Origin of the sequence: Burkholderia lata, from assembly GCF_902499335.1 — a bacterium.
Classification (GTDB): domain Bacteria; phylum Pseudomonadota; class Gammaproteobacteria; order Burkholderiales; family Burkholderiaceae; genus Burkholderia; species Burkholderia lata_B.
The window spans coordinates 1-57,671 of sequence record NZ_CABVQK010000001.1 but is presented as its reverse complement, the minus strand read 5'-3'; the positions used below and the strand labels follow the sequence as shown (position 1 = coordinate 57,671).

General features: G+C 66.1%; 44 protein-coding genes, 1 tRNA gene and 1 pseudogene (1 of these 46 running past the window's edge). 36 read left to right on the top strand and 10 right to left on the bottom strand.

The features are described 5' to 3' along the window. The 12 genes from BCO18175_RS00230 to BCO18175_RS00175 form a co-directional block, all read left to right on the top strand. A protein-coding gene (locus tag BCO18175_RS00230) for a FimV/HubP family polar landmark protein (protein ID WP_174978879.1) crosses the window boundary here: on the top strand, positions 1 to 542 show its end. It extends 1,663 nt beyond the left edge of the window; 542 of the gene's 2,205 nt are visible here — the last part of the coding sequence; the start codon falls outside the window, past its left edge; its stop codon occupies positions 540 to 542. Further along, positions 542 to 1,354, top strand: coding sequence for a tRNA pseudouridine(38-40) synthase TruA (gene truA, locus BCO18175_RS00225; RefSeq protein ID WP_174970831.1), 813 nt, complete (start codon positions 542 to 544; stop codon positions 1,352 to 1,354). Before BCO18175_RS00230 ends, truA begins: the two co-directional genes overlap by 1 nt. Next, complete coding sequence (locus tag BCO18175_RS00220; protein ID WP_174911402.1) at positions 1,351 to 2,052, top strand: phosphoribosylanthranilate isomerase; 702 nt, start codon at positions 1,351 to 1,353, stop codon at positions 2,050 to 2,052. The genes truA and BCO18175_RS00220 overlap by 4 nt, the downstream gene beginning before the upstream one ends. A gap of 55 nt (positions 2,053 to 2,107) precedes the next feature. Next, positions 2,108 to 3,301, top strand: a complete 1,194-nt coding sequence (trpB, locus tag BCO18175_RS00215; protein WP_011355719.1) for a tryptophan synthase subunit beta — start codon at positions 2,108 to 2,110, stop codon at positions 3,299 to 3,301. 9 nt (positions 3,302 to 3,310) lie between these two features. Then, entirely contained in the window at positions 3,311 to 4,162 is an 852-nt protein-coding gene (locus BCO18175_RS00210; protein WP_174978878.1) for a DNA-methyltransferase, read from the top strand. 41 nt (positions 4,163 to 4,203) lie between these two features. Further along, positions 4,204 to 5,019 (top strand): tryptophan synthase subunit alpha, encoded by an 816-nt coding sequence (gene trpA / locus BCO18175_RS00205; protein WP_174978877.1) that lies wholly within the window; start codon positions 4,204 to 4,206, stop codon positions 5,017 to 5,019. 64 nt (positions 5,020 to 5,083) lie between these two features. Further along, the gene (gene accD, locus BCO18175_RS00200) at positions 5,084 to 5,956 is read left to right on the top strand and encodes an acetyl-CoA carboxylase, carboxyltransferase subunit beta (protein ID WP_174978876.1); all 873 of its coding nucleotides are present in this window, start codon (positions 5,084 to 5,086) and stop codon (positions 5,954 to 5,956) included. 100 nt (positions 5,957 to 6,056) lie between these two features. Then, a complete protein-coding gene (gene folC / locus BCO18175_RS00195) occupies positions 6,057 to 7,367 on the top strand; it encodes a bifunctional tetrahydrofolate synthase/dihydrofolate synthase (RefSeq protein ID WP_174978875.1) in 1,311 nt (436 codons plus the stop codon). A 29-nt stretch (positions 7,368 to 7,396) separates the two neighbouring features. Continuing rightward, entirely contained in the window at positions 7,397 to 8,233 is an 837-nt protein-coding gene (locus tag BCO18175_RS00190) for an SPOR domain-containing protein (RefSeq protein WP_174978874.1), read from the top strand. Between the two features lie 6 nt (positions 8,234 to 8,239). Then, positions 8,240 to 8,734, top strand: a complete 495-nt coding sequence (locus BCO18175_RS00185) for a CvpA family protein (protein WP_039358324.1) — start codon at positions 8,240 to 8,242, stop codon at positions 8,732 to 8,734. 51 nt (positions 8,735 to 8,785) lie between these two features. Further along, complete coding sequence (gene purF / locus BCO18175_RS00180) at positions 8,786 to 10,318, top strand: amidophosphoribosyltransferase (RefSeq protein WP_174911262.1); 1,533 nt, start codon at positions 8,786 to 8,788, stop codon at positions 10,316 to 10,318. Positions 10,319 to 10,563: 245 nt separating this feature from the next. After that, positions 10,564 to 11,754 (top strand): O-succinylhomoserine sulfhydrylase, encoded by a 1,191-nt coding sequence (locus BCO18175_RS00175; RefSeq protein WP_174978873.1) that lies wholly within the window; start codon positions 10,564 to 10,566, stop codon positions 11,752 to 11,754. A 109-nt stretch (positions 11,755 to 11,863) separates the two neighbouring features. Here the strand turns inward: BCO18175_RS00175 and BCO18175_RS00170 are convergent, their stop codons facing one another. The 3 genes from BCO18175_RS00170 to BCO18175_RS00160 are packed head-to-tail and all read right to left on the bottom strand — an operon-like array spanning position 11,864 to position 14,968. Further along, positions 11,864 to 12,835 (bottom strand): NAD-dependent epimerase/dehydratase family protein, encoded by a 972-nt coding sequence (locus BCO18175_RS00170; protein ID WP_174978872.1) that lies wholly within the window; start codon positions 12,833 to 12,835, stop codon positions 11,864 to 11,866. Beyond that, on the bottom strand, positions 12,822 to 13,868 hold the full coding sequence (gmd, locus tag BCO18175_RS00165; protein WP_174978871.1) for a GDP-mannose 4,6-dehydratase: 1,047 nt from the start codon (positions 13,866 to 13,868) through the stop codon (positions 12,822 to 12,824). The genes BCO18175_RS00170 and gmd overlap by 14 nt, the downstream gene beginning before the upstream one ends. Positions 13,869 to 13,903: 35 nt before the next feature. Then, a complete protein-coding gene (locus BCO18175_RS00160) occupies positions 13,904 to 14,968 on the bottom strand; it encodes an acyltransferase family protein (protein ID WP_174978870.1) in 1,065 nt (354 codons plus the stop codon). A 498-nt stretch (positions 14,969 to 15,466) separates the two neighbouring features. On the opposite strand from BCO18175_RS00160, the gene BCO18175_RS00155 reads away from it, so the two are divergent. Genes BCO18175_RS00155 through BCO18175_RS00145 form a run of 3 tightly spaced genes read left to right on the top strand, consistent with a single transcriptional unit; the run spans position 15,467 to position 21,614 of the window. Continuing rightward, positions 15,467 to 17,659 carry a hypothetical protein gene (locus tag BCO18175_RS00155; protein ID WP_174979555.1) on the top strand — a complete coding sequence of 731 codons (2,193 nt, stop codon included), beginning with the start codon at positions 15,467 to 15,469 and terminating at the stop codon, positions 17,657 to 17,659. 26 nt (positions 17,660 to 17,685) lie between these two features. Next, a complete protein-coding gene (locus BCO18175_RS00150) occupies positions 17,686 to 19,152 on the top strand; it encodes a flippase (RefSeq protein WP_174911246.1) in 1,467 nt (488 codons plus the stop codon). Next, positions 19,149 to 21,614 (top strand): glycosyltransferase family 4 protein, encoded by a 2,466-nt coding sequence (locus BCO18175_RS00145; RefSeq protein WP_174978869.1) that lies wholly within the window; start codon positions 19,149 to 19,151, stop codon positions 21,612 to 21,614. The genes BCO18175_RS00150 and BCO18175_RS00145 overlap by 4 nt, the downstream gene beginning before the upstream one ends. Before the next feature lie 450 nt (positions 21,615 to 22,064). Here the strand turns inward: BCO18175_RS00145 and BCO18175_RS00140 are convergent, their stop codons facing one another. Next, positions 22,065 to 23,246 carry an acyltransferase family protein gene (locus BCO18175_RS00140; protein ID WP_174978868.1) on the bottom strand — a complete coding sequence of 394 codons (1,182 nt, stop codon included), beginning with the start codon at positions 23,244 to 23,246 and terminating at the stop codon, positions 22,065 to 22,067. A gap of 217 nt (positions 23,247 to 23,463) precedes the next feature. Here BCO18175_RS00140 and BCO18175_RS00135 point away from each other — a divergent pair, with 217 nt between their 5' ends. After that, complete coding sequence (locus tag BCO18175_RS00135; RefSeq protein WP_006479318.1) at positions 23,464 to 23,607, top strand: hypothetical protein; 144 nt, start codon at positions 23,464 to 23,466, stop codon at positions 23,605 to 23,607. Between the two features lie 230 nt (positions 23,608 to 23,837). Beyond that, positions 23,838 to 24,725: a UTP--glucose-1-phosphate uridylyltransferase GalU gene (gene galU, locus BCO18175_RS00130; RefSeq protein WP_011548079.1), complete on the top strand. Its 888-nt coding sequence runs from the start codon at positions 23,838 to 23,840 to the stop codon at positions 24,723 to 24,725. A 384-nt stretch (positions 24,726 to 25,109) separates the two neighbouring features. Here the strand turns inward: galU and BCO18175_RS00125 are convergent, their stop codons facing one another. Then, the gene (locus BCO18175_RS00125) at positions 25,110 to 26,228 is read right to left on the bottom strand and encodes an acyltransferase family protein (protein ID WP_174978867.1); all 1,119 of its coding nucleotides are present in this window, start codon (positions 26,226 to 26,228) and stop codon (positions 25,110 to 25,112) included. Positions 26,229 to 26,485: 257 nt separating this feature from the next. Here BCO18175_RS00125 and BCO18175_RS00120 point away from each other — a divergent pair, with 257 nt between their 5' ends. Together BCO18175_RS00120 and BCO18175_RS00115 are read left to right on the top strand one after the other, a co-directional pair. Next, positions 26,486 to 26,935: an HU family DNA-binding protein gene (locus BCO18175_RS00120; RefSeq protein ID WP_122949246.1), complete on the top strand. Its 450-nt coding sequence runs from the start codon at positions 26,486 to 26,488 to the stop codon at positions 26,933 to 26,935. A gap of 253 nt (positions 26,936 to 27,188) precedes the next feature. Continuing rightward, on the top strand, positions 27,189 to 27,980 hold the full coding sequence (locus tag BCO18175_RS00115) for an AadA family aminoglycoside 3''-O-nucleotidyltransferase (RefSeq protein ID WP_174978866.1): 792 nt from the start codon (positions 27,189 to 27,191) through the stop codon (positions 27,978 to 27,980). A 148-nt stretch (positions 27,981 to 28,128) separates the two neighbouring features. Here BCO18175_RS00115 and BCO18175_RS00110 read toward each other — a convergent pair whose 3' ends face one another. From BCO18175_RS00110 to BCO18175_RS00100, 3 genes are all read right to left on the bottom strand, one after another. Next, the gene (locus BCO18175_RS00110) at positions 28,129 to 28,602 is read right to left on the bottom strand and encodes a VOC family protein (RefSeq protein ID WP_174978865.1); all 474 of its coding nucleotides are present in this window, start codon (positions 28,600 to 28,602) and stop codon (positions 28,129 to 28,131) included. A gap of 390 nt (positions 28,603 to 28,992) precedes the next feature. Further along, positions 28,993 to 30,153, bottom strand: a complete 1,161-nt coding sequence (locus BCO18175_RS00105; RefSeq protein ID WP_174978864.1) for a porin — start codon at positions 30,151 to 30,153, stop codon at positions 28,993 to 28,995. A gap of 405 nt (positions 30,154 to 30,558) precedes the next feature. Further along, a complete protein-coding gene (locus tag BCO18175_RS00100; RefSeq protein WP_174978863.1) occupies positions 30,559 to 31,491 on the bottom strand; it encodes a YihY/virulence factor BrkB family protein in 933 nt (310 codons plus the stop codon). A 142-nt stretch (positions 31,492 to 31,633) separates the two neighbouring features. Here BCO18175_RS00100 and fdnG point away from each other — a divergent pair, with 142 nt between their 5' ends. From fdnG to BCO18175_RS00065, 7 genes are all read left to right on the top strand, one after another. Then, on the top strand, positions 31,634 to 34,705 hold the full coding sequence (gene fdnG / locus BCO18175_RS00095; RefSeq protein WP_174978862.1) for a formate dehydrogenase-N subunit alpha: 3,072 nt from the start codon (positions 31,634 to 31,636) through the stop codon (positions 34,703 to 34,705). Positions 34,706 to 34,715: 10 nt separating this feature from the next. Further along, positions 34,716 to 35,630 carry a formate dehydrogenase subunit beta gene (fdxH, locus tag BCO18175_RS00090; protein ID WP_043177545.1) on the top strand — a complete coding sequence of 305 codons (915 nt, stop codon included), beginning with the start codon at positions 34,716 to 34,718 and terminating at the stop codon, positions 35,628 to 35,630. After that, positions 35,627 to 36,253, top strand: a complete 627-nt coding sequence (locus BCO18175_RS00085) for a formate dehydrogenase subunit gamma (RefSeq protein ID WP_039370262.1) — start codon at positions 35,627 to 35,629, stop codon at positions 36,251 to 36,253. Before fdxH ends, BCO18175_RS00085 begins: the two co-directional genes overlap by 4 nt. A gap of 107 nt (positions 36,254 to 36,360) precedes the next feature. After that, positions 36,361 to 37,296, top strand: a complete 936-nt coding sequence (gene fdhE / locus BCO18175_RS00080; protein WP_174978861.1) for a formate dehydrogenase accessory protein FdhE — start codon at positions 36,361 to 36,363, stop codon at positions 37,294 to 37,296. Positions 37,297 to 37,369: 73 nt separating this feature from the next. Then, on the top strand, positions 37,370 to 38,809 hold the full coding sequence (gene selA / locus BCO18175_RS00075) for an L-seryl-tRNA(Sec) selenium transferase (protein ID WP_174978860.1): 1,440 nt from the start codon (positions 37,370 to 37,372) through the stop codon (positions 38,807 to 38,809). Then, on the top strand, positions 38,806 to 40,731 hold the full coding sequence (selB, locus tag BCO18175_RS00070; RefSeq protein ID WP_174978859.1) for a selenocysteine-specific translation elongation factor: 1,926 nt from the start codon (positions 38,806 to 38,808) through the stop codon (positions 40,729 to 40,731). Before selA ends, selB begins: the two co-directional genes overlap by 4 nt. A 31-nt stretch (positions 40,732 to 40,762) precedes the next feature. Then, positions 40,763 to 40,858: transfer RNA gene (locus tag BCO18175_RS00065), tRNA-Sec, on the top strand. A gap of 210 nt (positions 40,859 to 41,068) precedes the next feature. On the opposite strand, the gene BCO18175_RS00060 is transcribed toward BCO18175_RS00065, so the two are convergent. Further along, on the bottom strand, positions 41,069 to 42,469 hold the full coding sequence (locus tag BCO18175_RS00060) for a sensor histidine kinase (RefSeq protein WP_174978858.1): 1,401 nt from the start codon (positions 42,467 to 42,469) through the stop codon (positions 41,069 to 41,071). Beyond that, complete coding sequence (locus BCO18175_RS00055) at positions 42,456 to 43,142, bottom strand: response regulator transcription factor (protein ID WP_059889777.1); 687 nt, start codon at positions 43,140 to 43,142, stop codon at positions 42,456 to 42,458. Before BCO18175_RS00055 ends, BCO18175_RS00060 begins: the two co-directional genes overlap by 14 nt. A gap of 136 nt (positions 43,143 to 43,278) precedes the next feature. Between BCO18175_RS00055 and BCO18175_RS00050 the strand changes: the two genes are divergently transcribed. The 10 genes and pseudogenes from BCO18175_RS00050 to BCO18175_RS00005 all read left to right on the top strand — a co-directional run. Next, a complete protein-coding gene (locus BCO18175_RS00050) occupies positions 43,279 to 43,956 on the top strand; it encodes a response regulator transcription factor (protein ID WP_174978857.1) in 678 nt (225 codons plus the stop codon). Between the two features lie 158 nt (positions 43,957 to 44,114). After that, the gene (locus tag BCO18175_RS00045; RefSeq protein ID WP_174978856.1) at positions 44,115 to 45,593 is read left to right on the top strand and encodes an efflux transporter outer membrane subunit; all 1,479 of its coding nucleotides are present in this window, start codon (positions 44,115 to 44,117) and stop codon (positions 45,591 to 45,593) included. A 146-nt stretch (positions 45,594 to 45,739) separates the two neighbouring features. After that, on the top strand, positions 45,740 to 46,798 hold the full coding sequence (locus tag BCO18175_RS00040; protein ID WP_174978855.1) for an efflux RND transporter periplasmic adaptor subunit: 1,059 nt from the start codon (positions 45,740 to 45,742) through the stop codon (positions 46,796 to 46,798). Beyond that, positions 46,795 to 49,920: an efflux RND transporter permease subunit gene (locus tag BCO18175_RS00035; protein ID WP_174978854.1), complete on the top strand. Its 3,126-nt coding sequence runs from the start codon at positions 46,795 to 46,797 to the stop codon at positions 49,918 to 49,920. Before BCO18175_RS00040 ends, BCO18175_RS00035 begins: the two co-directional genes overlap by 4 nt. 502 nt (positions 49,921 to 50,422) lie before the next feature. Beyond that, the gene (locus tag BCO18175_RS00030; protein WP_368040705.1) at positions 50,423 to 52,561 is read left to right on the top strand and encodes a TonB-dependent receptor; all 2,139 of its coding nucleotides are present in this window, start codon (positions 50,423 to 50,425) and stop codon (positions 52,559 to 52,561) included. 762 nt (positions 52,562 to 53,323) lie between these two features. Further along, the gene (locus BCO18175_RS00025; protein ID WP_174978852.1) at positions 53,324 to 54,913 is read left to right on the top strand and encodes a hybrid sensor histidine kinase/response regulator; all 1,590 of its coding nucleotides are present in this window, start codon (positions 53,324 to 53,326) and stop codon (positions 54,911 to 54,913) included. 27 nt (positions 54,914 to 54,940) lie between these two features. Continuing rightward, positions 54,941 to 56,128, top strand: a complete 1,188-nt coding sequence (locus BCO18175_RS00020) for an adenylate/guanylate cyclase domain-containing protein (protein ID WP_174978851.1) — start codon at positions 54,941 to 54,943, stop codon at positions 56,126 to 56,128. 472 nt (positions 56,129 to 56,600) lie between these two features. Then, positions 56,601 to 56,855, top strand: a complete 255-nt coding sequence (locus tag BCO18175_RS00015) for a response regulator transcription factor (protein ID WP_205817003.1) — start codon at positions 56,601 to 56,603, stop codon at positions 56,853 to 56,855. Between the two features lie 17 nt (positions 56,856 to 56,872). Then, complete coding sequence (locus tag BCO18175_RS00010) at positions 56,873 to 57,049, top strand: helix-turn-helix transcriptional regulator (RefSeq protein WP_254607928.1); 177 nt, start codon at positions 56,873 to 56,875, stop codon at positions 57,047 to 57,049. A 197-nt stretch (positions 57,050 to 57,246) separates the two neighbouring features. Next, positions 57,247 to 57,671: pseudogene (locus BCO18175_RS00005) on the top strand (hypothetical protein); the annotation flags it as partial.

Below are 57,671 nucleotides of genomic sequence, written 5' to 3'. Positions count from 1 at the left end.
AGAACGCGATCAGCGTGCTCAGCAGCCTCGACATGCCGCTGCCGCCGCGCACGCCGGACGAGCCGTCGCTGGCGGCGGATGAGCCGGTTGCGCAAGCAGGGCAGTCCGATGCCGATAAAATCGCAACTAACGGTCAAGCCGCCCAGCACCTCCCGATTGGCTCGATCGATCCGGCCCCGGAACATCCGGCCGATCAGGACGACGAGTTCGATTGGGATCCCGACGCAGCGACGCCTGCCGGCCAATCGGGCAGCCCGTTCGCGACGTCGTCGCTGCCGCCGCTCGGCGGCGCGCAGTTCGGCGCGCTGAAACTCGATTTCGATCTCGACCTGCCGTCCGCGCCGGGCGCCGCGTTGCCGGCGCTGACGCCGGACGAGCTTGCCCGCATCGCGCGCAACAAACTCGACCTCGCGTCCGAATACGTCGAGCTGGGCGACCTGTCCGGCGCGCGGACGCTGCTGCAGGAAGTGGTCGACGCGAACGACGCCGCGACGCGCGACGATGCGCGTGCGCTGCTCGCGAAACTGGCGGAAGAGGCGTAATGCGGATCGCGCTCGGCATTCAGTACGACGGTGCGGCGTTCTGCGGCTGGCAGGCGCAGCCGCACGGCAAGACCGTGCAGGATCGGCTCGAGCACGCGCTGGCCGAGTTCGCGCGCGTGCCGCTGCATACGACGGTGGCCGGGCGGACCGATACAGGCGTGCATGGGCTCGGGCAGGTCGTGCACTTCGATACCGACCTCGATCGCGAGGTTTTCTCGTGGGTGCGCGGCACCAACGCGTTCCTGCCGTCGACCGTGGCGGTGCAATGGGCGAAGCCGATGCCGGACACGTTCCACGCGCGTTTCTCGGCGTTCGAGCGCACCTATTACTACACGCTGTACGTGCATCCCGTGCGCTCGCCGATGCTGGCGGGGCGCGCGGGCTGGATCCATACGCCGCTCGACGACGACGCGATGCGCGCCGCCGCCGCACACCTGATCGGCGAGCACGACTTCTCGTCGTTCCGGTCGTCGGAATGCCAGTCGAAGACGCCGGTCAAACACCTGTACCAGATCGACGTGCGGCGCGTGGGCCATTTCATTCATTTCCGTTTCCGCGCCAACGCGTTCCTGCATCACATGGTGCGCAACCTGATGGGCTGCCTCGTCGCGGTCGGTCGCGGCCGCTATCCGGCCGATTGGCTCGCCGACGTGCTGGCCGGGCGCGACCGCAACCTTGCGGCGCCCACGTTCATGGCCGACGGGCTGTACCTCGCCCACGTCGGCTACCCGGCGGAATTCGCCGTCCCGCCCGCGCAGCTCGGCAGCGTGCCGTGGAGCAGCGTCTGGGCCGATCTGGACCCTCAATCATGACGGATCACGCCGTGTCTTCCTCGACTTCCGACCCGGCCGGCCTGCCGCCGCGCACGCGCATCAAGCTGTGCGGGCTGTCGCGCCCCGAGGACGTGCTGCACGCGGCGGCGCTCGGCGCCGATGCGATCGGCCTCGTGTTCTATCCGAAGAGCCCGCGCGCGGTGTCGATCGCGCAGGCGGCCGAGCTGGCGCGCCTCGCGCCGCCGTTCGTGTCGGTGGTCGGGCTGTTCGTGAATGCGACCGAAGCCGAGATCGAGGCTGTCGTGCGCGACGTGCCGCTCACGCTGCTGCAGTTCCATGGCGACGAGACGCCCGAACAGTGCGACGCGCTCGGCCGCGCGGCACGCCTGCCGTGGCTGCGCGCGGTGCGCGTCGGCCCCTCGACGCAATCGGCCGATTTGGTAGAATCGGGTCTTCATTATTCGAAAGCGCGCGGCCTCTTGTTCGACACCCTGGTGCCGGATTACGGCGGTAGCGGCAAGGTCTTCGATTGGTCTCTTATTCCCGCAGAGCTCGCGCATCGGGCCGTTTTGAGTGGTGGCTTGAGCGCGCAAAACGTCGGTGATGCGATTCGCCAGTTGCGCCCGTTTGCTGTCGATGTCTCGAGTGGCATCGAAGTGGAGGGCGCGAAGGGCGTGAAGGATCACGCCCGGATGGCGGCGTTCGTACGCGCGGTGCGCGAAGCGGACGCCCGGTGATGCAAGCCGGTGCGGCCCCGAAAGCGGGGCGCACCGACCGATCGAGAGAGACACCATGTACAACCTTCCTGATGATCGCGGCCACTTCGGCCCGTATGGCGGCACGTTTGTCGCCGAGACGCTGATTCACGCGCTGGACGAACTGCGCGCGGCGTATGAAAAATTCCAGAACGATCCCGATTTCGTCGCCGAATTCGAGCGCGAGCTGAAGCATTTCGTCGGCCGCCCGTCGCCGATCTATCACGCGCAGCGCTGGAGCGAGACGCTTGGCGGCGCGCAGATCTACCTGAAGCGCGAAGACCTGAACCACACGGGCGCGCACAAGATCAACAACGTGATCGGCCAGGCGCTGCTCGCGAAGCGCATGGGCAAGAAGCGCGTGATCGCCGAGACGGGCGCCGGCCAGCACGGCGTCGCGACCGCGACGATCTGCGCGCGCTTCGGGATGGAGTGCGTCGTCTACATGGGTTCGGAAGACGTGCGCCGCCAGGCCGCGAACGTCTACCGGATGAAGCTGCTCGGCGCGACTGTCGTGCCGGTCGAATCGGGTTCGCGCACGCTGAAGGACGCGCTGAACGAAGCGATGCGCGACTGGGTCACGAACATCGAGAACACGTTCTACATCATCGGCACGGTCGCGGGCCCGCACCCGTACCCGATGATGGTGCGCGACTTCCAGCGCGTGATCGGCGACGAGTGCAAGGTGCAGATGCCGGAAATGACCGGCCGGCAGCCGGACGCGGTGATCGCCTGCGTCGGCGGCGGCTCGAACGCGATGGGCATCTTCTATCCGTACATCGACGACACCTCGGTGCAGCTGATCGGCGTCGAAGCAGCCGGCGACGGCCTCGACACGGGCCATCACGCGGCATCGCTGATCGCGGGCAGCCCGGGCGTGCTGCACGGCAACCGTACCTACCTGCTGCAGGACGACAACGGCCAGATCATCGAGACGCATTCGGTGTCGGCGGGCCTCGACTATCCGGGCGTCGGCCCCGAGCACGCGTGGCTGAAGGACAGCGGCCGTGCGCAGTACGTCGGCATCACCGACGAGGAAGCGCTGAAGGCGTTTCACGACTGCTGCCGGATCGAGGGGATCATTCCCGCGCTCGAGTCGAGCCATGCGATCGCGTATGGCGTGAAGCTCGCGCCGACGTTGCCGAAGGACAAGATCCTGCTCGTCAACCTGTCGGGCCGCGGCGACAAGGACATGCACACGGTCGCCGAGCGATCGGGCATCGAGCTCTGACCCCGACCGATGCGTGACCTGATCGAAGAACCGGGCGGCGGCGCCGCGAGCGAGGCGGGGGCGATTCAGCCCGCCGCTGCCGAGCCGCGCGTGCTGCCGTCCGGTATCGAACTGCATAACCGCGATTTCCTGACCCATGCCGCGCACCTGCCGGACGCGTCGATCGACCTGATCGTCGCCGATCCGCCGTACGGGCTCGGCAAGGACTACGGCAACGATTCGGACAAGCGTTCGGGCGACGATTTTCTCGCGTGGACGCGCGGGTGGCTCGAGCTCGCGATTCCGAAGCTGAAGCCAAGCGGGTCGATGTACATCTTCTGCACGTGGCAGTACGCGCCGGAAATCTTCAGTTTCCTGAAGACGCAACTCACGATGGTCAACGAGATCATCTGGGACCGACGCGTGCCGAGCATGGGCGGCACGACGCGCCGTTTCACGTCGGTGCACGACAACATCGGCTTTTTCGCGGTTTCCAAGGCGTATTACTTCGATCTCGATCCGGTCCGCATCCCGTACGACGCCGACACGAAGAAGGCCCGCTCGCGCAAGCTGTTCGAAGGCAGCAAGTGGCTGGAGATGGGCTACAACCCGAAGGACGTCTGGTCGGTCTCGCGCCTGCACCGGCAGCACGCGGAGCGCGTCGATCATCCGACCCAGAAGCCGCTGGAAATCATCGAGCGGATGGTGCTCGCAAGCTGCCCGCCGGGCGGCCGCGTGCTCGATCCGTTCATGGGCAGCGGCACGACCGCGGTGGCCTGCGCACGGCAGGGGCGCGACTTCGTCGGCTACGAGATCAACGAAAGCTATTGTGCGATCGCGCACGAGCGCGTGAACGCGCTCGCCGCGCCGGCGTGCGCGTGAATCGCGCCGCCGCATCGCCGAACGCATCAAGGAAAATTGCCATGTCCCGTATTCAGCAGACCTTCGCCGCGCTCGCCGAACAAGGCCGTAAGGGCCTGATCCCGTTCATCACGGCCGGCGACCCCGATCCCGCCAAAACCGTCGAATTCATGCACGCGCTCGCCGAAGGCGGCGCGGACGTGATCGAACTCGGCGTGCCGTTCTCGGACCCGATGGCCGACGGCCCCGTGATCCAGCGCTCGTCGGAGCGCGCACTCGCGCGCGGCGTCACGCTGAAGAGCGTGCTCGCCGACGTGAAGCGCTTTCGCGAAACCGACCCCAAAACCCCCGTCGTGCTGATGGGCTATGCGAACCCGATCGAGCGGATGGGCGTCGACACGTTCGCGGCCGAAGCCCAGGCGGCCGGGGTCGACGGCGTGCTCGTCGTCGACTATCCGCCGGAAGAGGCGGGCGTGTTCGCCGAGAAAATGCGCGCCGCGCAGATCGATCCGATCTTCCTGCTCGCGCCCACGTCGACCGACGAACGCATTGCCGACGTCGGCAAGATCGCGAGCGGCTACGTGTATTACGTGTCGCTCAAGGGCGTGACCGGCGCAGGAAATCTGGATGTTTCGAGCATTGCGGGTAAAATCCCGGCCATCAAGTCGCGCGTGCCGGTTCCGGTGGGCGTCGGCTTCGGCATCCGCGACGCTGAAACGGCGCGCGCGGTGGCCGAGGTGTCGGACGCCGTCGTGATCGGCAGCCGCCTCGTGCAGCTGCTCGAAAGCGCCGTGCCGGAGGGTGCCGCGGCCGCGCTGAAGACTTTCATCGCCGAGCTGCGCGCCGCCCTGGACGGCGCGGGCAAGACGGCGCGATAAACACAACACAGGAAGCGGGAACGGGCCATGCGGCCCGGCCCGCCACGGAACAGGAAACCATACGATGAGCTGGCTCGACAAACTGTTGCCGCCGAAGATCAAGCAGACCGACCCGAAAAGCCGCAAGGGCATTCCGGAAGGCCTGTGGGTCAAGTGCCCGTCCTGCGAGGCCGTGCTGTACCGCAATGACGTGGACGCGAACCTGCACGTTTGCCCGAAGTGCGATCACCACATGCGCATCGGCGCGCGTGAACGCCTCGACGGGCTGCTCGATCCGGAAGGCCGCTACGAGATCGGCCAGGAAATCGTGCCGGTCGACACGCTGAAGTTCAAGGACAGCCGCAAGTACCCCGATCGTCTGAAGGAAGCGATGGAGGACACGGGTGAAACCGACGCGATGGTCGTGATGGGCGGTGCGATTCACACGCTGCCGGTGGTCGCGGCCTGCTTCGAGTTCTCGTTCATGGGCGGCTCGATGGGCTCGGTGGTCGGCGAGCGCTTCGCACGCGGCGCGCAGAACGCGCTGGAACAGCAGGTGCCGTTCATCTGCTTCACCGCTTCGGGTGGTGCGCGGATGCAGGAAAGCCTGCTGTCGCTGATGCAGATGGCGAAAACCACCGCGATGCTGACCAAGCTGGCCGAAGCGAAGCTGCCGTTCATTTCGGTACTGACCGACCCGACGATGGGTGGCGTGTCGGCGAGCTTTGCGTTCCTCGGCGACGTCGTGATCGCCGAACCGAAGGCGCTGATCGGCTTCGCCGGCCCGCGCGTGATCGAGCAGACGGTCCGCGAGAAGCTGCCGGAAGGTTTCCAGCGCGCCGAATTCCTGCTGAAGACGGGCGCGATCGACATGATCGTCGACCGTCGCAAGCTGCGCGACGAGATTGCGCAGCTGCTCGCGCTGCTGCAGCGGCAACCGACCGACGCGCTGGCCTGACCGGCGCAAGGTTGTGAACACTGCGCGTCGCCTGGCTTCAGCGTCAGGCGGCGCGCTTCGTTTTTTGGCGTAGTGGCGGTCCCGATCCAGATTTGAACCGATGAGCACTTTTCCCACTCTCGACGCGTGGCTTTCGCATCTCGAACGCGCGCACCCGGTCGGCATCGACATGGGCCTGACCCGCATCGGGCAGGTCAAGGCGGCGCTGCAGCTCGAATTCGCGTGCCCCGTCATTACCGTCGGCGGCACGAACGGCAAGGGCTCGACCTGCGCGTTCCTCGAGACGATTCTCGTGCGCGCCGGATACAAGGTCGGCTGCCACACGTCGCCGCACCTGCTCGAATTCAACGAGCGTGCGCGCGTGAACGGGCAGAACGTCACCGATGACGAGCTGCTGCCGCACTTCGAGGCCGTCGAAGCCGCGCGCACGTCGCTGCCCGAGCCCGTGTCGCTCACGTACTTCGAATTCACGACGCTCGCGATCCTGCACCTGTTCGCGTCGCGGGGGCTCGACGCGGTGATCCTCGAAGTCGGCCTCGGCGGCCGGCTCGATGCCGTCAACATCATCGATACCGATTGCGCGATCGTCACGAGCATCGACATCGACCACACCGAGTATCTCGGCGACACGCGCGAGAAGATCGCGTTCGAGAAGGCCGGGATCTTCCGTGCCGGCAAGCCGGCGATCTGCGGCGATCCGGCCGCGCCGCAAACACTGATCGACCACGCCGAAGCGGTCGGCGCCGACCTGTGGCTCGTTGGCCGCGATTTCCGCTACGAGGCGCAGGCAGGCGCGGAGCGCCAGCAGTGGAGCTACCTCGGCCGCGAGAAGCGCTATCCGGCGCTCGCGTATCCGGCGCTGCGCGGCGCGAATCAGCTGATCAATGCATCGGCCGCGCTTGCCGCGCTCGAAGCGCTGCGCCCGGTGCTGCCGGTATCCGCGCAGGACATCCGGCTGGGCCTCGCGAACGTCGAGCTGCCGGGTCGCTTCCAGGTGCTGCCCGGCAAGCCGGCGATCGTGCTCGACGTCGCGCACAACCCGCATGCATCGGCCGTGCTCGAGCAGAACCTCGGCAACATGGGCTTCTTCCCGTACACGTACGCGGTGTTCGGCGCGATGCACGACAAAGACATCGACGGCGTGCTGCAGCACCTGAAGGGCGAGATCGACCACTGGTGCGTGACCGACCTGCCGCTGCCGCGCGCGGCCTCCGCGGAGCAGCTCGAAGCCGCGCTGCGCAAGGCCGGCGTGGAGGAGGGGCCCGATTCGAGCGTCACGCGTTACACGTCGCCCGCCGAAGCGTTTCGCGATGCACTAAAAAGAGCATCCGAGAATGATAGAATCGTGGTTTTCGGCAGTTTCCATACGGTTGCCGGCGTGCTGGCCTACCGTAAATCGCAGCAACACTGACTGACGGGCAGTTTCGGACTCAGCCATTCATGGGAATTTTCTCGTTCGGCAAAAAAGACGACGACGCGCCCCCGCGGCGCGGCGGTCGCACCGGGACCTCCCGGAACGTGCGCACGGAGCGCACTGAACGCGTCGAGCGACGCTCGCGCCGCACCGAGCGTCCGGAATCGGACGCACTGCTCCTCGATCCGACCCTTCCAGAAAAGCAACGCGCGCGCCGTCGCCTCGTCGGCGCGATCGCGCTCGTCGTCGCGGCCGTGATCGTGCTGCCGATGGTGCTCGATTCGCACCCGAAGCCGGTGACGGACGACATCGCGATCGACATTCCGAACCGGCCCGCGCACCAGGCGGTCGCGCCGCGCGACGATGACGCATCCGATGTGCAGGCAGGCGTTGCGCATGACGAACCGCCGGCATCCGATGTGGCCGTGGCGGCAGCGCCGGCGCCCGCGCCGAAAGATGCCGACAAGCCGGCCGCGAAACCCGATACCACGACCACGGCGAGCGTGACGCCGCCGAAGCCCGCGCCGAAACCGGCTGCCCCGGTGGCGAAGCCGGCTGCGCCGAAGCCTGCACCTGCGGCCGTCGCGAATGCCGACGCCGCCAGCCCGGACAGCAGCGACGCTTCGTCGCCGTCGTCGCCGGCCGGTGCGCGCTTCGCGGTGCAGCTCGGTTCGTTCAAGGACGACGCGACGGCCCGTTCGTGGGCCACCAAGTTGAAATCGGCGGGCGTGCCCGCATATGTCGAGCATCGCAAGCAGGCGGACGGCAGCACGGCTACACTGTTGCGAGCAGGCCCGTTCGCGGATCGCGCGGCGGCTTCCGCCGCGATCGCGAAGGTGCGCGAAGCCGGTCTGACGCAGTAACGCACGATGCTGACTGCTTTCGACTACGCTGTATTGGCGGTGATCGCGTTGTCGGCGCTGCGCGGTGCGTGGCGCGGCTTCGTGTCCGAGATTTTCGGGCTGATCGGCTGGATCGCTGCGATCGTGATCGCGGGCCGCTACGTCGGACTGGTCGTGCCGTATATCCCGGCGAACTGGCCGGGCGGTGCGCTGACGCAGTGGGTGATCGCCTTCGCGTTGGTCGTGATCGGCGTGGTGCTGGTCGCCGGTGTCGCGAACGCGCTGCTGTCGCGGATCGCGCAGGCGAGTGGCCTGGGCGGCGTCGACCGCTCGCTGGGCATGATGTTCGGGCTCGTCCGCGGCTGCGTGCTGGTGGTGCTGCTGGTCGCGGCGGCCGGGCTGACCGAACTGCCCAAACAGGATTTCTGGCGCAATGCGCTATTGCGTCCTTTTGCCGAACAGGGCGTGCACGAGCTGAAGCAGCTCTTGCCCGACGGCATGGCCCAGTACGTACGCGTGTGACGACGCGGCCGGGCAGGACGGAACCGATTTTGTCATTCTGAAGGACATGCCATGTGCGGCATCGTAGGCGTTATCTCCCAATCCCCGGTCAACCAGCTGATCTATGACAGCCTGCTGCTGCTGCAGCATCGCGGTCAGGACGCGGCGGGCATCGCGACGGCGGACGGCAGCAATTTCCACATGTACAAGGCGAACGGCATGGTGCGCGACGTGTTCCGCACGCGCAACATGCGCAGCCTGCCCGGCACCTACGGCATCGGCCAGGTGCGTTACCCGACCGCCGGCTCGGCGTCGAGCGAAGCCGAGGCGCAACCGTTCTACGTGAACGCACCGTTCGGGATCATCCTCGCGCACAACGGCAACCTGACGAACTGGCAGCAACTGAAGGACGAGATGTTCCGGATCGACCGCCGGCACCTCAACACCAATTCCGACAGCGAAGTGCTGCTCAACGTGTTCGCGCACGAGCTGCAACTGTCGACCACGGGCCTCGAGCTCGATCCGGCGTCGGTGTTCAAGGCTGTCGCGGGCGTGCATCGCCGCCTGCAGGGCTCGTACGCGATCGTGTCGCTGATCGCCGGCTACGGCCTGCTCGCGTTCCGCGATCCGTTCGGCATCCGCCCGCTGTGCATCGGCAAACTCGAAACCGAGCACGGCACCGAGTGGATGGTTGCTTCGGAGTCGGTGGCGGTCGAAGGCATCGGTTTCGAATTCGTCCGCGACGTGCAGCCGGGCGAAGCGATCTTCATCGACCCGGCCGGCAACTTCCACAGCCAGCAGTGCGCGGAGCAGCCGACGCTGAATCCGTGCATGTTCGAATACGTGTACCTCGCGCGTCCGGATTCGTGCCTCGACGGCGTGCCGGTCTACAACGTGCGCCTGCGCATGGGCGACTATCTCGCCGAGAAGATCAAGCGCGAGCTGCCGAACGTGCCGATCGACGTCGTGATGCCGATTCCCGATTCGTCGCGCCCGGCTGCGATGCAGGTCGCCGCGAAGCTCGGCGTCGAGTATCGCGAAGGCTTCTTCAAGAACCGCTACGTCGGCCGTACCTTCATCATGCCGGGGCAGGCCGTGCGCAAGAAGTCGGTGCGCCAGAAGCTCAATGCGATGAGCATCGAGTTCAAGGACAAGAACGTGCTGATCGTCGACGACTCGATCGTGCGCGGCACGACCTCGCATGAAATCGTGCAGATGGCGCGCGATGCGGGCGCGAAGTCGGTGATCTTCGCGTCGGCTGCGCCGCCCGTGAAGTTCCCGAACGTGTACGGCATCGACATGCCGACGCGCGGCGAACTCGTCGCGCATGGCCGCACCGACGAAGAAGTCGCGAAGATCATCGGCGCCGACCATCTGATCTACCAGGACGTCGACGACCTGCGCCGCGCGGTGCGCGACATCAACCCGAAGCTCGAGCGCTTCGAGGCGTCGTGCTTCGACGGCAACTACATCACCGGCGACGTGACGCCCGAGTATCTCGATGCGATCGAGCGCGCGCGTCTCACGCCGGCATCGCAGGCCGATCGCGACACGGCGGGCGACACCGAACGCTCGCAGATGAACCTGCAGCTGTCGGTCGAGTGACACCGGCGCACGCTTCTGACGAGGCGTGATAGGATGTGGCCTTGCGTCGATTTGATATCAGCTTGCGGACGCGGGGCGACTTCCCAAAACAGCTAAAGCGAAGGCCGGTGGTAACCGGCCCGAGTCGATCGCTGTCGTACCGCACCGAAGCCCGCTGATGCCGACGCATAGCGGGCTTTTTGTTTTGCCCTGGTTTTGACTGGGTTCGCGCCACCCGCGCGGCCATCGAATACGGAAAACGGAACATGGACGACTCCCTCAACTTCGACACGCTTGCCGTGCGCGCGGGCACGCTGCGCAGCGACTTCAACGAGCACTCGGAAGCGCTGTTCCTCACGTCGAGCTTCTGCTTCCAGAGCGCGGCCGACGCGGCCGAGCGCTTCGCGAATTCGGAAGACTACTTCACCTATTCGCGCTTCACGAACCCGACCGTCACCATGTTCCAGGAACGTCTCGCGGCGCTCGAGGGCGGCGAGGCGTGCATCGCGACGGCGTCGGGGATGGCCGCGATCATGTCGGTCGTGATGGCCGCGCTGCAGGCCGGCGACCACCTCGTCAGCTCGCGCGCCCTGTTCGGCTCGACGCTCGGGATGTTCTCGCAGATCTTCAGCAAGTTCGGCATCACGACGACCTTCGTCGACCCGACCGACCTGAACGCGTGGAAGGAAGCCGTGCGGCCGGAAACGAAGATGTTCTTCCTCGAGACGCCGTCGAACCCGCTGACCGAACTTGCCGACATCGAGGCGATCGGCAAGATCGCGAAGGCATCGAATGCGCTGTTCGTCGTCGACAACTGTTTCTGTAGCCCGGTGCTGCAGCAGCCGCTGAAGCTCGGCGCGGATGTCGTGATGCACTCGGCGACGAAATTCCTCGACGGGCAGGGCCGCGTGCTCGGCGGCGCGCTGGTCGGCTCGAAGGAATTCATCATGGGCAAGGTGTTCCCGTTCGTGCGCAGCGCGGGCCCGACGCTGTCGGCGTTCAACGCGTGGGTGCTGCTGAAGGGGATGGAGACGCTGTCGCTGCGCGTCGAGAAGCAATCGGCGAACGCGCTGGAGATCGCGCGCTGGCTCGATTCGCATCCGGCCGTCGCGCGCGTGTTTCATCCGGGCCTCGAATCGCACCCGCAGCATGAACTCGCGAAGCGTCAGCAGAAGGCGGGCGGGTCGATCCTGTCGTTCGAGCTGAAGGGCGACACGCCCGAACAGCAGCGCGCGAATGCGTGGCGCGTGATCGACAACACGAAACTGGTCTCGATCACCGGCAACCTTGGCGACACGCGTACGACCATCACGCATCCGGCGACGACCACGCACGGCCGCATCACGCCGGAAGCGCGCGCGGCAGCGGGGATCAGCGAAGGGCTGATCCGGTTATCGGTCGGCCTCGAAGACGCGGGCGACATCCGCAACGACCTCGCGCGCGGCCTCGAAGGCTGAGCAGGGCAAGTCACGCATGTCGTGACGTGATTTGACGTGACAAATGGACGAAGGGCCGTTCGATCGAGCGAACGGCCCTTCGTTTTTGTGTCGATGCAAATCGTCCGGCTTACCCGGCGCGATGCCCGCCCGCGTGCGCGTCGTCACGCATCGCTTCCACCATCCATCGCAGCGTTTCGTCGAGCGGGGTGACGGGCAGCTCGCCCACCGCGCGCCGCAGCTTGTCGCGCGACCCGTTCAGGCTCTTCACCTCGTTGTGCCGCACGAAACGCGGATCGATCGTCACGTCGATCACGTAACCGGCGATGCGCGCCAGCATCGCCAGTACTTCCTTCAGCGAATACGCTCGCTCCGAGCAGACGTTGAACGTCTCGCCGGCCGGCGCGGCTTCGACCAGCTTCAGGTATGCGGCCGTCACGTCGCGCACGTCGGAGAAATCGCGGCTCACGTCGAGATTGCCGAGCGAGATCCGCGGAGCGTTGCGCGCGTAGTGCGCGACGAGCTTCGGCAGCAGGTACGCATCGCTCTGGCCGACGCCCGTGTAGTTGAACGGCCGCGCGATCACGATCGGCAAGCGGTCGGCCCATAGCTTTGCCGCATATTCCATCGCGAGCTTGCTGACCGCGTAGTCGTTCGCCGGGGCAAGTGCGACGGTTTCGTCGAGTACGCCGGCCGTCGAATTGCCGTAGATGTTCGCGCTGCTGGCGAGCAGTACGGCCGACGGGCGGCGGTCGAGGCCGGCGAGCGCGGCCAGCAGGTTGCGCGTGCCGACGATGTTGACCGCGTAGGTCTGCGACGGCTCGTCCTGCGCGACATGCGCGCGCGCGGCGAGATGCATGACCACATCGGGCCGCGCGTCGCCGGCGGCCGCGCGCAGCGCCTCGGCGTCGAGCAGATCGACGGGCAGCAGCGTGCAGTGCGCGAAGGCCGGATCGTCGGGCCGCGCCGTGCCGGGCGCGACCGTGCCCCAGACCTCATAGCCGGCCGCCTGCAGGCGCTCGGCCATGTAGCGGCCAGTGAAGCCCGTCAGGCCCGTGACGAACGCACGGCGCGACGGGCGTCCGGCTTCAGAACGTGTCATGGTGTTGATTCCGCGTCAAATCCGCTTCGACCATCATCTGGCAAAGTTGTTCGAGCGTCGTCTTCGGTTCCCAGCCCAGTTTGCTTTTCGCCTTGTCCGCGCAGCCGATCAGCAGGTCGACCTCGGCGGGGCGGTAGAACTTCGGATTCACTTCCACGAGCACATGGCCGGTCGACGCGTCGAGGCCGCGCTCCTGCTCGCCCTTGCCGGTCCATTCGATCTGGTAGCCGGCCGCCGCGAACGCCATCCGCACGAAATCGCGCACGGTCTCGGTGCGGTTGGTCGCGAGCACGTAGGTGTCGGGTTCGTCGACCTGCAGCATGCGCCACATGCCTTCGACGTACTCGAGCGCGAAGCCCCAGTCGCGCTTCGCGTCGAGGTTGCCGAGCTCGAGGCGGGTCGCCTTGCCGAGCTTGATCTTCGCGATGGTGTCGGTGATCTTGCGCGTGACGAACTCGCGGCCGCGCAGCGGCGATTCGTGATTGAACAGGATGCCGCTGCTGCCGAACAGGCCGTACGACTCGCGGTAGTTCACCGTCATCCAGTGCGCGTACAGCTTCGCGACGCCGTACGGGCTGCGCGGATAGAACGAGGTCGCTTCTGTCTGCGGAATCGATTGCACCTTGCCGAACATCTCGGAGGTCGACGCCTGGTAGAAGCGCGTCTTCGGGCTCACGACGCGGATCGCCTCCAGCAGGTTCAACGGACCCAGGCCCGTCACTTCGGCGGTCGTCGCCGGCTGGTCGAACGATACGCCGACGAAGCTCTGCGCGGCGAGGTTGTACAGCTCGTCGGGCTGCGTGCGTTCGAGCAGGCGCAGGCTCGAGCCGGCATCGGTCAGGTCGTGCTCGACAAGCGTGAGGTTCGGGTGCGTGTCGACGCCGAGCTCGGCGATGCGCCAGAAATTCACCGAGCTGGTGCGGCGGTAGGTACCGGTGACCTCGTAGCCCTTGTCGAGCAGCAGCTTGGTCAGGTAGGCGCCGTCTTGCCCCGAAATCCCGGTAATGATGGCCTTCTTGCGAGTTTGGCTCATGACGTTGTCCTGGTAGAAACGGTGGATGATGAAATTCAGGCGGTCGTGCCGGCGGCGGCCGGCAACGCGCGGCGCGCGGGGCCGCGCGTCAGGCGCCGTTCGAAGCCGTACCAGCTCAGGGTCGCGTACGCGAGCGTGATCGCGAGCGCCAGCGCGGCCGTGACGAAGCGGTTCAGGTGCAGCGGCCACAGCGCGTACAGCACGCTGAGGTGGATCAGGTACACCGTGTAGCTGACGGTGCCGACGTAGACGAGCATCGGGTTCGTCAGCAAACGCTGCACGAGGCCGCGGCCGCGCAGGGCGATCACGACGATCGATGTGCACAGCAGCAGCGAGATGCTGTAGAGCGCGGCATTCGACAGCGGCGTGTTCGCGGCGCGAAAGCGCGGGAACGACAGGTGCAGCCAGCCGAGGATCGCGAGCGACACGAGCGCGCCGACGATCGCGAGCGGATAGAACGGCTCGAGCGCGCGCCGGTCGCGGCGCAGCACGATCGCGAGCAGCGCGCCCGCGGCGAGCAGGTCCATCCGGAACGGTGTGAGGTAGTAGATCGGCCAGAACGAGTCGAACCACGGCGTCGCGATCGCGCGCAGCACGGGGGCCGCGACGATCAGCGCGGCAGCGACCCACAGCAGCGCGCGCTCCGAGCACCACAGCACGACGAACGGCCAGAAGATATAGAACTGCTCCTCGACCGCGAGCGACCACAACACGTTCAGGCTGTCGTGGCCGATGCTGCCGAGCGATAGCCCGATGTTGGTCGAGAAGAACGCGAACCACGGCCAGTGGGGCAGCCAGCTTGCGCCGAACAGGAGCGTCGACACCAGCAGCAGCAGCACATACGGCGGCAGGATGCGACGCACGCGGCGCGCGTAGAAGTGGCTGAAGTACGACTGCCCGCGCGCCTTGCGATCGAGCAGGATGCCGGTGATCAGCAGGCCGCTCAGCACGAAGAACAGGTCGACGCCCATCCAGAGCGGCGCTTTCAGCGCGTGCTGCAGGAACACGGCGCCCACCGCGATCGCGCGCAACCCGTCGAGCTGCACGATGCGGCCGTGTTGCGGCGGGGTGAGGTCCGCGGGTCGCGAGATGCCCGTCATCGCGCCGCTCCTTCGCGACGCGCGGCGTGAGCCGGGGCGTGTCGCACATCCGATGCGTATACGTGAACGTAATGCATGCCATTAAATGAAATATCGAATCGAAATCGATTCTAGGGAAAAGAAATCGGCAAAAAAACGTGCGTCATTTATCTGACGACAAACATTCAAATGCCGAATATTTCGGTCGCGGGATGAAAGGTCGCCGCCCGGAAGGCCCCGTCAGGCGGCGCGAAGCGGCATTTTCTACGGGCTGGAAAGTGAAAGGCGGTCGTTATTGCCGTTTTCGGGCGCCTTTGCACATCTGCTCCGGTTCGATATTTCACGCGGAAACATCCCCAAATATTTCCAAATTTCTTGTGATTATTTTTGCTTGTAACCTGCATCGCGACGTTTGAAACCCATTTAGCGACAGGACGGTCGTGCGGCCATGCGCCGCGGTCCCGGTCGCTGTTGCATCAAGTCTGGAGAAGCGCATTGCGACGTCTGATTCTGGTAGGCATGACGGTATGCGCGACGCTGCTGACGAGCGCCGCACCGGCCGAAACGGTGTTGCCCGCGACGACGTCGTGGATCGGCAACACGTTCGGCTATGGCGACGGCAGCTGGACGCAGATCGACATCCGCGCGATCGCGGTGACGCCCGAAGGCAAGGTGTATACGAATGCGCCGTGGGACGAGAGCGGGGCTGAAGCCAGCGTCTACCAGGACGGGAAGATGCTCGGCTTCGCCGGCGGCACGCATGGCTGGGGCAACCTCGGCGGCAGCGCGATCGCGCTGAACAGCAAGTACGCATACGTCGCGATCGGCGTCGGCAACGAGCGCGGCCACCTGCAGTCGCCCGGCATCTGGCCGGACAAGGGCAAGCAGTGGTTCGGCATCTCGCGCCGCACGATCGGCGACCTGAAGCAGCCCGCGCCGTTCCGCGCGGCGCCGCAGGTCGCGCCGGGCGGCCGTGCGGACACCGGCCGCGCGCGGATGGCCGCGAGCTTCATGATGATGAACGAGGTAGCGGCGCCCGCGCGCTCGGAAGTGGGCGAGCAGAAGGCGGAAGTCGGCGGCCTTGCGGCCGACGACAAGACACTGTTCGCGACGAATCCGTCGCGCGACGCGGTGGATGTGTACGACGCGGAGACGATGCAGCCGAAGGGCACGTGGAGTGCGCACGAGCCGGGGCGAATCGCGCTCGCGGGAGACGGCACGCTGTGGCTGCTCACGGACACGATCAACGGGCCCGCGCACCTGGTGCACGCGCGCGCGGACGGCCGCAAGCTCGACGACGCGCCCGCGCTGCCGGAAGGCACCGACGCGGTGGACGTGGCCGTCGACGCGAAAGGGCGCGTGCTCGTCGCGGACAACGGGCCGCGCCAGCAGATCCTGATCTTCTCGAAAGGCGGCAAGGGCTATGCGCAGTCGGGCACGCTCGGCGAGCGCGGCGGCATCTTCGCGGGCCCGGTGCCGGGCCGGCCGGGGCCGCAGCGTTTCAACGGGCTGACGGGCGTCGGCGTCGACCGTGCGGGCAACATCTATGTGTCGATGAACGGCATCGGGCCGCGTCACGACACGATCGGCGCAGGGCTCGGCGCGGTGCTCGAGAGCTACACGCCGGACGGCAAGCAGCGCTGGCAGGTGCAGGGGCTGCTGTTCGTCGACGGCGCGTGGCTCGATCCGGCGCGACCGAACAGCGTGTACACGGGCAACAAGCGCTTCGAGCTCGACCTGTCGAAACCGCCGGGCCAGGACTGGAAATACGTTGGCTTCCTGTCGAACCGCTTCAAGTATCCGGACGACCCCGTGTTTCATACGGACCAGTGGCCCGGCATGCCGATCGCGCGTCGCGTCGACGGCCGCACGTTCCTGTACCTCACCGACATGTACGCCGATCACCTGAAGATCTATCGCTTCGATGCGAAGCGCGACGGCGAAGTCGCGATTCCGTCCGGCCTGATCGCGGGCCGCGCACGGCCGGTCGACAACGTGCCGAACAAGCCGCCGGGCGGCGACTGGATGTGGCGCGATGCGAACGGCAACGGCCGGCTGGATGCCGACGAATTCGAGCTCAACACGACCGGCAAGGCGAAGGCGGGCGGCTGGGGCTGGTGGGTCGACACGAAGGGCGACATCTGGCGCACCAGCGACGTGCGCGGCATCCACCGCTTCCGCTATGGCGGCGTCGACAAGGCCGGCAACCCGGTCTACTCGTACGACAAGGTCACGACCTACCCGATGCCGCAGCCGTTCACGCAACTGCGCCGCTCGATCTACGACGCACAGACGGACACGCTGTACGTGACCGGTTACACGGCCGACGCACCGCCGGCACCGGGCATCAACAAGGAAGTGGGCCGCGTGCTGGTGCGCTTCGACAAGTGGTCGACGGGCTCGCCGGTCGTGCGCTACCAGGTCGCGCTGCCGTGGCAGCTCGACGCGAAGCCGATCTTCGACCTGATCGGGATCACGGCCGAGGGCCGTTACCTGTTCGGGGTGGAGCCGGTCGGCAAGATCCACGTGTACGACAAGGAAACCGGCAAGGAAGTGGGCGTGATGAGCCCGGGCGCCGAGGTCGGCAAGGCATCCGGCTGGGTCGACGTGCCGTTCGGCATCAGCGCGTTCCGGCGCGAGAACGGCGAGTACCTCGTGTTCGTCGAGGAAGACGCGCGCGGCAAGGTGCTGATGTATCGCTGGAAACCGTGACGGGCGACGTCATACAAGGCAGAAGCATGGACAAAGGCATACTCAAGAACGTTTCGATCAACTTCATCGGGCTGATCCTGCCGACCTTCGTGTCGCTGGTGACGGTGCCCGCCTATATCCACGCGCTCGGCGTCGAACGCTATGGCGTCGTCAGCCTCGTGTGGACGCTGATCGGCTATTTCGGGATCCTCGATCTCGGGATGAGCATGGCCGCGCAGAACCACATCTCGAAGGCGCTCGCGAGCGGCAACGCCGATGAAAGCGCGCGCGTGTTCTGGAGCGCGTTCTGGCTGAACCTCGGCACCGGCATCGTGGGCGGGCTGCTGATCTATTTCGGCGCGTTCATCTACACCGCGTACTTCACGAAGGTGTCGGCGGCGATGCAGCACGAGGTGTATCTCGCGCTGCCGTGGCTCGCGCTCGCGATTCCGCTGGCGAACGTGTCGTGGGTGTTCGCCGGCGCGATCAACGGCGCCGAACGCTTCGGTGTGTTCAACACGAACCAGACGATCGGTACGTTCCTGTTCCAGCTGCTGCCGCTCGGCGCCGCGTGGTGGATCGCGCCGAACCTGCAGACGGTGCTCGCCGCGGCGGTCGTCGCGCGCCTGATCGCGGCGGTGATGCTCGGTCAGGCCAGCATCAAGGTGCTCGGGATCCGGCGCATCGATCCGCCGCAGTGGGGCACCGCGAAAGGGCTGTTCAACTTCGGCGGCTGGATGCTGATCGCAAGCACGACGAGCATGATCGCCGACACGCTCGATCGCGTGATGCTCGGCGCCGGCATGGGCGCGAAGTTCGTCACTTACTACACGGTGCCGCAGAACCTCGTCACGCGCCTGAACATGCTACCGAACGCGCTCGTGCGCACGCTGTTCCCGCGCCTGTCGGCGGTCGGCCGCGACCATGCGGACACGCTCGCGCGCCAGTCGCTCGAATTCCTGAACGGCGTGTTCACGCCGGTCGGCATCGTCGCGATCTTCGCGCTCGCGCCGTTCCTCACGCTGTGGGTCGGCTCGGATCTCGCCGCGCACTCGGCGCCGGTCGGCCGCGTGCTGGTGATCAGCGTGTGGCTCGTCGGCCAGGCGAGCGTCACGCGGATCCTGATCCAGTCGCAGGTCAACCCGGCCCGCGCGGCGTTCGCCGGGCTCGTCGAGATGCCGTTCTTCGTCGGCGGCCTGTGGTACGGCATCCATCACTTCGGGCTGATCGGCGCGGCGGTGGTCGTCGCGGCGCGCGCGCTCGTCGACTACGGCGTGCTGCTGTACCTGTCGGCGATCCGGATGCGCGCGATCGTGCTCGACATGCTCGCGCACCTGGCCTTCCTGCTCGCGAGCCTGTTTCTGGCGCAGGCGTGGCCGGGGCTCGTCGAGTCGATCGGCATGTGCGCGGTCGTGCTGCTGCTGAACGTTGCGTGGTCGCTCACGATGACGCCCGGGCTGCGTGCGCTCGTGCGTGACCTGTTTGTCCGTCTCAATGCGAGGAAAACTGCATGAATCGCGATCTGGCGGAACACGCCGTATTGAATCTCGCCACCGCCGATGCGGCCGTGGCCGAAGCCGGCGATGCCGCCGCACTGCGCCGGGCGCTGCCGGCCGAACGGGCCGGCACACGCCATGCGTCGCGCACGCTGCGCGTGGCGATCGTTCACGACTGGCTCGTCACCTATGCAGGTGCCGAGCGCGTGCTCGAACAGATCGTCGCGTGCTTTCCCGACGCGGACCTGTTCAGCCTCGTCGACTTCCTCGACGATCGCGCGTTCGTGCGCGGCAAGCCGGTGACGACATCGTTCATCCAGAAGCTGCCGTTCGCGCGCACCAAGTACCGCAGCTACCTGCCGCTGATGCCGCTCGCGATCGAGCAGCTCGACGTGTCCGAGTACGACCTCGTGATCTCGAGCAGCCACGCGGTCGCGAAGGGCGTGCTGACGGGGCCGGACCAGGTGCACATCAGCTACGTGCATTCGCCGATCCGCTATGCGTGGGACCTGCAGCACCAGTACCTGGAACAGTCGAACCTCACGCACGGGCCGAAATCGCTGCTCGCGCGGATGATCCTGCATTACATCCGCAACTGGGACACGCGCACCGCGAACGCGGTGGACGGCTTCGTCGCGAACTCCGCGTTCATCGCGCGGCGCATCAAGAAGGTCTACCACCGCGACGCGGCGGTGATCTTCCCGCCGGTCGACGTCGACGCGTTTTCGCTGAACGCGGAAAAGGAGGACTTCTACCTGACCGCGTCGCGGATGGTGCCGTACAAGAAGATCGACCTGATCGTCGACGCGTTCTCGCGCACGCCCGAGCGCAAGCTCGTCGTGATCGGCGACGGCCCCGAGATGCAGAAGATCCGCGCGAAGGCCGGCCCGAACGTCGAGATCATGGGCTACCAGCCGTTCGCGGTGCTGCATGACCGGATGCGCCGCGCGAAAGCGTTCGTGTTCGCGGCGGAGGAGGATTTCGGGATCTCGGTGGTCGAGGCGCAGGCGTGCGGCACGCCGGTGATCGCGTACGGCAAGGGCGGCGCGCTCGAAACCGTACTCGATCCGCAATCGAACCTGAACCCGACCGGGCTCTTTTTCGATGAACAGACGGCGCATGCGATCGTAGCGGCCGTCGACGATTTCGAGCGTGCGCCGCAGCGCTTCACACCGAACGCGTGCCGCGCGAATGCGGAGCGGTTTTCCGCCGACACGTTCCGGCGGCGCTTTCTCGACTACGTGGAAGCCGCGCTGCCCGGCTCGACCGCGCAACGCGGTGCGGCCGTGGCGCCGATACCGGCCGCGCGCGGCCCGGCGACGCTCGTGCTCGACCAGAGCGGCGTGCTCGGCGGCGCCGAGCTGTCGCTGCTCGAGATCATGAAGCACATGCGCGCGAACGCCGACGTCCTGCTGTTCGACGACGGCCCGTTCCGCGCGGCGCTCGACGAGATCGGCGCGCGCGTCGACGTGGTCGACCAGGGCGCGCTCGCGGGTGTGCGCAAGCAGGGCGGCGTGTCGGTCGGCGCGTTGAAGCAGCTCGTGCGGCTGGTGCGCGACGTCGCGCGCCGTGCACGCCGTGCCGAAGTGATCTACGCGAACACGCAGCGCGCGATGGTGGTCGCCGCGCTCGCCGGGCGGCTCGCGCGCAAGCCGGTGGTGTGGCACCTGCGCGACATCGTCAGCACCGACCATTTCGGCAGCAAGCAGCTGCTGGCGATCAAGTACTGCGCGCGGCTCGGCGTCACGCGCGTGATCGCGAATTCGGACGCGTCCGCGCAGGCGTTCCGTAAGCTGAAGGGCTTCACGCCGCAGCACGTCGACGTCGTGTTCAACGGCATTTCGGCCGAGCCGTTCGATGCGCTGGAAGGCGTCAGCCAGGGCGCGCTGCGCGCGCGGTTGGGGTTGCCCGAGCACGCATGGCTCGTCGGTTCGTTCAGCCGCCTCGCGCACTGGAAGGGGCAGCACGTGCTGCTGGAGGCCGCTGCGCGGCATCCCGACATGCACGTGGTGCTGGTCGGTGCGCCGCTGTTCGGTGAGGACGAATATGCCGCGCAGTTGCACGAATACGTCGCGCGGCACGGGATGGAAGGGCGCGTGCATTTCCTCGGGTTCCAGCGTGACGTGGCGGCATGCATGACGGCGGTCGATGTCGTCGCGCACACGTCGATCACGCCCGAGCCGTTCGGGCGCGTGATCGTCGAGGGCATGCTCGCGCGCCGGCCGGTCGTCGCGGCCCGCGCGGGCGGCGTCGTCGAGATCATCGAGGATGGCGACAACGGGCTGCTTTGCACGCCGGGCGATGCGACTGAGCTGGCCGATGCGCTGGATACGCTGAAGCGCGACGGCGCGCTGCGCGAGCGGCTCGTCGCGAGCGGGCGCGCGACGGCGGTGCGCCGGTTCGGCACCGAAACCTACGTGGAGCGGGTCGAGAAGATTCTCGCGGATACGGCGAAGGCCGCGAAGGCGAAGAAGCAGTAGTAGTCGCCGGCGCGTGCCGGCGGGAAATGAGCCCTCATGCGGCAGTGTGCTGCGTGGGGGCTTTGCTTTTCAGCGCGGGGGCGAGTCGGGTGACTGGCGAGCAGGTTGTTGCGCGCCATGTAGGGTGCGTGCTTGATCGGTCGTCGGTTGGGGTGCGTGGCGGGCGGCGCGATCCTACGACGTGGGACGGCGGCGTGAGAAGGCGGTGTGAGAAGGCGAAGCGAGAAGGTGACGCCAGAAGGCGAAGCCAGAAGCTGACGCCAGAAGGCCGCGCCCAGGCAGCCCCGGTGGTGAAAGCCGGTCGAGGGCGGCCCATGCGGGCCGTAGCGCGGCCCGACACCGGACGGCGACCCATCCACGTCAACCCGGCGTGCCGGCGCGCTCAGGCCATGCAAAGGCCCCCGCGCAGCGGGATGCCGGGCGGGGGCTCGGGACAGCGGGCCGGCCGGTTCAGACGGCCCGTTCGGGCGCCTGCGCGACGACCCGAGCGGGGCGCGCCGGCTTGAAGCTGGCCGACCACGTCATCGCCGGCCGTTCGAACATCCGGTAGAACAGGTACGCCACCGGGATCGCGGCGGCCATGAACGCGAACGACGGCCAGATCGACAGCTGCAGCTCGGATTGAAACAGCACCGAGCCGAGGCAGACGAACAGCGGCAGGTGGATCAGGTACAGCGAGTAGCTGAAGTCACCGAACCAGCTCAGCACGCGCAGCGGCGGCGTCGGGCGCGGCGGGCGGGCGAGCGCGCGGTACAGGAAGCATGCGAAGCCGGCCGACCAAAGCTGGAACGCGCCGTACTGGCCGAAATGGAACGCGCCGCAACCGGCAGCCAGCAGCACGGCGGCCGCGCCATACCACGCGCGCGACGGCACGGTGGCCGCACCGCCGCCGCGCGCCTGCTGCGCACGCACGTCGGCGATCCACGCGCCGATCGTCCAGGACAGCCAGTACGACGTGAAGAACTGCAGGTCGTGCCGTTCGAGCAGCCACGCCGACGCGACGTTGACGAGCGCGACCGCGGCCACGACCGCCGGCATGCCGATGCGGCGGCGGATCGCGAACAGCAGCGGGTAGATCGCATAGAACTGCACTTCGAGCGACAGCGTCCACAGCGCGCCGTTCGATCCGTACGTGTAGCCGGCGACGCCCTGCAGCGAGAACAGGTTCACGAGGAACGCGACGAGGCCGACGTCGCGGATCTTGTGGCTGACGGGCTCGATCTGCAGGCTGACCGAGTCGAGCGCGAGCGTGAACAGCAGCGCGGCGAGCAGCACCGGGTAGATGCGCGCGAACCGGCGCACCCAGAAGTTCGGCGCGTCGAGCCGGTACGCGGGATCGGCCGCGAGCTTGAGCGCCGCGTTGCGGTGGATGCAGTAGCCGCTGATCACGAAGAAGATCGGCACGCCGGCGGAGCCCCACGCGAACGGGAAGGTCAGGTAGCCGGCGATCGCGCCCGGGGTGAGCGCATGGCCGTAAGCGTGATGGAAGCTCTGCATGCCGACCCAGACGACCTGGCGGCAGTGGAAATAGGCGACGAGCAGCGCCGCGAAGCCGCGCATCGCGTCGATCACGTGTTCCTTGTGATCGGCGACGGGCGGCGCGGTCAGAGACGATCCGCTGAAAGCTTGCATGCGATTCGATTCCTTGCGACGGATGGACGGGAAGTTTTATCCAATCGTAATGCGCAAGAATTCGATCAATGAATAAAAAAATCTCGCCGGGAAATACGGTTATTCCACATCATGGTTTTATCGCGTTCCGAAAGCGGTTCCGCGAGGCGGGTCAATTATTTACCGATTTTTTTCTGATAGTTTGAAGCTCCAGTTGATTGATGCAAGGAGCGGCAAAATGGACATGCATTGGATCGCGAGCGCTGCAGTACTGCTGGTCATGGCCGTGCTGTCGGCGTACCGCGAGGCGCTGAAGAACGAACCGATTCGCCCGGGTCTCGAACGGGGCGGCGTGCCCTATATCGAGGAATTCGAATCGTAAGAATTTGTATCTGGAAAATCGGTAATTTGTTTCTGCTTCGGCACTCGGTCCGGCAATATCGACCGGGTTGAAAGGATTATATTTTTTCCGGAATCATTGGGCAATCAGTCCATATCGAAAATGAGCGGAGTCGAATTGGCAGTGCCGTCGATTCTCGATATGCCGTTCGGAACACAATCGCGCCGGGTCGCTGGTCGACGCGGCGCAGTCAACGCAATCAGGATGCGAACATGTTGAAAGTCACCAAGGCCGTGTTCCCCGTTGCCGGTCTCGGCACGCGGTTCCTCCCGGCAACGAAGGCGAGCCCGAAGGAAATGTTGCCCGTCGTCGACAAGCCGCTGATTCAGTACGCGGTCGAGGAAGCGATCAACGCCGGTATTACCGAGATGATCTTCGTCACCGGGCGCAGCAAGCGCGCGATCGAGGATCACTTCGACAAGTCCTACGAGATCGAGGCCGAGCTCGAGGCGCGCGGCAAGGAAAAGCTGCTGGAGCTCGTGCGCGGCATCAAGCCGAGCCATGTGAACTGCTTCTACGTGCGCCAGCCGGAAGCGCTCGGCCTCGGCCACGCGGTGCTGTGCGCTGAGAAGCTGGTGCACGGCGAGCCGTTCGCGGTGATCCTCGCCGACGACCTGCTGCACGGCGAACAGCCGGTGCTGAAGCAGCTCGTCGACGTGTTCGACCACTATCACAGCTCGGTGATCGGGGTCGAGACGATCCCGCGCGAGGACAGCCGTTCGTACGGCGTCGTCGAGGGCCGTGAATGGGAAGAGGACATCATCAAGCTGTCGGGCATCATCGAGAAGCCGGCACCCGAGGATGCGCCGTCGAATCTCGGCGTGGTCGGTCGCTACGTGTTCATGCCGACGATCTTCGATCACCTGCGCAAGCTCAAGCCGGGCGCCGGCGGCGAGCTGCAGCTGACCGATGCGGTCCAGTCGCTGCTCGCGAACGAGCAGGTGCTCGCGTATCGCTACTACGGCACGCGCTTCGACTGCGGCAGCAAGATCGGCTATCTCAAGGCCACCGTCGAACTCGCGCTCCAGCATCCGGAAGTGAGCCGCGAATTCGAGGCCTATCTGCGTACCTGCTTGCCCGCGCTGGCTGCTGTCGCCTAAGCAGCCGCGCGCTCCGTTGTTTCAGGTGGTGGTTGTTCCGTTGGCCCCGGCCGCTCGCGCGCCGGGGCTTTTTTGCGTGTACAGGTACGCGGGTGCGCGCCGTCCGCGAGTTTGCCGTGGTGGATTCATTGCTTCGAGAGCGGTGCCGCGTGCGGAGCGGGGTGCTCCGACAAGAACGGGCGTCACGCCTGAAACCGGTGCCGCGGCGGGTGACCGGGTGAGCGGATCGGCGGTTTGATTGCATGATGCGCATCGCCGGTCGTGATCGCACCGGTTCTGCCGGCGCCGGTCGATGACGCGACGTCTCGCTGGCCCGACGTCAGTGCCGGGGTGTGAACCGAATCGCGGCTTTTCCGTTCGATCGTTGCCGCGTCCGTGCGGCGTTCAACGCGCCGACGTGCTCGGCCGCGCGACGAAATGCCGGGCCAGCATCGCGGCGACCGGCTTCTTGAAGTCGAGCAGCCGCTTTTCGAGATAGCGCCAGGACAGGTGCGCGAGCAGCACGGCGAATGCGAACTGCAGGATCTCGGGTAGCGTGTCGCGGACGATTTCCGGTATGGCCACGTGGGCGACGTGTGCGGGCAGCACGCCGAAACGCGCCGGAATCAGGTTGTGGAACAGGTAGAAGCCGTAGCTGATCGTGCCGAGATAGACGAGCGGTGCCCAGTCGAGCAGCGTCACGACCGGGTGCTCGGGTTCGCTGATAATCCACAGCAGCAGCGCGCCGAGCGATGCGGACAGGCCGAGATCCGCGAGCCCCGCGAGCGTGTCGGGCAATGCCGTGCACGCGGGCAGCACGAGGAAGAACACGACGCCTGCCGCGCCGAGCCAGCCGGGCGGAACGTGGCGCACGGCGGCCGTGCCGCGATCGGCGAGCGCCATTGCGCCGACGCCGCCAAGCGCGATCAGCGCGAAATTCCACGGGGAAAACGCGTAGATCAGCACCGGCGATGCGTCGGACAGGTAGAGCGCGAGATGCGCGAGCGCACACAGCACGACGGCCGCGATGCCGAGCGCGACGTGTCGCGCGGCGGGCACCGCGAGCAGCGCGAGCGGTGCAATCAGATAGAACTGCTGTTCAACCGCGAGGCTCCAGAAGTGCGACGTGGAGCCCGGCCAGCCATCCTTGACGACGCCGATCCAGTAATTCGACAGGAACACCGCATGCCACGCGAGCCCGAGATTGACGCCGCGCTGGTAGAACAGCGCGTGCGCGATCGCGAGCGCGGCGAGCAGCAGGTAATAGACGGGAAAGATCCGCAGCGCGCGTTTCGCGAGGAACAGCGCGAGCGCATGGCGGCGCGTCATGGTGCCGCACTCGACCGCCTGGCGGTTGCGATGCAGCTCGCCGACGATCAGGAATCCGCTGATGAGGAAAAACGTCCACACGCCCAGCTTGCCGACGTCGACGGCAAGGACGTGGCCCTTGTGGGACAGGAAAACGAGGATGACGGCGAGGGCTCGCAGGCCGTCGAGTCCTTTGACGTATCTGGCTTCGCGCATGGAGGCATCCGGGCATTGAGCGAGCCCAGTATAGGTGCGCAAATATCGAACGTAATTCGCAATCGGGTGCCTACGTGAAGGCGTTTTTTGATGCTGGAGCGTCGATGAAATCGGTCGCATGCAAAAAAACCTGCGGGAAACCCCGCGAAAACGCATAAAAGTACTGCACGAAGCGTCAAGGCGCTTGTAGAATCCGGCGTTGAAGCGCGCGCGTTGCACGCTTCGTGTATCCAACGACCACACCTGGTAGGAGAAACATGGCGACTTCCGCAAAAAAGGTGGCCAAGAAGGCTGCCGCACCGGTCACCAAGAAAGTGGCTGCTAAAAAGGCTGCGCCCGCGAAGAAAGTAGTGGCCAAGAAGGTTGTCGCGAAGGCGGCACCGGCTGCTCCGACGCCGCTGAAGGACAAGTTCACGAAGGCATCGCTCGCAACGCACATCGCTGAGCGCGCAGCTGTCGAAGTGAAGGCTGTCAAGGCAGTGCTCGTCGCACTCGAGAACGTCGTGCTGGGCTCGGTCCACAAGAAGGGCGCGGGCGAGTTCACGCTGCCGGGTCTGCTGAAGATCACGGCACAAGTCGTGCCGGCGAAGAAGAAGCGCTTCGGCAAGGATCCGTTCACGGGCGAAGAGCGTTGGTTCCCGGCGAAGCCGGCCAGCGTGCGCGTGAAGGCACGTGCGCTGAAGAAGCTGAAGGACGCGGCAGCGTAATGCTGCGCAGCGGTTGCCGAATGCATGTCGGCAGCCGCTGCGATGTCCGACGATCCCCGTACGCGAAAGCGTGCGGGGATTTTTATTGCGCTGCGCAAATCGCGCGGCAGCGAAGCAGCGAAATGGTGGAAGGCCCGGTTCGACGCGTGACGTACGCCGGATGAGTGCCGCACATGCGCGATGACGAACGGTATCGTCACCCGTACGTGCGCTCGCTGCACTTGTTGCGTGCGCATCGCGAGACACACGCATCGTGACTGAATTCATTCCCGACGAAATCGCAGCCCAGGTCGCCGCCGCGTGCGACACGATCGAACGGCATCTCGGCGCGACGCTGAAGGCGATCCACCTGTTCGGATCGGCGCTCGATGGCGGATTGAAACCGCGCAGCGACATCGACCTGCTGGTGACGGTGTCGGCCCGGCCCGACGAGCCGGCGCGGCACGCGCTGATGCTCGACCTGCTCGCGGTGTCGGCGCCGCCCGGCCGCGCCAACGACATGCGCGCACTGGAAGTGACCGTCGTCGCGCACGATGAAGTCGTGCCGTGGCGTCATCCGGCACGGCGCGAACTGCAGTTCGGCGAATGGCTGCGTTGCGACCTCGAAGCCGGTATCGTCGAGCCGGCGCTCGTCGATCACGATCTGGCGATCCTGTTCACGAAGGTGCGGCAGCACAGTGTCGTGCTGGCCGGTCCGCCGGCGGCCGTGCTGCTCGAGCCGGTGCCCGCGCAGGATTTTGTCGCCGCACTGCTGGCGACGGTTGCGCAGTGGAATGCCGAACCGGACTGGCGCGGCGACGAGTGCAACGTGGTGCTTGCGCTCGCGCGCATCTGGTACAGCGCCGCGACCGGCAGGATCGCGCCCAAGGACGTCGCCGCGACATGGGTGTTGGAGCGCCTGCCGGAAACTTACCGGCCGGTTGTAGCCGCGGCGCGCGCCGCCTATCTCGGCGGCGGGGAAGATGCGACGATCCTGTCGGGCGAACCCGTCGCCGCATTTATCGGCTGCGCGCGGCGGACTATCGAATCGATGCTGTCGACGTAGCGGCAGATGCCGCGAACGTGACCGGCGTGCGGGCGATACCGATGAGGATCATGGGCACGTGCGCGGTAGCCGCACGCGCATGCGGTCGAGCCGGATGCCTGTCGGCGACCCGGCGCGTCATCGCGCACGCGCTGTGCGACGTGCTGCGTCAGCCGGCCGTGCCGGCATAGGCGGCCTTCAGCATGGCATCGTCGAGCTTGATCATCTGCATCATCGCGGCGGCCACGCGCGTGGCCTTGACCGTGTCCCGGTCGGACATCATCGGGATCAGCGTTTCCGGAACGATCTGCCACGAGACGCCGTAGCGGTCCCTCAGCCAGCCGCAGGCGTCGGCCGTGCCGCCGTTGTCGAGCAGGGCGTTCCAGTAGCGGTCGAGTTCCGCCTGGTCGGCGCAGCTGACCAGCAGCGAGATCGCGTGGTTGAACGTGTCGGTGCGCGGGTGGCTCATCGCGAAGAACGGCTGCCCGAACAGCTCGAACTCGACCATCCGCGTGCCGTCGGTGCCGGGTACCGCGGTAACGCGGACGACGCGCGAATCCGGAAAGATGCCCGCATAGAAGGCTGCGGCTTCTTCGGCTTCCGCCGCGTACCAGAGGAAAGGCGTGATCTTCTGAATCGTCATGGCGTATCTCCTGTCTGTATTGGCCGGGGCGCACATCGCGTGCCGACCTCGATACGACGAATGAATACCGCCGAAATCGACACGCCGGGGCGAACGGCCGTCGCACCGGATCCATGGCACCGACAGTGCGGATGGTAGTCGTCCGGCGCGCATACAGCGAGAGACCCCTGCGTCAGGAAATCGCGTTTCCGGCGCATTGCAGCCGCCAGGCGCCGCTGCCGGCAGGCCGACGTGCATCGGGTGCCGGGACATCGGCCGTCGGCCGGTGCGGGCCGTGCCGGCCCGCCGGCGACGGACGAAAAAAAAGCCAGCCACGGCCGAAACCGATGACTGGCTTTCCAGTTCGGCGGCAAGGCGTCGGAGACGCCATGCACGCCGGGTACGTCGTTTTTAGAACTTGTGGCGCAGGCCGAGAGCGACCAGCTCTTGCGACTTCGTGCCGGCGTAGCCGTACGAGCCGATCGACGCTTGTGCTGCCGACGTCGTGCCGTCCGTGTTGAGTTGCGTGCCGCTTGCGTGCTGATAAGCGCCGACCAGGTAGACGTCCGTGCGCTTCGACAGCGAGTAGTCCGCGCCCAGCGAAACCTGATGGTACTTGGCGTCCGTGTTGCCGCTTGCCTTCGTGTACGAATAGCCGAGGCCCAGCAGCAGCGGCGGCGTGATCTGGTACGTCGCGAACGCGCGGCCCGTGTTGTACTTCTGGGTCGAGCTGAAGCCCGAGGCTGCGTCCGGCTTGTACTGTGCGTTGCTGTAGCCGAGGCCGAGCGTCACCGGGCCGATCACGTACTGACCTGCAACTTGTGCGATCGCGATCGACTTAGCCGTCACGTAAGCCGCGTTGATCGGGCCGTCGACGATGTTGTCCGACGTCGTCGAACCCCAGCCCGAGCGCAGGCCAGCGGTCGTCGGCGACGGGTTGTTCGCGTAGAAGTAGCCTGCAGCAACGCCGACCGGGCCGTTGTTGTATGCAGCTGCGACCGACCACGTTTGGCCAGCGCCCGTCTTGCCTGCCACGCCGCCGAGGGCGTACATGCCTTCAGCCTGGAAGCCTGCGAACACCGGCGACGTGTACTTGATCGCGTTGCTCACGCGCAGGCTGTTGTCGTTGTTGTCGACGTCGCCCGGCGTTGCGAACGTGCTGCCGAAGTAGTTGTCTGCCGTGACTGCCTGGACCAGGTCGACCAGCGGGTCGTACTGACGGCCGAGCGTCAGCGTACCGTACTGGCTGCTTTCCAGGCCGACGAATGCCTGACGGCCGAACATGCGACCACCTTGGTTCAGCTTGCCGGTGCCCGGATCAAAACCGTTTTCCAACTGGAAGATCGCCTTCAGGCCACCGCCGAGGTCTTCAGCGCCTTTCAGGCCGAAGCGGCTGCCTTGCAGGTTGCCCGACAGCATTTGCCACGCGTTGTTACCTTGGCCGTTGTTGCCGTGGACGTAGGCGATCGACGTGTCGATCACGCCGTACAGCGTCACGCTCGATTGAGCGTGAGCAGCGCCAGCGGCGCCCAGCAGGGCGAGCGAGAGGGTCGAGAGAGCGAGTTTCTTCATCGTTGAGTATCTCCACGCAAGTGATTCATCATTATTTGTTGCGGATTGGAGAATAGCTCAGTGCCATCGACGCAAGAAAGCTTAAAAAATAAAGTGTCTCGAAAAGGTAACAGCGAGAAAAAGTCTATATATATCAAGCACATTAACGACTGTTTCTGTTTTTGAAAAAGTTGACAATTGCTGCGATGCGATTGTTTCACTAGTTGATGCGCATCGCAGCAGGCAGCCTGTTTCGGCCCGTTGGCGTACGGAAACGGAGGCTTGCAAACGTTTGCGGTTGCGGCGACGAATGCGCGGGCAAGCAAAGAGCGTGTCAACGCCACGCGAATGCGCGGCGGACGGCATGGTTGCAAAGCGTTGGACGGGTGTGCGGGGGGCTTGCCGCGATGTCGTGAAAAGGGCGGGTCAGTCGTCGCGCATGCGATCGGCAGGCCGATCGGCTTGAGCAGACGCGGCCGGTGCGGTAACGGCGAGCCGATGCGCGTTGCCGCGGGCCGCTGCGAATTCCGCGCCGAGCAGCAGCACGATCGCGGAGAAGTACAGCCACATCAGCAGGACCGCGAACGATCCGGCCGCGCCGAATGCGCTTGCGGTGCCCGCGTGCGCGAGGTACAGCGCGAACAGCTTCTTGCCGCCTGAGAACAGGATCGCGGACACGATGCCGCCGATCGCGGCGTCGCGCCACGCGACGCGTGCATCCGGCAGGAACTTCATCAACGACGCGAACGCAGCCGCGAGCACCGCGATGCCGACGAAGAACTGCACGAGGTTCGTGACGATCACGTACGGCGAATTGCCCAGCAGCCAGGTGCCGACGAACGTGATCGCGGTGTCGAGCACGAGCGACACGATCAGCAGGAACGCGACGCCGAGCACGAGCCCGAACGAGATCAGCCGCACGCGCACGAGCCCGAGCATGCTCGACCAGCGGCTTTCGGTGGCCGGCCAGATCACGCTGAGCGCGGCACTGAGCGACGCGAAGGTGGCCGACGCGCCGATCGCGAGCGCGGCGAACGAGATCAAGGTTGCGAGGCCGCCGCGCTCGCCCGCGCGGTGCGCGTTCTGCACGATCGTCTGGATGCTGGCCGCCGCGTCGTCGCCGATCAGCTGGTGCGCCTGTTCGAACACCTGGCCGCGCGCGGCGTCGTCGCCGTAGAACCAGCCGGCCACGGCAATCACCATCACGAGCATCGGCGCGAGCGAGAACGCGGAGAAAAATGCGATGCCCGCGGCCATTGCCGAACAGCGGTCGGCCGAGAAGCGCTTGAACGCGGTGAGGGCCCAGTTGGCCTGTTGTTGCGCGAGACGGGTGGCTTCGGAGGTGATCTGTCGTTTCATGACGGTTCGGTTGCGCGCGGAACGCGGATCATCGTTGGTAATCAGACAATTCAGTATTGATCCGAGGAATCGAACATAGTTGCGCGAACTGTCTATAATTCCTTTCAGTTTCCCCACCCCCACAATAACGCCGAGACCAGCCATGCTACAAATGTCCCGGCGCCAGTTCCTGAAGGTGACGGCTACGTCGCTTGCCGGATCGAGTCTAGCCCTGATGGGCTTCTCTCCATCCGAAGCGCTCGCCGAAGTCCGACAGTACAAGCTGGCGCGCACAGTCGAAACGCGCAACACCTGTCCTTACTGTTCAGTGGGTTGCGGCATCCTGATGTACAGCCTCGGAGACGGCGCGAAAAACGCCCAGCCGAGCATCATCCACATCGAAGGCGATCCCGACCATCCCGTCAATCGCGGCACGCTGTGCCCGAAGGGCGCGAGCCTGATCGACTTCATCCACAGCCCGAGCCGCCTGACGCACCCGGAGTATCGTGCGCCCGGCTCGGACAAGTGGGAACCGATCTCGTGGAATGACGCGCTCGACCGCATCGCGAAGCTGATGAAGGCCGATCGCGACGCGAACTTCGTCGAGACGGCGGAAGACGGTGCGAAGGTCAACCGCTGGCTGACCACCGGCATGCTGGCCGCGTCGGCGGGCAGCAACGAGGTCGGCTACCTGACGCACAAGACTATCCGCAGTCTCGGGATGCTCGCATTCGACAATCAGGCGCGTGTCTGACATGGCCCGACGGTGGCAGGTCTTGCCCCGACGTTTGGCCGTGGAGCGATGACGAACCATTGGGTCGACATCAAGAACGCGGACGTGATTCTCGTGATGGGCGGCAATGCAGCCGAGGCCCATCCGTGCGGTTTCAAGTGGGTAACGGAGGCGAAGGCGCACCGCAAGGCGCGGCTGATCGTCGTCGACCCGCGCTTTACGCGTACGGCCTCGGTGGCCGACTACTACGCGCCGATCCGCACCGGCACCGACATCGTCTTCCTGGGCGGCGTCATCAACTATCTGCTGACGAACGACAAGATCCAGCATGAGTACGTGAAGAACTACACGGACTTCTCGTTCATCGTGCGCGAGGATTTCGCGTTCAACGACGGCATCTATTCCGGCTACGACGCGGAGAAGCACGCGTACCCGGACAAATCGAGCTGGGACTACGAGCGCGGCGACGACGGCTTCGTGAAGGTCGACCCGACGCTGCAGCATCCGCGTTGCGTGTACAACCTGCTGAAGCAGCACTACGCGCGCTATACGCCGGACATGGTCCAGCAGACCTGCGGCACGCCGAAGGAGAAGTTCCTGAAGGTGTGCGAGATGCTCTCGACCACCGCCGTTCCCGGCCGCGCCGGCACGATCCTGTACGCGTTGGGCTGGACGCACCACTCGATCGGCGCGCAGATGATCCGCACCGGCGCGATGGTGCAGCTGCTGCTCGGCAACATCGGCATCGCCGGCGGCGGGATGAACGCGCTGCGCGGCCACTCGAACATCCAGGGGTTGACCGACCTCGGGCTGATGTCGAACCTGCTGCCGGGCTACATGACGCTGCCGATGCAGTCCGAGCAGGATTTCGACGGCTACATCAAGAAGCGCGTGCAGCTGCCGCTGCGGCCGAACCAGTTGAGCTACTGGAAGAACTACAAGGCCTTCCACGTCAGCTTCATGAAGTCCTGGTGGGGCGACTCGGCGACCGCCGAGAACAACTGGGGCTACGACTACCTGCCGAAGCTGGACAAGCAGTACGACCTGCTGCAGGTGATCGAGCTGATGAATGCCGGCAAGATGAACGGCTACATCTGCCAGGGTTTCAACCCGCTTGCGGCGTCGCCTTCGAAGGTGAAGACGGCAGCCGGCCTCGCGAAGCTGAAGTGGCTCGTGATCATGGATCCGCTCGCGACCGAGACGTCCGAGTTCTGGAAGCATCACGGCGACTACAACGACGTCGATTCATCGAAGATCCAGACCGAGGTGTTCCGCCTGCCGACCACGTGCTTTGCGGAGGAAAACGGTTCGCTCGTGAGTTCGAGCCGCGTGCTGCAATGGCACTGGAAGGGTGCGGAGCCGCCGGGCGAGGCGCGTAGCGACCTCGAGATCATGTCGGGGCTGTTCCTGCGCATGCGCAAGATGTACCAGACCGACGGCGGCAAGTATCCGGATCCGATCGTCAACCTGACCTGGCCGTACGCGAACCCGGAAAGCCCGACGCCCGAAGAGCTCGCGATGGAGTTCAACGGGAAGGCGCTCGCCGATCTGCCCGATCCGAAGGATCCGGCCAAGACGCTCGTGAAGAAGGGCGAGCAGCTGGCCGCGTTCGCGCAGTTGAAGGACGACGGCACGACCGCGAGCGGCTGCTGGATCTTCTGCGGTGCGTGGACGCAGGCCGGCAACCAGATGGGGCGGCGCGACAACTCCGACCCGACCGGCATCGGCCAGACGCTGAACTGGGCGTGGGCGTGGCCGGCGAACCGGCGGATCCTGTACAACCGCGCCTCGTGCGACGTCGCCGGCAAGCCGTTCGACCCGACCCGCAAGCTGATCGGCTGGAACGGCAGCGCGTGGAAGGGGGCCGACATTCCCGACTTCAAGGCGGACGAATCGCCCGAAAACGGGATGGGGCCGTTCATCATGAACCCGGAAGGCGTCGCACGCTTCTTCGCCCGGGCGGGGATGAACGAAGGTCCGTTCCCCGAGCACTACGAGCCGTTCGAGACGCCGCTCGACGCGAACCCGCTGCACCCGAACAACCCGCAGGCGCTGAACAACCCGGCTGCCCGCGTGTTCCCGGACGACCGCGCGTCGTTCGGCAAGGTGGCGGATTTCCCGCACGTGGCGACGACGTACCGGCTGACCGAGCATTTCCACTACTGGACCAAGCATGCGCGGCTGAACTCGATCATCCAGCCCGAGCAATTCGTCGAGATCGGCGAAGACCTCGCGAAGGAGGTCGGCGTCGCGCATGGCGAGCGCGTGAAGGTGTCGTCGAAGCGCGGCTACATCATCGCGGTCGCGCTCGTCACGAAGCGGATCAAGCCGCTGACGGTCGACGGCAAGAAGGTCCAGACGGTCGGCGTCCCGTTGCACTGGGGCTTCAAGGGTCTGACGAAGCCCGGCTATCTCGCCAACACCCTGACTCCGTCCGTGGGCGACGGCAACTCCTATACACCGGAATTCAAGTCGTTCCTGGTGAAGGTCGAAAAGGCGTAAGGGGAAAGAGATGGCATTGCAATCGCTGGATATCAAGCGCGTCTCGGCCACCACGACGCCACCGCCCACGGTGCGCGAACCGGTGACCGGGAGCGTCGCGAAGCTGATCGACGTATCGAAGTGCATCGGCTGCAAGGCATGCCAGACGGCATGCATGGAGTGGAACGACCTGCGTGACGAGGTCGGCACCAACGTCGGCGTGTACGACAACCCGGCCGACCTGACCGAGCATTCGTGGACGGTCATGCGGTTCTCCGAATACGAGAACCCGGCGGGCGACCTCGAGTGGCTGATCCGCAAGGACGGCTGCATGCACTGCGAGGATCCGGGCTGCCTGAAGGCGTGTCCGTCGCCGGGCGCGATCGTGCAGTACAACAACGGGATCGTCGATTTCCACGAGGAGAACTGCATCGGTTGCGGCTATTGCGTGACCGGTTGCCCGTTCAACGTTCCGCGGATCTCGAAGAAGGATCATCGCGCGTACAAGTGCACGCTCTGTTCCGACCGCGTCGCGGTCGGCCAGGAACCGGCCTGCGTGAAGACCTGCCCGACGGGCGCGATCGTGTTCGGCACCAAGGAGGACATGAAGCAGCACGCGGCCGAGCGGATCGAGGACCTGAAGGAGCGCGGCTTCGAGCATGCGGGGCTGTACGACCCGCAGGGCGTCGGCGGCACGCACGTGATGTACGTGCTGCACCACGCGGACAAGCCGTCGCTGTACCACGGGCTGCCCGACAACCCGTCGATCAGCCCGATGGTGAAGCTGTGGAAGGGCATCGCGAAGCCGCTCGCGGTTGCCGGCATCGCGCTGACGGCGCTCGCCGGGTTCTTCCACTACGTCCGGGTCGGTCCGAACGAGGTGAGCGACGAAGAGGAATCGGCCGCGCGCGACGAGGCGCGACGCATCAAGGAGGACGCGAAATGAAACACGACGACCCCAACCTGATCGTCCGCTACTCGGCGAACGAGCGCACGAACCACTGGATCACCGCGATCACGTTCGTGCTGCTCGCGCTGTCCGGGCTCGCGCTGTTTCATCCGTCGATGTTCTGGCTGACCGCGCTGTTCGGCGGCGGCCAGTGGACGCGGATCCTGCATCCGTTCGTCGGCCTCGTGATGTTCGTGTCGTTCGCGATCCTGGTGGTGCGCTTCTGGCACCACAACGCGCTCGACGCGGACGACCGGCAGTGGCTCAAGCAGATCGGCGACGTGCTGACCAACCAGGAAGACAAGCTGCCGCCTGTCGGGCGCTATAACGCCGGGCAGAAGCTGCTATTCTTTACGCTGGTGGCGTGCCTGCTGCTGCTCCTGCTGTCGGGAGTCGTGATCTGGCGGCGCTACTTCTCGTTCTACTTCCCGATCGGGGTGATCCGCGCGGCCGCTGTCGTGCATGCCGTGGCGGCCTTCGTGCTGATCGCGAGCATCATCGTGCACATTTACGCGGCGTTGTGGGTGAAGGGCTCGATCGGCGCGATGGTGCGCGGCACCGTCACGCTGGGCTGGGCTCGCAAGCATCACCCGAAGTGGTTCCGTGAAAGCGTGAAATAACGCACCGGAGCGGGGCGGCTCGCCGATCGCGGCGGGTCGGCCCGTCAGCCGTCGGAACCGCCCGAAGCGCCGACCTGTCGGCGCTTGTTTATTTGGAAGACATTTTTGTGACACAACGCATTCTCGAACCGACCGAGATCTCGGCACTCGATCAATCGGCCATCCCGCGCTTTCGCCTGCCGGAGCGCGCCACCGCGTTCTCGGCGCGCGCCGCGCGGCTGCGCAAGCTGGCCGACCTGAACCCGATCAGCGGCTACCTGCGGCTGATGGCCACCGTCGCCGATGCGCAGCACGCGACACTGCAAACGCTCGAGCTGCCGCTGCCGTCGACGGAAGCGATCGCGCGTGCGCAGCAGCATTCGATGCCGCTCGTGCCGGCGCTCGACGGCGAGCGCGATCCGCGCTGGCGTGCCGTGCTGTACGAACTGCTCGACCGCGTCGAAGGCGCCGGGCTCGTCAACCCGCAGCTCGCGAAGCTGCTCGACCGGCTGCGCCTGATGTCGCCCGCCGAACTCGACGCGCAGGCCGACGCGATCCTCGCGCTGCGCTTCGCCGAAGTCGACCCGGCCACCGCGCCGTTCCTGATGGCCGCGCTGCAGGTCGTCTGGACGGATCTCGCCAGCCGCGTTTCACCGGCCGACGTCCCGTATCTCGACCAGCCGGGGCTGTGCCCCGTGTGCGGCACGCATCCGGTCGCGAGCGTCGTGCGGGTCGGCGGCCAGTACCAGGGCTACCGTTTCCTGCAATGCGGGCTGTGCACGACCGAGTGGCACATGGTGCGCACGAAGTGCTCGCACTGCGATTCGACGAAGGGCATCGCGTATCACGGGATCGAGGGCGGCAGCGAAGCCGTCAAGGCCGAATCGTGTGACGAGTGCAAGACCTATCGCAAGATCGGTTATCAGGAGAAGGACTACGAGTTCGAGCCGCTGGCGGACGATCTCGCGAGCCTCACGCTCGACCTGCTGATGAACGAAGCCGGCTACCAGCGCAGTTCGCCGAACCCGCTGCTGTGGCCGGATGTCTCGCGGGAAGCGGAATGAAGGCAGGGGCCGGGGTCGCGCGCGAGCGCCGGCGCCGGCCCACTGCGAAGCATGAGACTGGAGCCACCACGACGTGACCGAACCCGGTGTAAATGAATTGAATGCCGTGCTGGCGCGCGTGCCGTCGGTCGAGCGCGTGCTGACGTCGGCGCCGCTGCAACCGCTGCTCGCCGACTACGGCCGCACGCGCGTGCTGAACGCGGTGCGCGCCGAGCTCGACCGCTGGCGTACCGCCGCGCAGCATGATCCCGCGTCGGCCGAACCGCTCGACGAGCCGCGCATCGCCGCGGCCGTCGCGCGCACGCTGGCCGCGCAGAGCACGGGCGCGGTGCGCGCCGTGTTCAACCTGACCGGCACCGTGCTGCACACGAACCTCGGGCGTGCGCTGTTGCCCGACGACGCGGTGCGCGCGGTGGTCGACGTACTCACGCGCCCCGTCAACCTCGAATTCGACCTTGCCACGGGCCGTCGCGGCGATCGTGACGACCTGATCGACGATCTGCTGTGCGAACTGACGGGCGCGGAAGCCGCGACCGTCGTCAACAACAACGCGGCGGCCGTGCTGCTGGCGCTGTCGGCGCTTGCGACGAAACGGGAAGTCGTCGTGTCGCGCGGCGAGCTGGTCGAGATCGGCGGCGCATTCCGCATTCCCGACATCATGAGTCGCGCGGGCGCCAAGCTGCGCGAGATCGGCACGACCAACCGCACCCATCTGCGCGATTACGCGGACGCAATCGGCCCGCGTACCGCGCTGCTGATGAAGGTGCACTGCAGCAACTACGCGATCAGCGGCTTCACGAAGGAGGCGACGCTCGCCGAACTCGCGCCGCTCGCGCGCGAGCACGGGCTGCCGGTTGCCGTCGATCTCGGCAGCGGCACGCTCGCCGACCTGTCGCAATGGGGCCTGCCGCACGAGACGACCGTGCAGGAAACCATTGCCGCCGGCGCAAACGTTGTCACGTTCAGCGGCGACAAGCTGCTCGGCGGGCCGCAGGCCGGCCTGATCGTCGGCGATCGCGCGCTGATCGCGAAGATCAAGAAACATCCGCTCAAGCGCGCGCTGCGCGTCGGCAAGCTGACGCTCGCGGCGCTCGAACCCGTGCTGCGCCTCTACCAGTCACCCGAGTTCCTGCGTGACCGGCTCACGACGCTGCGCCTGCTGACGCGCCCGCAGCGCGAGATCGCCGAGGCCGCCGAACGCGTGCGTCCAGCGCTGCAGGCCGCGCTCGGCAGCGGTTTCGACGTGACGGTCGAGCCGATGTTCAGCCAGATCGGCAGTGGCGCGCTGCCGGTCGACCAGTTGCCGAGCGCCGGGCTCGTCGTGCGCACGGCGGACGGCAAGCGCGGCGGCCGCGCACTTGCGCAACTCGAGAAACGGCTGCGCGAATGGCCGCGCCCGGTGATCGGCCGAGTGGCCGACAATGCACTGCGGCTCGACCTGCGCTGCCTCGAAGCCGCCGACGAGGCGGTGCTCGTCGCACAGTGCGTGCCGCCCGCAGGGACCGCTGCATGATCGTCGGTACCGCCGGACACATCGACCACGGCAAGACGACGCTGGCGCGCGCGCTGACGGGCGTCGATACCGATCGCCTGAAGGAAGAGAAGGCGCGCGGCATCTCGATCGAACTCGGTTACGCGTATACGCCGCTCGACAACGGCGACGTGCTCGGCCTGATCGACGTGCCGGGCCACGAGAAGCTGATTCATACGATGGCGGCCGGCGCGTGCGGGATCGACTTCGCGCTGCTCGTGATTGCCGCCGACGACGGTGTGATGCCGCAGACGCGCGAGCATCTAGCGATCCTGCAACTGCTCGGCGTTACGCATGGCGCCGTCGCGCTGACGAAGTGCGATCGCGTCGACGCCACGCGCGTGGCGGAAGTGCGCGACGAGATCGTCACGTGGCTGAGCGATTCGACGCTGGCCGGCGTGCCGATCTTCGAAACGCGTGCGACGGCCGTGGACGATCCGGGCGTCGCCGCGTTGAAGCGTCACCTGGCCGATGCGGCGATCGCGTGGCGTGCCCGTCGCGACGACGGGTTGTTCCGGCTCGCGGTCGATCGCGTGTTTACGCTCGCGGGGCAGGGCACGGTCGTGACAGGCACCGCGTTCGCGGGCCGCGTAGCGACCGGCGACACGCTCGCGATCGTGCGCACGGGCGGCGCGGCGCGCGTGCGCAGCATCCATGCGCAGAACCGGCCGGTCGAGGCTGGCCGCGCGGGCGAGCGTTGCGCACTGAATCTGGCCGGGGTCGACAAGGCCGATGTCGAGCGGGGAGACACCGTCGCCGATACGCGGCTCGTCGCGACGTCGCCGCGTCTCGACGTCGAGCTGACGCTGCTCGAGGATGCGGGGCTCACGCTGACGCACTGGGCGCCGCTGCACGTGCATCTCGGCACGCTGCATCGCGTTGCGCATGTCGCGCTGCTCGATGGCGATACGCTCGCGCCTGGCCAGCGGATGCGCGTGCAACTGATATTCGACGAGCCGGTGTTTGCGTTACCGGGCGACCGGTTCATCGTCCGCAATCCGCAGGCGACGCGCACGGTCGGCGGCGGCCGCGTGCTCGACCCGTTCGGGCCGGCGCGCAAGCGTCGGACGCCCGAGCGCCGCGCGTGGCTCGACGCGCTTGCCGAATGGCTCGACGAAGGGCGCCTCGATGCGCTGCTCGCGCAGGCGCCGCTCGGCATTCCGCGCGCGATGCTCACGCATCTGACGGGTTTCGCGCCGAACGCGCTGGCGTTGCCGGATGACGCGCTCGCGATCGGGCAGCGCGACGTCGCGTCGAACGACGGCGCGGTGATTGCGCATGCGCACTGGCGTGCGTTGCAGATGCGGGCGATCGAGACGCTGCGCACGTATCACGAGCGCATGCCCGACGAGCAGGGGCTCGACGCCGCGCGCTTGCGGCGGATGGCCGCGCCGCTCGCCGGCGATGCGCTGTGGCGTGCACTCGTCGATGCGCTGGTGGCCGGCGGCGAAGTTGCGCGAAGCGGGCCGTGGCTGCACCTGCCGTCGCATTCGGTGAGCCTCGAGCCGCGTGAGGAAGCGCTGGCGCGGCAACTGCTGCCGCTGATTCATGCGGGGCGCTTCGATCCGCCGTGGGTGCGCGACCTGGCCCGTGACACGGGCGCGGCCGAGGACGCGGTGCGTACCTTGCTGCGCAAGCTCGCGCGGCGCGGCGACGTGCACCAGGTCGTGCGCGACCTGTTCTATCACGCGGACGTCGTGCGCGAGCTTGCGGAGCTGGTCGCGCATCTCGCGCCGTCGCGCGACGACGGGCTCGATGCCGCGACGTTTCGCGACGCGACGGGGCTCGGCCGCAAGCGCGCGATCCAGATTCTCGAGTTCTTCGATCGGGTTGGGTATACTCGTTTCCACCGCGATCTTCACTTCCTGCGGCCTGACAGCGGTTGGTCGGGTATTCAGGCGTAGGCGCTCGTTGTTCTTTTTGTTCTTTTCCCACGGAAGGCATTCGTATCCGGTGGTACGGCCGGGCTTCAAACTCGGTTGGGGGTGTCAGACACTCCCGGGTCAGTTCGACTCTGGCTGCCTTCCGCCAGTCGCCGTGAACGCGGCAACCCCGTCCACGGCATCACAGCCAGATAAACCTGCACTAACCCGTTCGTCGAAGCGGCGCTTCGTGTGCGACCGCATGTCGTGGCGCCTGCGCGGGCGGTCGTCGACGCCCGTCTGCAACCCGGCGCGTCACATCCTGCCTGACGCCTGAGCGTCGAAAGATGCAGGAAGGCCAGGACGTCGGCACGTCCGGCTACGCCGGTGCCGTGCTGTCCGGCGCGCGACCGCGTTCCGCGCGCGCGCGTGGCGCATGCAACGTGACGCTGCAGCCGACGTCGACGTCGTTGAAGCGCAGCGTCATCCCGTGCATCGTCGCGATCGCGGCAGCGAGACTGAGCCCGAGGCCGCTGCCGGCCGTATGGCGGCTCGTCTCCGCACGATAAAAGCGCCGCAGCACCGCCTGCCGCTCGTCCGGCGCGATGCCCGGGCCGTTGTCTGCGATCGTGATACCAACCCCCGCCGAATCGCGAAACGGCTGGATCGACACGTGGCCGCCGTCCGGCGCGAACTTGATCGCGTTGTCGACGAGATTGGCCAATGCCTCGAACAGCAGGTTGCGGTCGCCCCGCAATTCGAACGAAACATCCGGCACGCGCCGATAGTCGAGCGTAATGTGCTTGTTCTCGGCGGTTGGTTCGTAGTACTCGACGACGTCATCGGTGACGGTGGCGAGATCCACGATGGAAAAATTCTGCTGGCGCGCGTGCGATTCGATCTCGGAGATGCGCAACAGGGCATTGAACGTGTGCAGGATGCTGCCGGCCTCGGCGATCGTGTCGTCGATTGCGGCGCGATAATCGGCCTCGCTGCGCGCGCGGCGCTGCGCGCGTTCGAGCCCCGCGAGCAGGCGCGTGAGCGGCGTACGCAGGTCGTGCGCGATTGCGTCGCACACGCCCTTGACCTCGTGCATCAGCCGCTCGATCTCGTCCAGCATGCCGTTGACGACATGCACGAGCCGCCCCATGTCGTCGTGTTTCGTATGGACCGGCAGCCGCAGGCTCAGGTTGCCGGACACGATCTCCTCGATCGAGCGCGTGACGGCGTCGAGCCGCCGCACCGCGCCGACGCCGACGAACGCGGCGCCGACGAGCCCCGTCAGCAGCATCAGCAGCCCGGCCGTCGCGAGTACGTGCAGCAGTTCCTCGTCGAAGTGATCGAGCTCGCGCGTGTTCTGGCATTGGAGCGCGGTGCGGCCGTCCGGCAACTGCGCGGCGATGCAGCGGCCCGGAACGCGGCGCTCCCCGCTCACGGTCAGTCGCATCGAAAAAGGCTTGTCGAAAACCGGGATCGGCGGGCGGTCGCCCATATAGCCGCCCGCGACGTGCCTGCCCTGCGCGTCGAACAGGCCGAACGGCCGCTGCTGGCGCGGATCGAACTGGCTCTGGTGCGTGAAGCGCGCGGCGAGGTCGGCGTTGGCGTCGCGCACGGTGGCAGCGTGTTCGCGCACCAGCCAGTCGTCGATGCGTTCCGTCTCGAAGCCGGTGATCTCGACGTACAGATATGCGAACAGCACGAGCGACACGATGCCGAACATCGCGAGGAACAGCGTCGCGAGCCGGAAGCTGGTGGTGCGATGGAGGTCAGTCAGTTGCACGGAGCGTATATCCCGAGCCGCGTACCGTCCGGATCAGCGACAGCGCGCCGGTCGGATCGAGCTTCTTGCGCAGGCGGCTGACATGCACGTCGATCACGTTGGTGCGCTCGTCGAGCCGATAGCCCCAGACGGCCTCGAACAGCATCGTGCGGCTCACGGTCTGGTCGGCATGCCGCATCAGGAATTCGAGCAGCAGGTATTCGCGCGGCAGCAGCGCGACCGGCCGCCCGGCGCAGGTGACTTCGCGCGTCAGCAGGTTGAGCGACAGCGGCCCGACCTGATAGGCGTGCTCGGCGCTCGCGGGCGCGTCGCGCCGGCGCATCAGCGCGTCGAGGCGGGCCGTGAGCTCGATGAAGTCGAACGGCTTCGTCAGGTAGTCGTCGCCGCCCGCGCGCAGGCCGCGCACGCGCTCGTCGACCGCGGACAGCGCGCTCAGGATCAGCACGGGCGTGGTCACGCCGGCGCTGCGGATCGCCGCGAGCATGCCGAGCCCCTCGAGGCCGCCGGGGAGCATCCGGTCCAGCACGATCGCGTCGTACTGTTTCGCGACCGCGAGCATGAGGCCGTCGCGGCCCGTTCGCGCGGATTCGACCGTCCAGCCGTAGTCGGTGAGCGCGGAGACGATTTCGTCGAGGGTCTGATGATCGTCTTCGACGACCAGGAGTGTGGGCATCAGGGATCCGCCAGGGAAGGTGCATCGGCTCGCCGGTCGCGCGCGAAGCGTAAACTAGGCGCTGGCAGTATGCGCCGGCTTGTCCAACATCCGGTTCGCGCCAACATGAAATAAATTTAACCTAAATCGTTCCAGCATGCGGATCCTGATCGTCGAAGACGACGCGCGCGGCGCGCAGTTCATCGCGCGCGGCCTGACCGAGAGTGGCCACGTCGTGGATACGGCGGGCGACGGCGCGCTCGGCCTCGCGCTTGCGCGTGAGGGCATCTACGACGTGATCGTCACCGATCGGAAGCTGCCGGGGCTCGACGGCATCGAGCTGGTACGGCGCCTGCGCGAGCACGATCGCGCGACGCCGGTGCTGATGCTGTCCGCGATCGCGGGCCTGGGCGACCGCGTCGCCGGGATCCGCGCCGGCTGCGACGACTATCTCGCCAAGCCGTACGCGTTCGCGGAGTTGCTGGCGCGCGTCGAGGCGCTGGCACGCCGAGCCGACCGCTCGCGGCTGCAAGACGAATTGCGTGTGGCCGACCTGTCGCTCGACCGCCGCACGCGCCGCGCGAGCCGAGGCGGTCGCGACCTGCAACTGCAGCATCGCGAATACCTGCTGCTCGAGTGCCTGATGCGCCATGCGGGGCAGGTCGTCACGCGCAGCATGCTGCTCGAGGCGGCCTGGGACTACCAGTTCGAGCCGCGCGGCAACGTGATCGACATGCACATGCACCGGCTGCGCGGCAAGGTCGACCGCGATTTCGCGCAGCCGCTGATTCATACCGTCGTCGGCGCCGGCTACATGGTGCGCGCGGGCGACTGAGCCGGCACGCGGCGCACGCCGCCGCGCATGAAATTTAGTTCATCTTCGAGCGAAAGGCCGGACAGGAACGCGTCGCTATCCTCGTCGCATCATAGTTGCGAGGGAGTCGCTCCATGCTTCGGTCGAACGGTTCGCCGCCTCGGCGCGCCGCAACCCGCATGTCGGTTCGTTGCCGGGCCGCCGCCACGTTGCTGGCGGCTTCGCTTGCGCTGGCAGGCTGTTCGTTCGTGCCAGCCTACCAGCGGCCGGCGCCACCCGCGCCCGCCGCGTGGAACGACGCCGCGCAGGCGTCGCTCGCCGGCACCGTGCCGGTGGCGAGCGGCTGGTGGCGCGCGTATGGCGACACCGCGCTCGATGCGCTTGTCGAGCGCGGCCTGCAGCACAACTATTCGCTCGCGTCGGCGCTTGCCAGTGTCGACGAGGCACGCGCCAACGCGGAAAAGGCCGGCGCGCCGCTCTATCCGTCGCTATCGCTGAACGGTACGTTCGACCGTAGTCATCACCGCAGCGGCAGCAGCGGTTCGTCGGGCTCGGGAAGTTCGAGCCGCAGCCAGAGCCTGTTCGCCGAGGCGAGCTATGAGATCGATTTCTGGGGCCGCAACGCGGCCAACGCGAACGCGGCGGGCATGCTCGCGCAAGCCGCGGGCTTCGACCGCGACACGGTCGCGCTGACCCTGACCGCATCGATCGTCGATACCTATTTCCAGGTGCAGAGCCTGCGGCAGCGCGTGGCGCTCGCGCAGTCGATCTCGGCGAATGCCGCGCGTATCCTCGCGTTGCTGCAGGCCCAGCAGGCGGCGGGCGTCGCGACCGAGCTGCAGGTGCAGCAGCAGCGCAACGTGCTCGCGAGCTTCGACGCGACGATCCCGGCGCTGCGCCAGCAGCTCGGGCAGAACCTCCATCTGCTCGCGACCCTCGTTGGCGCAGTGCCCGAGGGCTTCGACGTCACGGCGGTGCCGCTCGCGGGTATCGCGGTGCCGCAACCGCGCCCGAACCTGCCGGCCAGTCTGCTCGACACGCGCCCGGACATTCGCGCGTCCGAAGCGCGCTTGCAGGCGGCCAACTACGACGTCGGGGCGGCGCGCGCCGCGTTCTTTCCGAACCTCGTGCTGACGGCTGACGGCGGGCTGAGCAGCAGCGCGCTGTCGCATTTCCTGTCGAGCCCGTTCGCGAGCGTGGCCGCCGCGCTGACCGCGCCGATCTTCGACGGTGGTGCGCTGCGTGGGCAACTGCACGCGACCGAGGCGGCGTCCGCGAAGAGCGTCGCCGACTACCGGCAGACGATCGTCACCGCGCTGCAGGACGTCGAGGACATGCTGAGCGCCGCGTCGCAGCAGCAGCAAGTCGAGACGGCCGACCAGGAGGCCGCCGATGCAGCGGGCAAGGCCGCGCAGCTCGCCGAGGCGCAGTACCGCAGCGGCACCGTCGATTTCCTCACCGTGCTCGATACGCAGCGTACGCGCTACCAGTCCGACGACGCGCTCGTGCAGACGCGCCTGGCGCGGCTGCAGGCCTCCGTCGGATTGTTCCGTGCGTTCGGCGGCGGCTTCGGCGTGACGGAACGCGCGCCGGCCGTGGCCAGCGCGATTGCTCCCGCCGCGTTGCTCGACACTTCATCCCATTCCCTCGTGCCATGAATCACGCTGCCGATCTTCCTCCGCAACAACCGCCGCGGCGCGGCCGCCGCCTTTCGCCCGGGTTCGCCGTCGGCGCTGTCGCCGCAGTCGCACTCATCGTCTGGTGGCAGTGGCCGAGACAAGCGGCACATGCCGCCGTGCCGGCCGTGCCCGTCGTCGCCGGCCATCCGGTGCTGGCCGATTTCCCGATCCGTGCCGTCGCGGTCGGCACCGTGCAGGCGCGCAACGCCGTCGACGTGAAGGTCCGAGTCGATGGCCAGTTGCAGCATGTGCTGTTCGCGGAAGGACAGGACGTCAAGGCCGGGCAGGTGCTCGCGCAGCTCGACCAGGGGCCGCTCACTGCCCAGTTGCACCAGGCGGAGGCGACTCAAGGCAAGGATCAGGCAAGTCTCGAGAACGCAAAGCTCGATTTCGACCGCTATTCGAAGCTCGTCGGCATCGGCGCGGCGACGACGCAGAGCGTCGATACGGCGCGCGCGCAGGTCAAGGCGCTTGCGGCGACGGTCGCGGCCGATGCGGCGATCGTGCAGAACGATCGCCTGCAACTGGGCTTTACGACGCTGACGGCGCCGTTCGCCGGGCGCGTCGGCGCGCGTGAGGCCGATCTCGGCGCGATCGTGCATCCGGGCGACGCGACGGGCATCGCGACCGTTACGCAGATGGAGCCGATCGACGTGCAGTTCTCGGTGCCGCAGGACGTGCTGCCCGACGTGCTGGCCGGCCAGCAGAGCGCGCCGTTGCCCGTGACCGTCACGGCACGCGCGGGCGGCGCGCCGCTCGCGCAAGGCACGTTGAGCTTCATCGACAGCCAGGTCGACCGCACCACCGGCCAGATCAAGCTGAAGGGCGCGTTTGCCAACACCGATCGCAAGCTGTGGCCGGGCGAGCTCGTCAATGCGCAGGTGCTGCTGCGCACCGACCGCCAGCGGCTCGCGGTGCCGAGCCGCGCGATCGTCAACACGCAGGCGGGCCCGCAGCTCTTTGCGATCGATGCGTCGGGCAAGGCGCAACTGCGCGCGGTGCGCACGGGTGCCGCGGTCGACGGGATGATGGAGATCGTGAGCGGCGTTGCTGCCGGCGATCTCGTCGTGTTCGAAGGACAGAGCCGCCTCAATCCGGGGACGCCGGTTGCGGCGAAGCGCGTCGACGCACGCGATGAAGCCGCGGCACCCGCGCCGGCTGCCACGCTGGACGCATCGTCATGAGCCTGCTCGAACTGTTCATCCGCCGGCGCATCGCGACGTCGTTCCTCGCGCTCGCGGTGCTGCTCGTCGGGCTCGTCGCGTACTTCATGCTGCCCGTCGCACCGCTGCCGCAGGTCGATTTCCCGACCATCCAGGTCGTCGCGAAGCTGCCGGGCGCGAGCGCGGACACGATGGCGACTTCGGTCGCGACGCCGCTCGAGCGGCAGTTGTCGAACATCTCCGGTATCACGCAGATGACGTCGTCGAGCTCGCTCGGCACGACCTCGATCGCGATCCAGTTCGATTTGTCGCGCGACATCAACAGCGCGGCGCAGGACGTGCAGACGGCGATCAACGCGGCCGGCGGCACGCTGCCGAAGAACCTGCCGAACCCGCCGACCTACGAGAAGGTCAACCCGGCGGACTTCACGATGCTGTCGCTGGCGCTGACCTCGCCGTCGCTGACGCTCACGCAGCTCGACAGCTATGCGGAGAACTTTCTCGCACAGCAGATCTCGCAGATGCCCGGCGTCGGCCTCGTCGATTTCCACGGGCAGCAGCGGCCGTCGGTGCGGATTCGCATCGACCCGGACAAGCTCGCGGCCCGCGGGCTCACGCTGGAGGACGTGCGCTCGATCGTCGGCGTGCAGACCGTCAACGCGCCGAAGGGCAACCTCAACGGCCCGGACCGCTCGATCGTGCTCAATGCGACCGACCAGCTCACGTCGGCGGCGAGCTACCGCAATCTGGTCGTGGCCTACAAGAACGGCGCACCGGTTCGGCTCGACGATCTCGGTACCGTGGTCGAGGCGGCGGAGGACACGCAGCAGGCCGCCTGGCTGCAGCACGAGCGCGCGATCATCATCGACGTGCACAAGCAGCCGGGCTACAACGTGGTCCAGACGATCCGCAACATCACGTCGCGCTTGCCGCAGCTCGAGGCGTCGCTGCCCGCGGCCGCGCACGTGCACGTGGTCGGCGACCGCACGCAGACGATCGACGCGTCGGTGCACGACGTGCAGTTCACGCTGATGCTGACGATCGCGCTCGTCGTGATGGTGATCTTCTCGTTCCTGCGCAACGTGTGGGCCACCGTGATTCCGAGCCTCACCATCCCGCTGTCGCTGGTCGCGACGTTCGGCGTGATGTATCTGCTCGACTACAGCCTCGACAACCTGTCGCTGATGGGGCTCACGATCGCGGTGGGCTTCGTTGTCGACGATGCGATCGTCGTGATCGAGAACGTGATGCGCCACATCGAGGAGGGCGTGCCGAAGATGCGTGCCGCGCTGCTTGGCGCGCGCGAGGTGCGTTTCACGATCGTGTCGATGACGATCTCGCTGATCGCGGTGTTCATCCCGATCCTGATGATGGGCGGCATCGTCGGCCGTTTGTTCCGCGAATTCGCGGTGACGGTGAGCGTCGCGATCGTGATGTCGGCGCTGGTGTCGCTGACCGTCACGCCGATGCTGTGCGGCTGGCTGATTCGCCCGCCGGGCTCGGACGGCGGCCGGCTGCGCACGCTCGAACGCTGGCTTGAAGTCGCGTTCGTCGCGGTCGAACGCCGTTACGAGCGCGGCCTCGACTGGGCGCTCGCGCATCGCAAGACGATGCTCGCGGTGACCGTCGCAACCGTCGCGCTGACGGCCGCGCTGTTCGTCCATATGCCGAAGGGTTTCTTCCCGCAGGAGGATTCGGGGCTGATCATGGGCGTCGCGCAGGCCGCGCCCGACATCTCGCCGCAGGCGATGGCGCAGAAGATGCAGCAGCTCGGCCGCATCGTCGAGGCCGATCCGGCCGTCGACAACACCTATTACTGGATCGGCCCGAATCCCACCGTGAGCCAGGGGCGCGTGATGATCAACCTGAAGCCGTTCGGCGTGCGCACGGCGAGTGCGACGCAGGTGCTCGCGCGGTTGCGGCCGAAGCTGGCGAAGGTGACGGGCATTACGCTGTCGATGCAGGTCAGGCAGGACATCCAGGTCGGCGGACGGATCAGCGCCGCGCAATACCAGTACACGCTGCAGGACGCGGACGTGCAGGAGCTGAACCAGTGGGCGCAGCGCCTGACGAAGCGTTTTGCCACGCTGCCGCAACTGACCGACGTGACGTCCGACCAGCAGGCGTCGGCGACGAGCGCGACGATCGTGATCGACCGCAACACCGCGTCGCGCTTCGGCATTACCGCGCAGGCGATCGACGACACGCTGTACGACGCGTTCGGCCAGCGCCAGATCGCGACGCTCTTCACGTCGCTGAACCAGTATCACGTCGTGGAGGAGGTCGATCCGGCCTTCCAGTTGACGACCGACGCGCTCGCGCACCTGTACGTGCGTTCTCCGCTGACGAGCGAACTCGTGCCGATGAACGTGCTGGTGAGCATCGAGAACAACGTGTCGCCGATCTCGGTCAACCACCAGGGGCTGTTCCCGGCCGTGACGATCTCGTTCAATCTCGCACCGGGGCAATCGCTCGGCAACGCGGTCGCGGCCATTCGCGCGGCGGAGGCGGCTGCGTCCAAACCCGATACGCTCTCGGGCACGTTCCAGGGCACGGCGCAGGCGTTCCAGGCTTCGCTCGCGAGTGAGCCGTACCTGATTCTCGCCGCGCTCGTCGTCGTGTACCTCGTGCTCGGGATGCTGTACGAGAACCCGATCCATCCGCTGACGATCATCTCGACGCTGCCGTCAGCGGGCGTCGGGGCGTTGCTTGCGTTGCAGCTCTTCGGGCAGGATCTGTCGATCATGGGCATGATCGGCATCATCCTGCTGATCGGTATCGTCAAGAAGAACGCGATCATGATGATTGACTTCGCGCTGGTGGCCGAGCGCGAGCAGGGCCTCGCGCCGGCCGCGGCGATCCGCCAGGCCTGCGTGCTGCGCTTCCGGCCGATCATGATGACGACGCTTGCCGCGCTGTTCGGCGCGCTGCCGCTCGCGATCGGGCATGGCGCGGGCGCCGAGTTGCGCGTGCCGCTGGGCATTGCGATCGTCGGCGGGCTGATCCTGTCGCAACTGCTGACGCTGTTCACGACGCCCGTCGTCTACCTGTATTTCGACCGGCTGGCGCGGCGTTTTGAACGCGGTGCGGAAGACGACGATTCGTTGCTCGAGCCGGTGGCGGAGACGGAGCGGTTGCCGTGACGGCAAAGTGTCGCCGCGGTTCAGATTGATCCTCGGATTTTTTCCCGCGACGCTGCATGGTCCGTTTTTGCGCGGGGATGGGCCGATGTACAACCGGCTCATGCGCAACGGCGACAACATGAGCCGTCTGCCCGCCACAGGCGTCGCGCTGATCGCCAGTTATACCCACCGCTGGTGTTCAGGACCCGCGTGATGTGCCGTGGAGGCGGACCGGGACTCCACCGGGCCCCGGATCTGTTCACTTCGACAAGGCGCCGCGGAGTCTCACGAGATCCGGGCAGGAGATTTCGAAGTTCGAAAATGCGAATAATGTTGCGAATCATTATCGTTACATGTATCTTTCCGAACAATTTCAAGACACATGCTGTGCGCCCGCACAGCGCTCGGAGAGCAGGTGGGGGAGGTCATGTCGTTACGGCAACAAGTCGAATCCGGCCGGGTGTTGAGGTCGTCCGGCCCAGCGTCCGGTTTTCGCCGGTCAATTTATTTCGCAGTCCATTCGATGTTCGCGATGACGGTCGCATCGACGTGCGCCGGCCAGGCCCATGCGCAGACGTCGGCCGGCTTCCCGTCAGGCGCGTCCGGCACCGACGCGACGGTGCTGCCGGCGCTCGACGTGCGCGCGTCATCGCTCGATCCGACCGCCGCATACGCGGGCGGCCAGGTGACGCGCGGCGCGCGGGCCGGGCTGCTCGGCGACAGGCGTAACACCGACCTGCCGTTCAGCGTATCGAGCTATACGGCGCAACACATCGCCGACGTGCAGGCCGCGACCCTCGCCGACGTGCTGAACCGCGATGCGTCGACGCGCTTCACCGGCCAGGCCGGCGGCGTGACCGATTCGTTCTTCATTCGTGGCTTTCCGATCAATGAAGGCAACGTGAGCGAAGTCGCGTTCGACGGCGTCTATGGCGTGTCGCCGAACTATCACCTGTTCAAGGAATACATCGAGCGCGTCGAGGTGTTGAAGGGCCCGGCCGCGCTGCTATACGGCATGTCGCCGAACGGCGGTGTCGGCGGTGTCGTCAATGTCGTGCCGAAGCGGCCGCTCGGCCGGGATCTTACCCGCTTGACCGCCGACTATACGTCCGACGCGCAGGTCGGTGGCGCGATCGACGTGAGCCGCCGCTTCGGCAGCGACCGGCAGTTCGGCGTGCGCTTCAACGGCCTGCACCGCCAAGGGCCGACGCCGCTCGACAACCAGCGTTCGCGTGCGGAGGTTGGCGCGCTGTCGCTCGACTACCAGGGCGAGCGCTTGCGCGCGTCGCTCGACGTGATCGAGCAGTATCAGTGGATCGACTCGCCGACGCGGCCGTTCGTCGTCGCGTCGGGCATCCCGGTGCCGGCCGCGTCGGAAGGGCGTCGCAACGTCACCCAACCTTGGGCCTGGTACAAGTCGAACGACACGTCGGTGCTGCTGCATGCCGAGTACGACATCAACGATCGCGTGACTGCATTCGCCGACCTCGGTGCCGCTAAATCCGACGTGTCGCGGCTGTCCGACCAGACGCCGACGATCCTGAACGCACAGGGCGATACGTCCGCCGTCGTGCAGAACTGGAAGTTCCAGGTCAACCGGTCGAGCGCGGATACCGGTGTGCGCGCGCGCTTCAATACTGGCGCGCTTAGTCATGCGGTCGTCCTGCAAGCGAACGTCTATCGCGACCGGATCGCGAGCGCGAGCGTCAGCGGCGCGACGGTACGGTCGAACCTCTATGCTCCGGTTGTGAGTCCCCCGCAGGATATCGCTTCGCCGGCGGCGGTGCCGAAGGTGTCGGATTCGACACTGTATGGCGTCGCGGTGGCCGACACGATCGGCGCATTCGACGAGCGCGTGCAGCTCACGCTGGGTGTGCGGCAGCAATACGTGAAGTCGAACAACTTCAACGCGACGACCGGTGCGAAGTCCGCGTCGTACAACGACAGTGCCGTGACGCCACTCGTCGGGCTCGTCGTGAAACCGTGGCGCGGCGTGTCGTTTTACGCAAACTACATCGAAGGGTTGAGCAAAGGTGACGTCGCGCCGTCCGTCGCGTCAAACGCAGGACAGGTCTTTGCGCCGTACAAGACGAAGCAGCAGGAAGTCGGTGTGAAGATCGATTCAGGCAGCGTGGCCGCTACGCTGGCCGCGTTCCGGATCACCAAGCCGAGCGGCCAGCTGTTCGGTACCGTGTACACGGTCGACAGCGAACAGCGCAACCAGGGGCTTGAACTGTCCGTGTCCGGCGAGCCAATGCGCGGCGTGCGCGCACTGGCCGGCATCACGCTGCTCGACGCGACGCTGACGAAGACGAATAGCGCGGCGACACAAGGCAATCGTCCGGTCGGCGTACCGAACGTGATGGCAAATGTCGGCCTCGAGTGGGATGTGCCGCGTGCGACGGGATTCACGCTGACAGGCGGCGTCAACTACACCGGCCGCGAATACGTGAACCAGGCGAACACGCAGTCCGTGGCGTCGTGGACCACCGTCGATCTTGGCGCACGCTATCGCACCCGGCTGTACGGCAAGCAAACCGTGTTTCGGGCCGGTATCGCCAATGTGTTCGATCGCAAGTACTGGTCGGGCGTCGCGTCGTACGGCACGATCTCGCTTGGCGCGCCGCGTACGCTCTATTTGTCCGCGTCGGCCGATTTTTGACGCACTCGATATAGCACGCGTGAGCGCTAGCCTTCAAGTGTGGAGGCTACCGAACATGGCTAACGCAATTGCATCATCTCCGTAGCGGCCTTTTGCTTACCGCTCGGGTCGTCTGCGGCCGTGAGCTCTCACGCGCCAGCACCGTTCGCAAAGCCGTGGCGGCTTGTGGGGAGACTCCCGAGGGTAGCAGGGGCCATGGGAAATCTTGTCGGGAATATGCTCGGAGACCCTTGCCAGTATTGCATTGGCGTCGATATTGGATTGCTGCCGGGGCAAATCTGGGTAGCGTCGCGGATAGGAAGCCATCTGCGATCGAGGGAGTCTTGCCGAGTGCGCCTGTGCACGCGGCAGTTGGCGTCTGCGGCCTTCCACCACTCAAGGTTTACCGAGTATTCCGATAGCTTCTGCAACGCCCTTTATATCCTTGATCTCAAGGTTGTCCATGGGTAGCGATGTGGGTTTGTGGGAGGGGAAGGCGACATAGCTGGACGACAGTTGCTCGCCATATCGCCGGATACCAACGTGACGCTTCGTGAAGCAACGGCAGCGATGATCCGCGCACCCTTGCACACTGCCTCGCACTAGGCGCATTGTTAATGCTCGCGAGACGATAAGGGCAACGTCGTGACAATGCGCCCGGGTGGACTCGCTATCGAATGTCGTCAGACGGATCGCTTCTGATCCCGGAAGCGCCCGGACCCGTCCCCACGGGGTTCAGTGGCTTCGTCACGGTTGCCGCGGTGTTTGATTTGGGGTTGCATCATGAAACAACCGCTCGTATCGACGAATCGCTCTTGTCCGGAAATCGAAGCTGACGTCGAGCGGCGTTTCAGGTCGTTTGCAGATGCGATACCCCATATCGTATGGACGGCCGGGCCCGATGGCTCGGTCGACTACGTCAACCGGCGGATCGAGAAGTATACGGAGCTGGGGTTTGCTCAAGTGGAGGGGTGGAACTGGATGTCGACGATACATCCGGATGACGTGCAATCCGAAGTCGCGCACTGGGAGCGCGCGATTGAAAGCGGTACTGAATATGAAATCGAAGTGCGCATATGGCGAATGTCCGATTGCACTTATCGATGGCACCTGGAACGTGCATCGCCGTTGAAGGATGCGAACGGCAATATCGTGAAGTGGGTGGGAACCGTCACCGACATCGATGATCGCAAGCAAGCCCTGGCCGCGGCCGAGCGAGCCAACCGTGCGAAATCGGACTTCCTGTCCAGCATGAGCCACGAGTTGCGCAGCCCGCTCAATGCGATTCTCGGGTTCGCCCAACTGATGGCGACCGATTCTCCACCGCCGACCTCGTCGCAACAGGCGAGCATCGACCAGATTCTGCGGGCAGGATGGCATCTGCTCGAACTGATCAACGACGTGCTCGATCTCGCGAAGATCGACGCCGGGCAAGTGGCAATCTCGCCCGAATCCGTATCGCTGGACGACGTGCTGCGAGAGTGCGATTCGATGATCGTGACGCAGGCGCTGCAACGGGGTATCAGGATGACCTTTCCGCAGGTCGGGACGTCATGTCATGTCCGTGCCGACCGCACGCGCGTCAAGCAGGTCCTGATCAATCTGCTGTCGAACGCGGTCAAGTACAACTGCCCGTCGGGCGCGGTCGACGTTACCTGCAGCGTGCCCGTGCCGGGTCGGGTTCGCGTGAGTGTCAGCGACACGGGCCCGGGCCTGTCTCCGGAGCAGGTGGGTGGGCTCTTCCAGCCGTTCAACCGCCTGGGACAGGAAGCCGGCGCAGAAGAGGGTACGGGCATCGGCCTGGTGGTCGCAAAGCGGCTGATGGAGTTGATGGGTGGCGGCATCGGTGTCGACAGTACACCCGGCAAGGGGAGTGTCTTCTGGATCGAACTGGATTCGGCGCCTGCGCCAGACATGGCGGCGACACTCGCCGCACAGCCCGACACGCCGGCCTCGGGCGCAACCGGCAACGATGCAGCCGGGGCGTCCGTGCATACCGTGCTCTATGTCGAGGACAATCCGGCCAACCTGAAGCTCGTCGAGCAACTGATTGCGCGGCGCGCGGACCTGCGCATGCTCGGTGCCCCGACTGGCCGGCTCGGTGTGGAACTGGCGCGCAGCGTGCAGCCGCGGGTGATCGTGATGGACATCAACCTGCCCGACATCAGCGGGATCGAAGCACTCGACCTGTTGCGCAAGTATCCCGAGACGGCGGACATTCCCGTCATCGCGCTCAGTTCGAATGCGATGCCGCATGACGTCGAGCAAGGCCTGGAGGCGGGTTTCTTCCGCTATCTGATCAAGCCGATCAAGATCGCCCCCTTCATGCGCGCACTTGTGGAAGCCATTGCGCCGGTGACGGCGCGGAAATAGCGTGGACAGGCCGGCAGGGCTGGAACCATGATCGATTCGTCAGCGATTCTCGATGCCCGGATCCTGGTCGTCGATGATCTGGAGGCCAATATCCTGCTGCTCGAGCAGATCCTGCGCCGGGCCGGGTATGCACGCGTCGAATCGACAGCGGATGCCTCCGCCGTCCACGAACTGCATCGCCGGCACCACTACGATCTGATCCTGCTGGATCTGCAGATGCCCGGCACTGACGGTTTCCAGGTGATGGAAAGCCTGAAGTCGCTCGAGGCGGACAGCTATCTCCCGGTCATCGTGATCACCGCCCAGCCGGCCCACAAGCTGCGCGCGTTGCAGGTCGGCGCGAAGGACTTCATCAGCAAGCCATTCGATCTGGCGGAAGTGCTGATGCGGGTTCGCAACATGCTGGAAGTACGGTTGCTACACGGGGAGTTGCGCAAGCGCGGTGACGCGCTCGAGCAGAAGGTGCGGGAGGTGGAGGCGAGCCATGCGCTGATTCGCCGCCAGAGTGGCGAGTTGCAGAGCCTGTATGCGAAGGTCGTGGCCGAGCAGAAGGTGTCGGAGCGGCTGCTGCTCAATATGCTGCCCTATCCGATTGCCGAGCGGCTGAAGGTGCATCTCGACGATATCACCGGGAGCTTTCCGGAAGTGATCGCGGACCGCTTCGCCGACGTGTCGGTATTGTTCGCGGATATCGTGGACTTCACCGGCTTCTCGGCCGGCATGCGTCCCGAGCAGCTGGTCGAAATGCTCAACGAGATCTTCACCGGCTTCGACACCATTGCCGACCACCGCGGCCTCGAGAAGATCAAGACGATTGGCGACGCGTACATGGCGGCCGCGGGGCTGCCCGTTCCCGCTGCGGATCACGCGACGCGGGCCGCGCACATGGCGCTCGACATGATCGATGCGCTGGCCCGGTTCAACGCGGTCAGACGCTGCAACCTGAAATTGCGAATCGGCATCAACAGCGGCGAGGTCGTGGCCGGCGTGATCGGCAAGCGCAAGTTCATCTACGACCTGTGGGGAGCAGCCGTCAATCTCGCGAGCAGGATGGAATCGCAGGGCGTCGCCGGGCGCGTGCAGTTGACGGAGGCGACGCGAGCCATGCTGGGTGAATCGTTCGTCTTCGAGGAGCGTGGCTTGATCGCGGCGAAAGGCATGGGCGAATTCCGCACGTGGTTCCTGGTCGGCAGAGCCGGCTTGTCGCCAATTTGAGGCTGAGCATTCGATCCGGGATTTGAACCCGTATGGCCGATTGCCTCATCTCGAATTTGAGAACGAAAGTTTCACTTTTGTTTTTAATTTTAAAAATTATAAACAAAAATATGAATTCACTAATGAAATCGAATTTCGATGCATGCCCGGTCGACCGATTCAATCAGTGATATCAATCATCATGCGAAATCGAGCGGCGGGCGTATGATGCATCGTCCCGATCGCCCTGAATTCAAATAGCCGGCACACGGCTGCCCCGACCATCTCGCAGCCGAGAATAATCAGAAAAAAGTCGTTTTATAACGGGCGACCCGGAAATGACGAAGCAGTCTCAAGCGCATCCGCCTTGGCATGTCGCGTGCACCAGGAGAGATGTCCGGTCGCCAGTGAGGTTGTCGTGAATATTCGAAGGAGACCGCTACTCCCGTGACAAAAGAGGGGATGCCCTTTCAATTGTCGACGGGGATCCATTTTGAAACTCACTGCACGCGAGACAGTCGTGTTGGGCTTGATCGCGCAAGGCCTGACCGACCGTGAAATCGCGGTCGAACTGGCCGTTTCCGTATATACCGCGCGTAAGCATCGCGAAAATCTCCTCGATAAATTCGGCTTCAGGAAATCAGCGCAACTGACGATGCGCTATTTCATTCTTTTTCCTGACGTGCTCAAAAAAACGGTATCCAGCGTCGTCCTGACCCGTTCTCGTCGCGCGAACGCGAGATCCTGAACCTGCTCGCGGCCGGCATGAGCGACAAGCAGGTCGCCCGTGTGCTCGGCATCAGCGACCAGACCGCCCGCAAGCATCGCACGCATCTTCTCCGCAAGACGGCCTCGCCCAACATCTGCGCGCTCCTCCATACGGCCGTGTTGTCAGGCTGGCTCACCGACCCATTTCCCGTTGCAAACCCCGGCTCGTCATAGCGACACGCATACCGCATTTGCCGTATGGAACCGGCGGGACCCGACTTGCAGAATCGACTTGCCGATTCGTCCGATGTTTCCGTTGACCCATGCGTAGCGGGCCGATGGAGGCGTCGCCGGCCGGCATGTCGACGGCGCACGCGACGCAGGCCTGCGGCTCGTGTGCCGACAGTTTCCTCTTCATCAAGGACTCGAAAATGACTCATGTACACCATGCATTGCCGGGGGTACCGCTCGCTGTTTCGGGACACGTTCCGGCTTACGCGACGACGGTTGCGCAAGGGGAGTTCGCGCCGCAGGGCATTGGCGGCGCGGTCATCGGCACCGCTGCGCCGGTACTCGGCGAATTGCTCGGCCGGCTCGGCGGGCTGCTGCCGTTCGCCGCGCAACCGCAAGCGGCGTTCGCCCCGCAAGGCGTGTTCGGCGACATCCTGAAATCGGTCGCACCCACCGTCGGCACCGTCGCCGGGCAACTGGGCGGGCTGCTGCCGTTCTCGGCCCAGCCGCAGGCGGCGTTCGCGCCGCAAGGCATCGGCGGCGCGGTTATCGGCACCGCTGCGCCGGTACTCGGCGAATTGCTCGGCCGGCTCGGCGGGCTGCTGCCGTTCGCCGCGCAACCGCA

Bases quoted from the DNA above. Each gene is read 5' to 3' on its own strand.
- truA (WP_174970831.1), top strand. From the start codon at position 542: ATGCGGATCGCGCTCGGCATTCAGTACGACGGTGCGGCGTTCTGCGGC.
- BCO18175_RS00220 (WP_174911402.1), top strand. From the start codon at position 1,351: ATGACGGATCACGCCGTGTCTTCCTCGACTTCCGACCCGGCCGGCCTG.
- trpB (WP_011355719.1), top strand. From the start codon at position 2,108: ATGTACAACCTTCCTGATGATCGCGGCCACTTCGGCCCGTATGGCGGC.
- BCO18175_RS00210 (WP_174978878.1), top strand. From the start codon at position 3,311: ATGCGTGACCTGATCGAAGAACCGGGCGGCGGCGCCGCGAGCGAGGCG.
- trpA (WP_174978877.1), top strand. From the start codon at position 4,204: ATGTCCCGTATTCAGCAGACCTTCGCCGCGCTCGCCGAACAAGGCCGT.
- accD (WP_174978876.1), top strand. From the start codon at position 5,084: ATGAGCTGGCTCGACAAACTGTTGCCGCCGAAGATCAAGCAGACCGAC.
- folC (WP_174978875.1), top strand. From the start codon at position 6,057: ATGAGCACTTTTCCCACTCTCGACGCGTGGCTTTCGCATCTCGAACGC.
- BCO18175_RS00190 (WP_174978874.1), top strand. From the start codon at position 7,397: ATGGGAATTTTCTCGTTCGGCAAAAAAGACGACGACGCGCCCCCGCGG.
- BCO18175_RS00185 (WP_039358324.1), top strand. From the start codon at position 8,240: ATGCTGACTGCTTTCGACTACGCTGTATTGGCGGTGATCGCGTTGTCG.
- purF (WP_174911262.1), top strand. From the start codon at position 8,786: ATGTGCGGCATCGTAGGCGTTATCTCCCAATCCCCGGTCAACCAGCTG.
- BCO18175_RS00175 (WP_174978873.1), top strand. From the start codon at position 10,564: ATGGACGACTCCCTCAACTTCGACACGCTTGCCGTGCGCGCGGGCACG.
- BCO18175_RS00170 (WP_174978872.1), bottom strand. From the start codon at position 12,835: ATGACACGTTCTGAAGCCGGACGCCCGTCGCGCCGTGCGTTCGTCACG.
- gmd (WP_174978871.1), bottom strand. From the start codon at position 13,868: ATGAGCCAAACTCGCAAGAAGGCCATCATTACCGGGATTTCGGGGCAA.
- BCO18175_RS00160 (WP_174978870.1), bottom strand. From the start codon at position 14,968: ATGACGGGCATCTCGCGACCCGCGGACCTCACCCCGCCGCAACACGGC.
- BCO18175_RS00155 (WP_174979555.1), top strand. From the start codon at position 15,467: ATGACGGTATGCGCGACGCTGCTGACGAGCGCCGCACCGGCCGAAACG.
- BCO18175_RS00150 (WP_174911246.1), top strand. From the start codon at position 17,686: ATGGACAAAGGCATACTCAAGAACGTTTCGATCAACTTCATCGGGCTG.
- BCO18175_RS00145 (WP_174978869.1), top strand. From the start codon at position 19,149: ATGAATCGCGATCTGGCGGAACACGCCGTATTGAATCTCGCCACCGCC.
- BCO18175_RS00140 (WP_174978868.1), bottom strand. From the start codon at position 23,246: ATGCAAGCTTTCAGCGGATCGTCTCTGACCGCGCCGCCCGTCGCCGAT.
- BCO18175_RS00135 (WP_006479318.1), top strand. From the start codon at position 23,464: ATGGACATGCATTGGATCGCGAGCGCTGCAGTACTGCTGGTCATGGCC.
- galU (WP_011548079.1), top strand. From the start codon at position 23,838: ATGTTGAAAGTCACCAAGGCCGTGTTCCCCGTTGCCGGTCTCGGCACG.
- BCO18175_RS00125 (WP_174978867.1), bottom strand. From the start codon at position 26,228: ATGCGCGAAGCCAGATACGTCAAAGGACTCGACGGCCTGCGAGCCCTC.
- BCO18175_RS00120 (WP_122949246.1), top strand. From the start codon at position 26,486: ATGGCGACTTCCGCAAAAAAGGTGGCCAAGAAGGCTGCCGCACCGGTC.
- BCO18175_RS00110 (WP_174978865.1), bottom strand. From the start codon at position 28,602: ATGACGATTCAGAAGATCACGCCTTTCCTCTGGTACGCGGCGGAAGCC.
- BCO18175_RS00105 (WP_174978864.1), bottom strand. From the start codon at position 30,153: ATGAAGAAACTCGCTCTCTCGACCCTCTCGCTCGCCCTGCTGGGCGCC.
- BCO18175_RS00100 (WP_174978863.1), bottom strand. From the start codon at position 31,491: ATGAAACGACAGATCACCTCCGAAGCCACCCGTCTCGCGCAACAACAG.
- fdxH (WP_043177545.1), top strand. From the start codon at position 34,716: ATGGCATTGCAATCGCTGGATATCAAGCGCGTCTCGGCCACCACGACG.
- BCO18175_RS00085 (WP_039370262.1), top strand. From the start codon at position 35,627: ATGAAACACGACGACCCCAACCTGATCGTCCGCTACTCGGCGAACGAG.
- selB (WP_174978859.1), top strand. From the start codon at position 38,806: ATGATCGTCGGTACCGCCGGACACATCGACCACGGCAAGACGACGCTG.
- BCO18175_RS00055 (WP_059889777.1), bottom strand. From the start codon at position 43,142: ATGCCCACACTCCTGGTCGTCGAAGACGATCATCAGACCCTCGACGAA.
- BCO18175_RS00050 (WP_174978857.1), top strand. From the start codon at position 43,279: ATGCGGATCCTGATCGTCGAAGACGACGCGCGCGGCGCGCAGTTCATC.
- BCO18175_RS00045 (WP_174978856.1), top strand. From the start codon at position 44,115: ATGTCGGTTCGTTGCCGGGCCGCCGCCACGTTGCTGGCGGCTTCGCTT.
- BCO18175_RS00035 (WP_174978854.1), top strand. From the start codon at position 46,795: ATGAGCCTGCTCGAACTGTTCATCCGCCGGCGCATCGCGACGTCGTTC.
- BCO18175_RS00030 (WP_368040705.1), top strand. From the start codon at position 50,423: ATGTTCGCGATGACGGTCGCATCGACGTGCGCCGGCCAGGCCCATGCG.
- BCO18175_RS00025 (WP_174978852.1), top strand. From the start codon at position 53,324: ATGAAACAACCGCTCGTATCGACGAATCGCTCTTGTCCGGAAATCGAA.
- BCO18175_RS00020 (WP_174978851.1), top strand. From the start codon at position 54,941: ATGATCGATTCGTCAGCGATTCTCGATGCCCGGATCCTGGTCGTCGAT.
- BCO18175_RS00010 (WP_254607928.1), top strand. From the start codon at position 56,873: ATGAGCGACAAGCAGGTCGCCCGTGTGCTCGGCATCAGCGACCAGACC.